Raw genomic sequence first — 57,671 nt, forward strand, 5'->3', positions numbered from 1 at the left:
GAACTGCCTTTTTTACCTTATTGCATTAATCTTATTGCTAATATGTTGGTCTCCACCAGAGCATATTTCCTCTTCAGATTAATGAGCATATAATACAAATTATTTTTATAAAATCCACCAACTATTTTTCAGTACATTACCCAAAAAATCAATTTATGAAAAAGTACTTCGTATTTTTTTTATTTTTTTTATTTACTTTTTTTGATGGATTTTGTCAATCTAATTGTACCGATGCACTACCTGTTTGTACCAATGCAAATTCTGGAGGTGTTGTAAATGGATTTGGCTTTGATGATTTTTTTGGAAGATCTACTTCTGGCTGTTTAAAGAATGGATTAGGAGTAACTACCATTGAAACCAATTCCTTTTGGTTTCGTGTAAAATTGGCTGCAAGTGGCGAGTTTGGATTTAATATTAAACCAAATAATTTAAGCGAAGATTGGGATTTTGCTGTATATGGACCCAATCCAATTTGTGGTGCTTTAGGTACGCCTATTGCCTGTAATTACGATAAAGTTTCAACTACTGGCTATACAGGAGTTGGGGAAGACCCAAGTGGAAATCCTTCTACTGCCTATGAGTCTTGGATGAATGTTACTACTGGACAAGAATTTGTTGTTTTGGTAAACCAATATTCAGGTACCAATGCGGGATTTTCAATTGAATGGAAAGGAGCTGTTATAGACAATTATACGGCACCGTTGGATTGTGAAATTTTATTAGATTTAGGGCCTGACAGAAATTTATGTGAAGGAAAAACATCTACCTTAAATGCTACTGTATTTGGACCATCTATAAGTTATAGATGGTTTTTGTTTAATACCTTATCGGGCGCATTTGAACCAATGGTTCCATCAAGAACAACTGCCGCAATTGTTGTAAATACTACAGGTAGGTATAAAGTTGAAGTAACAGATAATACTACGGGAGTAATATTAGAAGATGATATAAACATCACTTTTAACAGTATCCCAATTGCCACAACAGTTGGAAATATGGCACTTTGCGATGTAAACGGTGATGGAATTGAAGGTTTTAATTTGGATTCAAACTCAAATGTAATCATTAATGGACAACCGAACATGACAGTGACTTATCACACCTCTCAACTTAATGCACAAGTTGGAGTTAACGCACTTTCTAGTCCTTATATAAGTGGAAGCAGAACTATTTGGGCGCGTTTAGAAAATAGTACCACTAAATGTTTTGATCTTACTTCCTTTGAAATTGCTGCCGTTCCAACTCCAATACCGGTAAAACCACCTGATTTGTATGAATGTGATGATAATTTGGATGGTGTAATGATTTTTAATTTAAACGTTCAGACTCCAATAATTTTAAACGGACAAGTTGGTGTTATAACGTATTATGAAGACCAAGCAAATGCAATTAATCGCAAGGGATGGATTGTTAATACCGCATCACATTCTTCCCAATCCAGAACAATATGGGTTAGAATTGAACCCAGTGCTGGTTCTAGTTGTTATCAGTTAATTTCATTTGAATTAATTGTAATTGAAACTCCTATTGCAAATAGCATTACAAATTTATTAATTTGCGATACTAACAATGATGGATTTCATCAATTTGATTTTAGAGCCACCATAGATAGCCAAATCCTTAAAACTCAAAGCCCACTATTATTTGAGGTTAATTATTTTTCTTCTTTGGCAAATGCAAATACTAACAGTAACGCGCTCGTAGTGCCTTACATTAATGTTACACCATATGCACAAGAAAGAATTTTTGTTCGAATTCAAAATAAGAATTTCATAAATTGTTATAAAACCACAAGTTTTACCTTGCAAGTTTTTGATACGCCTATTCATGCTCCGCCTAACGAGATTCCTATTCTGTCTTATTGCGACAATAATTTGGATGGAAATGATCGCAATGGTTTTATTCAATTTAATTTAGATGAAAGAAAGTTAGCCATACTTAAAGGACAGTCTGCTTTTGTTTTTAAAGTTGATTATTATGAAGATGCAGGTTATACCAAAAAAATCACAAATCCATTAACATATACAAATAAAATTGCTGGAGGTGGAACTATTTATGTAAGGGTGAGCAACGGCAATGCAAATAATATTTTATGCAATACAGATACTTCTTTTCAAATTGAAGTAAGACAATTACCTAATGCGCTATTAACACCATTTGATTTAATACAATGTGATGAAGATGGGGTTACAAATGGTATTACCGATTTTAATTTAGGGGAAGCAGATGAATATGTAACTTTAGGAAATCCCAATTTGAATGTAACATATCACCTTACTTCAAATGATGCAGCTTCTGATATTAATATTCTGGACAAATTTCCATTTTCTAATGGTAGAAGTCCAATAGTATTTGCACGAGTATCTAATATAAATGGATGTTATAGAATTGTACAAATTAACTTATCAGTTTCTATTTCTTCTTTCCCTCTTGGGTATATGCATGAAATTGTTGCCTGTGATGATGATAATTTAAATGATGGAGTATATACCTTCAATTTAGCCCAATCAACTTCTGAAATATTATCACTATTTACTAATAATAATTTAAGACTTTCTTTTTTTAGAAATCAGACAGATGCTTTGTTAGAGAAGAACTCAATTAGTAACACAAGTGCTTATTTAAATGAAATTGCTTACAGCCAAACTATTTGGGTAAGGGTTGAAAGTTCTATAGATGGTGGTTGTTTTGGAATTGCCCCAGTAATTCATTTAAAAGTAAACCCTAGACCAAAATTTGATTTGGATGAAACAGGTATAATTTGTTTAAATAACAAGCCATTAAGAATATCAACATATAATTCAAATGGGATTTATACCTATGAATGGAGGGATAATTCGGGTACGATTGTAAGCATCCAACCTTTTGCTGATATTCTAAAAGAAGGGGTTTATTCTGTTTATGCAACTTCAAATTTAGGCTGTAAATCTTTTATTAAAAAAATAACAATTCAATCTTCTAACATTGCGAGTTTAGATGTGAATAATATTGAAATTACCGAAACTTCAAATTACACATCCGTCTCAATTACGGGCACGAATCAAGATCTTGGTATTGGTTTGTATGAATTTGCTATAGACGATGCATTAGGGACATATCAAGATAATTCAGTTTTTTTAGATGTAATTCCCGGTATTCACACTATTTATGTTCGTGATCAAAATGGATGTGGAACAGCTCAAGTTACATTTTATGTATTTGGTTTCCCTAAATTTTTTACACCAAATGATGATGGTCAAAATGATTATTGGAATGTACGTGGATTAGACCCTTCTGTTATACAAGAAGCCATTATTTATATTTACGATAGGTACGGAAAAATGTTAACCACTTTTAACGCCTACCAAAGTGGATGGGATGGTTTTTATAATACTAAAAAAGCGAATTCATCAGATTATTGGTACTTAGCCAAAATGATTGATTTTAACGGAGTTGAAATAATACACAAAGGTCATTTTAGTTTGATAAGAAGGTAATATTTTATTAAGTTGAAACTATTATCATAAAAAAAATCAGGGTAGATCCCTGATTTTTTTATGATAATAAAAGCATTATATTATTTAGTTTTGGTTGGCTTTAAATCCATCTTACATTTTGGGCAACTTCCTTCTTTTGAATACGCTTTATCTCCTTCGCATTTCATAGGACAAGCAAAAGTCATTTTAGCAGTTTCTTTAACTTTTATAACTTCTTTTATAACTTCTGTTTTTTTGTCAGCACAACATGGTTTAGTGCAATCTGCTGCACACTCTTTCCCATCTTCTTTTGCTGCACAACATTCTTTAGATTTTTTTCCATGCTCGTGCTTATCGCCTTTACATTCAGCATGTTTTTCAGAATTTTTATCTGCACAACATGGCTTTGTACAATCTGCTGCACATTGTTTTACTTCTTTAGTTATTTCTTTTTTTACAACTTTTTCTGCTTTTTCCTGAGCTGTTGAAATGGCAACAAAACTGAAAACCATTACTAATGATATTATTATTTTTTTCATTTCTTATTAATTATTTTTTATTTGAATTAATTTATTTTTTACGTTTAATTAAGAGCTTTTTTGCTAAGGTAACAAAGGTAACATAAAAAAGTATAAATTATTTCTTTACGTTTTTTAATTTAAATTTTTACACTTCTTAATCGTAATGAATTTGCAATCACAGAAACTAAATAAAACGCATTGCTAAATGAGAATGAATTCTACTATTTTATTTCAAATTCGAATTGAATTTCTATCTTTTCCCATGCAAAAGAAATGAATCCCTCGGTTTCACTTTTCTTAGAAATTCGGTATTCTAAATGATCTTTAACTACATTCAAATTATTTGGAATAATTTCAAATCTATGAACATCATCATTCTCATTATATTCATCTTTTCCATGCTGATCCCATTTATTGTTAAAAATAATGGTCCAAGATTTTTGACCAGGAATAACGAAAAAACCATATTTCCCAGCAGGAATGACTTTTCCTTTTATAATTAAATCTTTATTAGATTCAATCCAAGTAGCTTTATGAGCACCTGCTTGCCAAACTTCATTATAAGGTAATAATCCACCAAAAATTAGGCGTCCTCGTACACTAGGCGATGAATAATCGATGTGAATATGCGCTCCTCCAATCATTGCCATCGCAGACGTATGTGGACTAAGAGGTTTCTTTTTAGTCATTTCAGTCTTATCTGGATTTGAATTAGTATGATTGTGTTCTTGGGCATTTATATTTATGGTCACACAAAGTGTAACTAAAATAATGAATTTTATTTTTCTCATTTTATCGTTATTTCAAATTAAAATATTAATGGTTATGCCCTTTATGAGAATCTTCTTTTTCCTTTTTCATTTCCATTTTCTTCTCAATAAGTTTCATACCACATTTTGGACATTCTCCTTTTTTATCACTCACAACCTCAGGATGCATTGAACAAGTGTAAACCGGTTTCATCTCGGTCTTTTTAAGATCCATTTTGCATTTTGGACAATTTCCTAGCTTCTCATATTTTTTATCTCCTTCACATTTCATTGGGCAAGAATACATTGCTTTCATTTCCATTTTTGTGGTGTCTTTTTTCATTTTAGAATGATCCATTTCTTGAGCTTTCATTGTTGAAGCTGTAAATAGTCCTATTGAAAGAATTGCAATTAAAATTTTTGTTTTCATTTTTGTTTTTATTTTAAAATTAATACTATTTATTTATTCAATTATTGATTGTATAGTTCCACATTGTAACATGGATGCTCCAAAATATGGATTTATAATTTTTTCTTCAGTACTCAACCAAATAGCTCCTTTATCACTATTGGCCATTGGGCAAAATTGTTCATATACTTTTTGATTGATTCCAAATAACTTTATACTTTTTGAAATGTTTTTGGACAAAACAATGAATTTCTCCCTTTGTACTTTAATTTCTGAATTTTTTGAAATTAATTCGGCAGAAGTTTTTAAATCTTTTTCAATGGTCATCCAATGAGTATGAGATTCTTTGTCTTTTAATAATTTCATGTCTACATTTTTTAAGGATTTCAATAACTCAACAGCATATTTTTGTGAAGTTTTACCATCATCATTTGCAAGCGCATTTTTAATTTTAATGTAGTTGTTAAACACAAGTTTTAATTGTTGCTGAAAATTAGAAGAAACTTTTACTTTTTTAGTTATTTCAGTTGAGTTTTCAACTTTTGTTTCTTGTCTGCCGGTATGATTTTCATGTCCAGTTGAAACTTTACCACCTTCAGTATTCATCATGCTTGGTTTGCCTTCTAACTGGGCAGCGGCATCAACACTAAAAGCACCTTGAGTTACAATTTCTTCACCCTCTGTTAATCCTTTTTCAACAACATAACTATTCCCAAGCATAGGTCCTAATTCTATTTCTCTGATTTTAAAAATAGGATCATTGCCCGGTTTTTTAACATAAACAATAGAGCGTTTACCAGTCCACAATACTGCTGTTTTAGGAACAACCATTTTGTTTTGGTAGTGATCAAGATTTGCTTTTACAAAACCTGTTGCAAACATTTCAGGTTTTAATTTTCCGTCTTGGTTATTAATTTCTAAGCGAACTTTAGCCACACGAGTACTAGGGTCAATTACAGGATCAATAAAACTGATAATTCCATTAAACGCCGAACCGGGCATTGCTTGAAGTGTAAAATCCATTTTATTTCCTTTTTTAAGAAAATGAAGATCACTTTCATAAGCATCAAAAAGTACCCAAATGCGTGAAAGATCAGTAACTTCAAATAACACAGTCCCTTGCCCAACATAATCTCCCACATTAATTTGTTTGGCTGTAATTATACCACTAGATGTAGCATAAACTTCTACATTCGTTTTAACTTTTTGGGTACTTTCAATGGTTGCAATCTGTTTTGAAGACAGTTTCCATTGAAATAATTTTTCTTTAGCAGCCTCATAAAATTCTGGATATGATTGTTTCGTTTTAACAGTTTCCAATAATTCTTGCTGTGCTGTAATTAAATCTGGCGCATAAATAAGTGCTAGCAATTGTCCTTTTCGAACACTTTCACCTGTAAAATTGACATATAATTTCTCAATTCTTCCGGGAATATATGCAACCTGACTTTGTACCAAACGCTCATCTGCCTGAACTTTTCCAAAAAGACGAACTTCTTTAACAGATTCGTTTTTTGAAACTACTGAAGTCATAACATTGGCTAATTGAGCAGCTTCCTTTGTAAAATGAATTTCATCAGGATCCATTGCTTCCGAAGAATTTTGATTCAATAAAATTAAATCCATCGCGCATAACGGGCATTTGCCTGGTTTATCCATTCTAATTTGAGGATGCATCGAACAAGTCCAAATTTCAGCTTTATTTTGTTCAGAAGCATGATTAAGTTCACTTTCAGAGGTTGCAGAAGAATGGAAAAATAACCATCCTAATAACAGGCCAATAATTATAAAGAGGCCATATCTGATATATTGATTTGAAAATAGTTTCATAAGTATATATTTTATTGAATTTGTAAATAAGCCATTAAACGGTTCAATTTTGCAATTTCCGTATTAAAATCCGCTACAGCCTCTACTTGTTTTAATTCGTAATTAAGTGTTTGTTGTTGAATAATTAATAGGTCTGTTAAACCAACACCAGCAGATGAAAAACTTTTTATAAGAATATTTAAAGATTGGTTTGCCAAACTATATTGTTTTGCGTAAAGAACTATTTTACGTTGTGCATCTTCATAGTTTTTAACAGCTTCATAATAGTCATTCGTAAGGGTATTAGCTGTTGCTTTTTGTTGGTGTTCTGTCGCAGTTTTGAGCTTTTCCACTTCGGTTTTCATTGCTTTATACTTTTTTCTGTAAATAGGAAGTGTAAGTGTAACCATTGGCATAATCATATCATTTCCATTCATTTCTAAAGTAGACATCGGGTTTTTGCCAATCAGAGCATAATTAAGTCCTAATCCAATCATTGGATATCCCATTTTAGTAACCATTACCTTACGAGCTTCAAGCGCCTGCTTTTCATAATTTAACATTGAAAGCATTGGGTTTTTAACTAAAATACTATCGGTAACATTCAATATTGGTATGTGCAATGAGTTCGAAATTAATGTATCAGGAATTTTTACCGATTCTTGAGCTTCTCTATTTAAAATAGAATTAAAGCGCACAATTAAAGTATTTTTTTGATCATTTAACAAAGCAATATTATTTTCTAAATCACTTGTTTCAATTTGAATTCTATACAAATCTATTAACCCAGAACCTGCCGAAGAATTCATAGGTTTATTTTGAATTGGAGCAGAAGGCTGTACTTTGCTTGGATTTGAGTTACTAGTATTTCCACTCATACTATTCATTCCTGAAGAACCAGATGAGGTTCTTTGAGAAATAGTATTTTGCATATTGCCACCTGCAGAAGAACTACTAATACCACCAATAGATGCCGACTTAAATTTGATGAGTGAAAGCCTTTCAAGTGTATTTAAAATTTCTATATTTTTTTTTGAAATTTCAATGGCTTGTTGCACTTTATATAAGTCGAACCACGTTTGTTGAGCTTCATAAATTACTTGTAGTTTTGCATCACGAAATGATTCATATTTTGCTTTTGCCATTAAACTCATCTCATCTTTTGCAGCTTTTAAAGTTCCAAACCAAGGAAACATTTGCATCAACCGAAAATCAGCTAATTGTTTACCGTCAATCAATTCCATAGGGCTTAGAAAAACGCCAGCATTTAATTCTGGGTCTGGTAAGCTCCCAACTTGAGGAACTTTTTGTAAAGCAGCTTCATATTCTGCATACTTCTGTAATACAGTTGGATTATTTTTAGTTGCAATTTCAAGATAATTCATCAATGGATCAATTTCCTGACTAACCGCATCATTATAACTGTAAAATGTTATAATTATAATTAATATTATTTTGTTTAAATTCATCATACTATTGATTTTGAATTAGTTGAGTTTCTTTTTTTGCGTCATTTGTAACCGCCCATTCTCTCCACATGGTCTGAAATAAAGGAACTACAAATACGGTCATTACCTGAATAATCATTCCGCCAAATGTTGGAATCGCCATAGGAATCATAATATCTGCTCCTTTTCCTGTTGAAGATAATATCGGTAGCAATGCAATAACTGCAACTGCTGTTGTCATCATTGCTGGTCTGATTCTTTTTTTACCAGCTTCAACTACAGCTTCACGTACTTCATGAACAGTTGACGGCTTTTTTTCTTCAAATGTTTGATGAATATAGGTACCCATCATAACACCATCATCGGTTGCGATTCCGAATAAGGCTATAAATCCAACCCATACGGCTACGCTTAAATTAATAGGATGAATTTGAAACATATCTCGCAAATTGACTCCAGAAACTGCAAAATTCAGGAACCAATCTTGTCCGTATAGCCAAATCATAATAAATCCACCAGCAAAAGCAACAAATACTCCTGAAAAATGAATCATCGAAGCAATAATCGTTTTAAATTGAAAATATAATAATAGTAGAATTAAGATTAAACTTATTGGAATTACAATTGAAAGTCTTTTACTAGCCCTAATTTGTTGCTCATAATTGCCTGCGAATTTATAAGTAACACCTTTTGGAAGAATGAGATCTCCAGAAGCAATTTTTTCTTCTAATAGTTTAGCAGCATCTTCCACCACATCTACTTCGGCCTTTCCTTCATGTTTATCAAAAATAACATAGCCTAAAAGGAACGTATTTTCACTTCTAATCATTTGGGCATCTTTGGTATAGGAAATATCAGCAATTTCTCCTAATGGAATTTGAACACCATTCATTGAAGGAATCAAAATGCGTTTTAAATCTTCAGGATTATCTCTCAACTCACGGGCATAACGCACGCGTATTGGAAAACGTTCACGACCTTCAACAGAATTACTTAATGCCATTCCGCCTACCGCTACCTGCAATACTTCTTGCACATCGCTAACCCTCATACCGTACCGCCCCATTGCTTCACGATTGAGTTTAATTTCGAGATAAGGTGCTCCAACAGCGCGATCATAAAATACCGTGGAAGCTTTAACAGTTGGCACCTCTTTTAAAGCTTTTTCAAATTGTAAACCAGCTTCTTCAATACTTTCTAAATCAGGCCCATAAACTTTTAGACCCATTGGCGCTCGCATTCCAGTTGAAAGCATAACTAAACGAGCTTCTATGGGTTGTAACTTAGGTGCGGAGGTTAACCCTGGAATGTTGGTTACTTTTACAATTTCATTCCATATATCATTAGAATTTTTTATTTCTGGTCTCCACTGACGGAAATATTCTCCATTTGAAACTGCAATTAAACTGTCTTTTGAAATTAGTCTAAAACCTTCTTTTTCAGGATTGTATTTTTTACCACTTTTCAGAATAAAGCTATCGTCTTTATCAACTTTAAATTGTTGTTTATGGCCATCTTCATCCAACATATATTCAGATCGATAATTAATGGTATTTTCAAACATTTGAACTGGAGCAGGATCTAATGCTGAATTTACACGTCCCCATTTACCAACTGCAATTTCAACTTCTGGAATTACTGATAATCTTTTATCAAGTGTTTCAATGTACTCAAGGTTCTTTTCTATACTAGTATGAGGCATACTCGTTGGCATTAGCAGAAAAGAACCTTCATTGAGTGATGGCATAAATTCTTTACCAATACCAGGGAATTTACTTGTACTTCCTTCCCAAAAACTTGTTTGCCTAACTGATTTCCATCCAATTTTTTCTAGTCCGTTTCCTATAAAACCAAAGGCTTGGTTGAAACCTAACCAAATTAAGATTCCAAATAAAAGGGTAATAGCTGGAAGTAATAAAAACTTCTTTTTGTTGATTAAAGCCCATCTAAGTATAGGTTCATAGTAATAAACCATCGACATTAATGCTCCAAGGATGAATACAATTATTCCAGCAACAAACAGGAAATTTACAAAAATGCTGTTATGTGCTCCTAAAGGCAACCACTCTTTTGATAAGAAAAATACAGCAACCAAAACAGTTATTGCAACATTGATGTAATTAGTAAACTCTTTTTTATGTTCAGGCCAACGGTTTGCATATAAATTATTTACACCTATCGCAATTAAAGCGAGTGCAGGCCAAGAGAACCATATTATAAAAATTAAAATTCCAGAAATAATGAGTCCTACGTTCCAAATTTTCTTAATTTTTTTGGAATCGAATTTAATATCAAATAGAATATGAACCAAGGTTGGCAACACTACAATTCCAAGTACTAAAGCTGCAATTAGTGCAAATGTTTTGGTTAAAGCAAGTGGATGGAACAATTTACCTTCTGCGGCTTCCATTGCAAATACTGGCAAGAAACTTACAATAGTGGTAGCCATGGAGGTTATTACTGCGGCTCTAACTTCTGCAATTGCATTGTAGATAACCATCATTAATTTTTTTCCACGTATTCCCTTGTTTTCTGGCATCTCTAAGTGCCGGAGTATATTTTCAACATCAATAATTCCGACATCGACCATTACACCTATTGCAATTGCAATACCAGATAAGGCCACCACATTAGCATCTACTCCAAAAAAGTGCATTAAAATAAAGGTCATTAACACACCAATTGGCAACAATCCTGCGACTATAAATGAGGCTCTTAAATTCATAACAAGGATAATAATTACTATGATACTTATTAAAATTTCATGTGAGAGCGCCGATTCAAGCGTACCTATAGTTTCTTTGATTAAACCCGTTCTGTCATAAAAAGGGACAATGGTTACTTTGGAAACACTACCATCGGCTAATGTTTTTTGAGGTAAACCAGCTTCCAATTCCTTTATTTTAATTTTTACATTATCAATCACATCCATCGGATTAGAACCATAACGTGCAACAACTACAGCGCCAACTGCCTCTGTGCCTGCTTTATCCAAACCACCTCGTCTAGTTGCAGGTCCAAAAGAAACCGTAGACACGTCTTTTATTCGAACGGGAATTGTATTTCTGACTGTAATTACAGAATTTTCTAAATCGCTTAGGGTTTTCACATAACCTAAACCACGTATAATATATTCTACGCTATTTAATTCAATAGTTTCTGCACCAATGTCTAAATTGCTTTTACTAACAGCAGTCATAACGTCCATTACGGAAACATTATAGGCTTTAAGGGCTTCTGGATTTAAATCTATTTGATATTCTTTTACAAAACCACCAACAGATGCTACTTCAGAAACACCTTCAGCTGTTGCGAGACCATATTTTACATAAAAATCTTGAACGGTTCTTAATTCTTGAGGATCCCAGCCTCCATTTGGTTCACCAGTTTCGGGATTTCGCCCTTCCAGAGTATACCAATAAATTTGACCCAAAGCTGTTGCATCAGGACCTAATGCTGGTTGTACTTCTTTAGGCAAAGTTCCAGTTGGTAAAGAATTTAGTTTTTCTAAAATCCTGGAACGACTCCAATAAAATTCTACATCATCTTTAAAAATTATATAAATGAATGACATACCAAACATGGATGTACTACGGATTGTCTGTACCCCAGGAATTCCTAATAAAGCGGTTGTAAGCGGATAGGTTATTTGATCTTGAATGTCTTTAGGCGATCGTCCCATCCATTCGGTTGCGATAATTTGCTGATTATCACCTATATCTGGTATCGCATCTACCGGAATTGGATCACGAGGCAAAAAGCCGGTTTCAGTATTAAAAGGCATGGTTACCATTCCGAATACAACAAAAGTGATAAGGAAGATAAAAGTAATGAGCCTATTTTCGAGAAAATATTTTACAAGTCTATTAAACATTTTTTTTTGAATTTTTTAATTTTTTAATGTTGAGAGAATTCATTTTTATTAAAAAAAAATGATTCAATTGAAGCTAATAAAATTTTAAAGAGGAAAATACCTTATAAAAGATTTAGCCATTAAATAATTAATAAATCAAATTCTGAAAACTTGATAAAGAATACTGATGTCTTTATCGACCAGAGGTGGTGAATAATATTTAAAAGGAATAACTTCGGTATCTATTCCTTCATATAAATTTAAATAAGTAAAAGCATATAAAGCAATAAAATTTTGTTGATCAAAACTTAAAGAAGAAAAATCAATTTTTAAATCATCTTGACCTACAAATGTTTTAACTTCATCTTTACAACAATCTTTTTTTACACTACAATCTGAACCAGGTAATGCATTTTGTATATTCATTCCGCACGACTCAGCTTTTGAAAATAAAGCACTATCTACCAGTAAATCACCACAAAAGTGCTCACTAAATGAAAATGACAATGTTGACAGTAAAACTATCAAAGCCATTAACATTGCAGATATTTTTTTAAATAGTTGCTTCATAAGAGATTACAAAGATATAAATTTCAATTTATGAAGTCTAAATTTTTAGTTAATATTTATATAATTAATTTTTTAAGGAATTTAAAATTTTGTTTTTAGGGTAAACGATATAATTATTTTTTATATTTGAATTCTATTAATGAAATATGAAAAAAGCACAATTTTTTAGTACCATTTTGTTATTAATAGTCCCTTTTATATTAAAAGCTCAAGAAACCTTACCTATTTATTCTGATTATTTATCGGATAATGTTTTTTTAGTACACCCTTCAGCGGCTGGAATTGGAAATTGTGGAAAATTGAGATTTACAGCAAGGAGTCAATGGGCTGGAATAGAAGATGCTCCAGCGCTTCAAACTATAAGTGTTCACTCAAAGGTTGGAGAAAATATGGGTATTGGATTAATTGTTTTTAATGATAAAAACGGATACCATTCTCAACAAGGAATACAAGGAACCTATGCTTATCATATAGGGTTGGGTAGACCAGATGAAGTAAATCAATTATCTTTTGGATTGTCGATAATGGCTGCAATTAATAGTGTAGATGAAAGTTCATTTATTATTCCAGATCCTGTGATTTCTCAAATTGTTCAAAGTGAAAATTATTTCAATGCTGATTTTAGTATGGCATACCACAGAAATGGTTTTTTCTCCTATTTTACTGCAAAAAACATCTTATTAAGTGCACGTAATTTGTACAATGACAGGTATGAATCTTTAAATTTAAGAAGATATCTTGTCACAATTGGTTATTATTTTGGACAAGATCAAGATCTACAATTTGAGCCATCCATTATGGCACAAACCATTGAAAGAACAGGAGAGAAATTTGTTGATTTTAACATGAAGGTGTATAAAGATGTTGCAGATGCTCAATTATGGGCAGCATTTTCGTATAGAAAAGGGTTTGACAATGCAGATACTGAAGAATTGAATTATCTTACCCCAATTGTTGGGGTAAATTATAAAAATTTTATGGCTTCATATACTTATACTAAACAATCTGGAGAAATTTTATTTGATGATGCTGGCTATCATCAAATAACCTTAGGTTTTAATTTTGGATGTAGAGAACCGAGAAGAAGCGGTTGTCCAAATGTAAATTATTCATTTTAAAAATTCTCAAATCTTTATAAAATTTTCAACTATTAATGCCAATCTATACTTATGATTATTAAAGAATTAAATGGAAATAAACCAAAATTTGGAACCGATTGTTTTATTGCCGAAAATGCAGTGATAATTGGAGAAGTAACTATGGGAGACCAATGCAGTGTTTGGTACAATGCTGTAGTTAGAGGAGATGTGCATTATATTAAGATAGGTAATAAGGTAAATATCCAAGATGGGGTTATTATTCATGCAACATTTCAAAAATCACCGACAACTATCGGAAATAATGTTTCAATAGGGCATAATGCAATGGTACATGGTTGCACAGTTCATGATGATGTTTTGATAGGAATGGGAGCTATTATTATGGATGATTGTATTGTTGAAAGCAATTCAATAATTGCTGCTGGAGCTGTGGTAACTAAAGGAACTCATATAAAATCAGGTAGTATTTATGCAGGGGTTCCTGCTGTAAAAGTTAAAGATATTAGCCAAGAATTAATTGCCGGTGAAATTCATAGAATTGCCGATAATTATATTAAATATGCAGGTTGGTATAAGGAGGAAAAATAGTTATAAGTTCTAAGTTTTGAGTTGTAAGTAAAAACTTCAAATTTTAATCTTCGTAAATCGTAAATCGTAAATCAAAAATTCAGTTTTTCAACACTAAAATTAACTAAAACATCGCTTAAAATTTCAGTTAATACATTGGTTTGTGTATTTGAATATAATTGATGGTTACCCGTTGTTAAAGAATTTGAACATAAATTAAATTTTTCTAAAACAGTCTTAGTTTGTCTCGCAACAGCTTCTCCTGAATCTATAATTGTAATATTATTACCAATAATTTTTTTTATTTGAGGAATGAGATAAGGATAATGCGTGCAACCTAAAACAAGGTGATCTATATTAAATTGAAGCATTGGTTTTAAATAAATAGTTAATAATTTATCTAATTCTTTTGAACCTAATTTCCCGTTTTCAATAAGAGCAACCAATCCTTCACCATCTTGTTTTATGGTAGTTATATTTTTGGTGTACTCATACGTTGTTTTTTCAAATAACTTACTTGTTAGAGTTCCTTTTGTTGCCAAAATACCGATTGCTCCAGTTTTACTAAATAATGCGGCAGGTTTTATGGCTGGTTCAATTCCAATAAAAGGTATGGTATAATTTTTTCTTAAAAAATCAATTGAATTTGTTGTTGCTGTATTACAAGCGACTACAATTAATTTGCAACCTTTTGAAATTAAAAATTCGGTGTTTTTTACAGACAGTGCAATTATTTCGTCATTTGATTTTTCACCGTAGGGAGCGTTAATGCTATCGGCTAGATATATGGTATTTTCATTGGGCAATATTTTTATAACTTCTTTCCAAATAGAAGTACCACCTATTCCTGAGTCAAAAAAACCTATGGGTTGTTTCATTTGAATAAAGCTAAAAAAAAATCCCGCAAGTGCGGGATTTTTTTTGAAGTATTTTTTTATTGAATACCTAGTTTTGTTTTAACTGCAGCTAACAAATCGGTACCATTTGCTACAATTAGGGATGAAGCATCTAACACATAGGTTAAACCTTGTTCTTTAGCCACATCTTCTATTGCTTTTTTAGCTTTATCTAATATCGGTTTTAGTTTTTCGTTTCTCTTTTTAGTAATTTCTTCTCTAGCAATTTGAGAAGCTTGGTACAAGCTTTGTTGATCTTGTTGTACTTCAACACTTCTTTGTTGATTAACTTCGTCTGTTTGAGAACCTACTTCAGCCTCATATTTTTTTAATTTTGCTTCTAATTTTGCTTCTTCGGCTTTTAATTCGGTCTCATAAGTTTTACCTAATTTTTCTAATTCTGCGTTTAAAGTTTTAGTTTCGGGCATTAAACTTAAAAGTAAGTCCGTATTAATGTGACCAATTTTAGTTTGTGCTTGCGCAGTATTAAATCCTAATGCAATTATTGCTATTACTACTAAAGTTCTAATTTGTTTCATTGTTTTTGTTATTAAATTAATTGTTCTCTTTTTTTTCTTCTTTGGCTTTTTTAGCCTCTTCTATTTCTTTAATTCTTTTTAGTCTTTTCTCTTCTATCGCTTTTTTTAAATCTTCTCTCTTTTTTAATTGTGCTGCTTTTCGTTCTTCAATTTTATTTTTAATAGCTTCTTGGGCTGCTTCCTTATCTTCTGCAATAGCCTGAGCTTTGTCATTTACAATATCTGTGCCATTTATCGTTTCACTTTCTTCAGAACCGCCTTTTATTTCATTTATTTTTTTATCTCTAATAATACTATTTAAAACTAATTCACTAATATCATATTCTTTATTGGTATATAACATGATTAAAGCACTTGATTTGTCTAAAACAAAATCGAACTTTCTTTTTGATGCTATATCTTGAACGGCATTATAAACCAAATCCTGAATTGGTTTTACCAATTGCTGTCTTAAAAAGAATAAATCGCCAGTTGCACCAAAATAATCTGCTTGAATCTTCTTTAAATCAAGTTCTTTAATATGTATATCTTCCTCTTTTTCTTCAATTAATTCTTTTGTTAACAGCACCTTTTCATTATTCAAATCATTCTTAAGTTGTTCAATTTCTTTCTGTTGAGATTCAATAGTTTGTTGCCAAACCATTGCTTTTGAATTAATTTTTGATTGAGCATCATTATATTCTGGAATATTTTCTAAAATATATTCCATATCTATATAACCAATTCTTTGAGTTTTTTGAGCGAACAGCATTACACTACTTATCAAAATCGCAAATAAAAGAACTTTTTTTGTCATAACTTATATGTTTTTAGAAAAACTGTGGTATTTTAAAAAACCATCTAACAAATATAACTCAAATTGCTTAAAATTGTTGTCCTATAATAAAGTGAGTTTGCCATCCTGATTTTACAGTTGTTCCCGGTAAAGCATCAAATCCATGTGCAAAGTCAATTCCTAATAAACCAAAAGCTGGCATAAAAATTCTAAGTCCTAATCCTGCAGATCTTTTCAATTGGAATGGATTAAAGTTGTTAAAACCGTCGTAAGAATTACCTGCTTCTAAAAACCCAAGCACATAAATAGATGCTGAAGGTTTTAAAGTTATGGGGTATCTTAATTCCATTTGAAACTTATTGTAAACTGTTCCTCCATCAATAGATGATAATCTAGAGTTTTCGTAACCTCTTAATGCTACTGTTTCTCGACCGTCTAACTGATAGGATGCCATACCATCTCCTCCAACAAAAAAGCGTTCAAAAGGTGAATCACCTAATTTTGAATTATAATTACCTAAAAATCCAAATTCAGCATTAGACATTAAAACCAAGTCTGCAACAATATTAGTGTACCATTTTCCTTTAAAACTAGCTTTGTAATATTCTAACCATTTATACTTATCTGCCAATTCTATGTTTGTATAATCTTTTTCATTAAATAAAGAATATGGAAGTGTAAATTTTGCTCCTATACTAAATTCATTACCTGATTTTGGAAAAATGGGGTTAGGCCCAGCTGAACTTCTACCCAAGGTAATACTATACGATAAATTATTTAAATTCCCATCGCTTAACGTTAAATTTCCAATACGCATTCCGTATTCTTTTAGGTCGTATAATTGATAGCTGATACCTTGAGAAAGGGTAAAATAGTTATCTGGCCATCGCAAACGTTTTCCTAATCCTATAGAAGCTCCAACAATATTTAAACGTTGATCTTTGTCAACTCTATTCGTAAAATAATCGTATCTAAATTGTTTAGAATTATAGATTGAAAACGATAATGATTGAGGTTTTTTACCTCCTAACCATGGTTCAGTAAACGAAAAACTTGACGTGGTATAATACCTACTTTTTTGTAAACGTAGAGATAATGTCTGTCCATCTCCCATTGGAAGTGGTCTGTAAGCTTTTTTGTTCCAAATGTTTCTGATAGAAAAGTTATTAAATGAAAGTCCAAGGGTCCCAATAAATGAACCACCACCGTAACCACCTTGCAGTTCAATTTGACTAGAGCCTTTTTCGGCAACGGTATAGTCAATATCAACAGTTTTATCTTGATAGTTTGGATTAATGTCTGGAGAAATAGCTTCAGCATCGAAAAAGCCCAGTTGACCAATTTCTCTTATCGTTCTTATAATATCACTTTTACTATAAAGATACCCTGGTTTTGTTGTAATTTCTCGATAAACAACGTGGTCGTTAGTTCTATCGTTTCCGTTAACCGTAACTTTTCTAATGCGCGTTGGCTGATCTTCGTATATTCTAATTTCAACATCAATAGAGTCGTTTACAATTTTAGTTTCTACAGGTAAAATTCTAGAAAATAAATAACCATTATCTTGGTAAAGTGTTGTAATATCTTCAGAGTCGGGTTTGCCATCTCCCAAAACTCTTTCTTTTAAAATTTTTCCATTATAGGTGTCTCCTTTTTCAATTCGTAACAAACTTTGAAGTTGTAAATCTGTATATTTACTATTACCTAAGAAACTAATATTTCCGAAGAAATATTTTTTCCCTTCGTCAACTTTTATGTCTAAATTTAAGGTATTATCGCTATTTAAAGAATAAGAATGATCTAATACGCGTGCATCTCGATATCCTTTTTCGCTATACGAAACAATTAAATTTTCAAGATCTTCTTTAAAATCGGCTTCAATATATTTAGATGATTTCCAAAACCTACCAATCATGGCTTTTTTGGTTTTTTTAAGCGTTTTTCTTAATTTTTTTTGTGGAATTTCTTTGTTTCCGCTAAAAGTGATGTTTTTAATTTTTACTTTTTCACCTTTATCAATATGAACAAGCATATTAACAATATTAACTCCACTAGTATCTTTTTTGGTGTTTAAGGTAACTTTTGAATTTAAAAAACCTTTTTCTTGATATTTCTTTTTGAAATAATTTTTTGAGGTTACAATTAAGTTATCTGTAACCATAGTGCCTTTTTTAAGCTCTGCATCTTTTTGCAACTCTTTAGCTTTATTATTTTTAACACCAGAAATAGTTACATTGTTAAGTTGTGGTAATTCTTCTACATCAAATTCGAGATATACTGTATTTCCATCTATTTTTCCAACATACACTTCAACATTACTAAATTGCTTTGTTTCGTATAATTTTTTAATGGCTGAAGTTAATTTATCACCAGGAAGTTTAATTTCTTGTCCAACTATTAAACCGGTAAAAACAATAACAGTTTGTTCTTCAAATTTTTGAAGCCCTTTAACAGTCATACCACCAAGTTCGTAGGTTTTTTCTTTAATAAATTCGGAAGTGCCAGAGACAGGATTGATGCTATCTTTTTTTATGGTATCATTTATAATTTCAATCTCTTTTGTGCTTTTTATGGTGTTTTCCTGAGCTTTTAAAAGCGTTCCAGTTAATGTAAATGCAAAAAGTAATAGGGCTAATTTTATTTTATTCATTGATTTTTTCAATTTGTTCACTCGTTTTTCCAAACCTTCTTTCTCTATTTTGATATTCTAATATGGCATTAAATAAATGTTCTTTTCTAAAATCTGGCCAAAAAGTATCTGTAAAATACAATTCAGCGTATGCAATTTGCCATAATAAAAAATTGCTGATTCTTTTTTCGCCGCTGGTTCTAATTAAAAAATCAACATCAGGCAAAGAAAATGTATATAAATGATTATTTATAACATTTTCGTTAATTTCTTCAACACCAAGTTCATTATTAACAACTTTTTTTGATAAATTTTTGATAACATTAACAATTTCATCTCGAGAGCCGTAACTGAGGGCAAGTGTAAGTGTTAATGCCGTATTATTTTCCGTTTTTTTAATCACTTCAGATAGTTCTTTCTGAGCTTTTTCGGGCAAGTCATTTAAATTCCCAATGGTATTTAGTTTAATATTGTTTTTTTGAAGTGATTTTAATTCTTTTTTAAGTGAAGAAACTAATAGGCTCATTAAAGTTTTAACTTCAATTTTAGGGCGTTTCCAATTTTCAGTGGAAAAAGCATATAGTGTAAGGTAGTTTATACCAATTTCTCCACATCCTTCAATTACTTCACGAACTGAGTTTACACCGTTTTTATGTCCAAAAATTCTTGGCTGACCTTTGCTTTGAGCCCATCGTCCATTGCCATCCATAATAATTGCAATATGGTTTGGGACCTTGTTTTTTGCTATTTCAGTTTTTAAGATTTCCATTATTTAGGGGTGGCATAACAAGGAGGTCTACCAAAAGAATATACTATAGAAACACCACTTAGTATATACCAATCATTACTTTTAGGATTTCCAAAAATTAAAGAATTAATAGCTGAATTATTATAATCTAAATCATCTTCAAAAGTATAGCGAGCCCTTATTTCAAGTGCAATTGCAACTTGATGCATCAATTTTGTTTTATAACCAATACCAAATGGAATTGCATAAGACGTTTTAGACTCGTACTCATAATTTCTTACACTGGTTTCCGATTTTACTACATTGTAATTAAATGTGGCAATTTCTAAAAGCAAATAGGGTGTATGTTTTTTTGAATAATCGTTTAGGTCATATTCAAAATAATTAAACTCTAAACCAAGAGCCAATTCTTTTATGCTATTATTAAAACCAATTCCTCTATTATAGCGTTCTATATTTGTTGCGTCAGCATCATCTGCATTAATTTGTGCATAGGTAAAAGTTCCTCTTAAGGCCAAGCGGGGATTTATATTGTGTTTATAAATTAAACCGCCCATTAGGTTATTAGGATTGATATAATACTCAGATCCAATATCACCAATATAGTTACTACCACCAACAAAAAAACCAACTTCATATGTTTGAGCATTGGAAAAGGCTGTAAAACAAAGATATACAATAAAAAAAGTATAGTTTTTCATAAATAAAATAGCGTGCAAATATAAATAAATCTATTAGTTTATAGTAGTTTATGATGTGCCTTTTTTGATAAACTCATTAAAAATCAATTTATTGTAGGTAGAAATTGACAAAATAAATGAAATTAACTTTAATTAATTTCGGGTATCCTGCCCCCATAATAATTTTTCACGAAGTGTTTTTATAAATGTTTGATGATTAATTTGTACCATTTTTAATTTAAAATCTGATTTTTTTATGAGAATTTCGGTTCCATTTTTTAATGAAATAATTCGAGAGTCTAATGAAAGAAAAAATTCATCTTCCCTACCATTAACAATTAATTTTATGGTAGTATCTTCTGGAATTACAAGAGGTCTGGCATTTAAATTATGAGGGGCAATGGGTGTAATTGCAAAACTTTTTGATTTTGGGATTATTATGGGACCTCCACAGCTTAAAGAATAACCTGTAGAGCCTGTTGGAGTGGCAATTATTAGTCCATCTGCCCAATATGAAGTTAAGTATTCATCATCAATAAAAGTTTCAATAGTAATCATAGATGCAGTATTTTTTCTGCTAACGGAAACTTCGTTTAACGCAAAGTTAAATTCTTCCAATTTCTTAATTTTAGGGGTAGTGATTACACTTAACATAGTTCTCTCTCTAATTAAAAAGTGGTTTGAAATTAATAATTGAACGACATGGCTAATTTCTTCTTTTTGCACCGTTGCTAAAAAACCGAGACGTCCTGTATTTATACCAACAATTGGGATGTTAGAATTTCGAATAAAAGTTACTGCTCTTAAAATAGTTCCATCACCCCCAATAGTAATCATGAAATTGAAGGAATCATTAAGATCTAAATGAGTTTTAAAAGTTTTTGGGCTAGTTACTTTAATAAATTTTTTTAACTCTTGATAATAATTATTTTCAATAAAAAAATCAATGCCATTACTTTCAAAAGTTGAAAATAATTCTTCGACATAATGTCGATCTTCTATTTTATAATATTGGCCATATATAGCAACCTTCATGGTTAAATATTTAAGTATTTTTGTAAGTAATTAGTTCTATCTATTAGTTCTTCTAAAAAAGCATCCTCTTTATGATTAGTGATTATGTTATAATTATAGCGTCTGAATGATTGAATTATTTCATTAACGTCCATAGTGCTAAATTTTACCATAATTTTTGCGGTGGCTGGACTGATTTCGAATACAAAAACACCCAACATTTTAGCACCATTACTTTCAATAATCTGACAAATTTCGCTGAAAGAATAATCTATAATTTCTTTTTCAATTAATAACACAACACCTTCGGTACTTAAAAAAGGAGTTTGATTATAAATTTGTAAAATATCAAGTAAATCGTAGTACCCTAAATATTCTTTTTTGTGGTTAATTACAGGAATTACATTGGAATAGTTGGATGAAAAAATTGCTATAATTTCAACCAAACTTAGCGTATCAGAAGCATAGAATAGGTTGAATAAATATTGATGATTTCCGATTTCTTTATTAGTATTTTCAAGATCAATAAGGTCATCCTTGGCAATTAAACCTAATAATTGTTTAGTTTCTTTATTTTTTAAAATTGGAAAATGTGTATAAGTAGTTTCATTAAAAAATGCTTGAATTTCATCAATTGAACTATTTAAAGTAAATGCTTTAAATTCATTTAATATGTACGGGGTTGCTTCCATTGTATATTGAATTGTAGTGCAAATTAATCAAAAATAAAACCAAAAACATATTCTTAGTTTGTAAATTTGCGAACGAGTTAGAAAATTTAATTTTTTTATAATGATAAAACTTAGTGTTAATATAAATAAAATTGCAACATTACGGAATGCAAGAGGTGGTAATTTTCCAAATGTGGTTAAAGTTGCAAGTGATATTCAGGATTTTGGAGCGCAAGGAATAACCATTCATCCAAGACCAGATGAGCGGCACATAAGATATCAAGATGCATACGATTTAAAAAAAGTAGTAACTACCGAATTCAATATTGAAGGAAATCCTATTCAAAAATTTATGGATATGGTGTTAACTATTAAGCCAGATCAAGTTACGTTGGTACCTGATGGGATTGATGCTATAACATCTAATTCTGGTTGGGATACTATTAAAAATCTTGATTTTTTAAAAGAAATTATTGCTGAATTTAAATTAAAAGGAATAAGAACTTCAATTTTTATAGACACCAATTTAAAATTTATTGAAGCCGCCGCAAAAACAGGTACTGATAGGATTGAATTGTATACTGAAGAATACGCAACACAGTATGAATTAGGTAATAAAGAAGCTATTAAACCCTATATTGAAAGTGCAATTTTGGCTTCAAACTTAGGAATGGGTATTAATGCTGGGCACGATTTAAGTTTGAATAACATTCAATATTTTGCACAAAACATTCCAAATTTAATGGAAGTTTCTATCGGACATGCATTAATAACCGAATCGTTATATTATGGGTTAGATAATGTAATTAATATGTATAAATATAAGTTAAAAGTTAAAAGTTAAAAGCAAAAAAGAAAGGCAATAGGCAAAAGCAGTTGAATTATCTATTTTTTATGGTATTTTAAACTTATTTCTTAAAACTTAAAACTTAAAACTTAAGACTTAAAACTTAAAACTCATTTCTTAAAACTTACTTCTTAAAGCTCAAAATTCACAACTCAAAATGAAACTTTTACATTCAACAATTATTGGAAATGGACAGCCTTTTATCATTCTTCATGGATATTTTGGAATGAGTGATAATTGGAAATCATTGGGAATTCAGTTTGCTGAAAATTTTGAAGTGCATTTAGTTGATCAACGTAATCATGGACGAAGTTTTCACACAGATGAATTTGATTATGAACTTTTAGTGGAAGATTTATACAATTATATTAATCATTATAAATTAAATAAAGTTGTACTTCTCGGACACTCTATGGGAGGGAAGGTTGCAATGTTATTTGCCACAACCTATCCTGAAATAGTGGATAAATTGATAGTTGCAGATATTAGCCCTAAGTTTTACAAACCACATCATCAACAAATATTAGCAGCATTAAATGCTGTTAATTTTTCAATACATAATTCACGTCAAAAGGTTGAAGAAATTTTAAGAATCTATATAAAAGAAGAAGAAATTTTACAGTTTATGTTAAAAAATTTATATTGGGAATCAAAAGGTAAATTGGCATTTCGTTTTAATTTAACTAGTTTAACAGAAAATAATTCGGAAGTGGGTGAAGCGTTGGCATCATTTAGTTATTTTGATGAGAAAACGTTATTTTTAAAAGGAGAAAACTCGAATTATATTATTAAAGAAGATGAACCATTGATTAAAACTCATTTTTCAAATTCAATAATTGAAACAATAAAAAAAGCAGGACATTGGTTACATGCCGAAAATCCAACCCAATTTCATAAAAAAGTTTTGTCTTTTTTGTCAAATAAGTAAGTTGAATATCCTTATTAATATTGCAGAAAGTGATTAAATTTTACAAACAACCAATTAATAATTAATTAGAAATAAATGAAAACAGTTTTAAGAATGTTATTAACAGCAATTGCAGTTGTTATAATCGCAAAATATTTACCAGGTGTAGAGGTAACCAATTTCACAAATGCTATGTTTGTAGCAATTGTATTGGGCTTTTTAAGAATAACAGTACAACCCATTCTTGTAATTTTAACATTGCCTGCAACTATTTTAACACTGGGACTATTTTTGCTGGTAATAAATGCAGTAATTATAATGTTAGCAGGTTATTTTGTAACTGGTTTTAGTGTTTCTGGATTTTGGACAGCATTACTGTTCAGTATATTATTATCAATGTTTCAATCCATATTATTTTCTTTTTTGAAAGAAAAAGAACAAAAATAGTTGAAATTGAGTGTGTTAAATATTGTTGAAATACATAAAAAGTAGTACTTTTGCACCCAATTTTTAATGATTATAGTAAAAAAAGTATAAGATGAATATTACAAAAGAAAATATTGATGCGTTAAATGCAGTAGTGAAGGTTGAAATTACAGCGGAAGATTATCAAGAAAAAGTAGCCAAAATTCTTCAAGATTACCGTCAAAAAGCAAATATTCCTGGTTTTAGAAAGGGTCATGTACCTATGGGCTTAGTGAAAAAACAATATGGTAAATCTATTATGATAGATGAGGTTAATAAATTACTTCAAGATTCTTTGAATAAATTTTTAACTGAAGAAAAGTTAGATATATTAGGGAATCCTTTACCTAAAATTCAAGATAATTTTTCATGGGAAGAAGACAATTATTCATTTGAATTTGAATTAGGTCTTGCTCCTCAATTTGATGTTAAATTAGATGCTAAAAAGAAAATCACTAAATATAATATTGTTGCAGATAAAGAGCTTTTAGCAAAAGAAGTTGAAAACATTCAAAAACGTTATGGTAAAATAGTTACTAAAAATGTTGTTGAAGAAGGTGTAACTATTGCTGGGACTTTTGTGAATGAAGAAAAAGAAATTAATAAAAAATCTACCATTTCTTTAGAGTCCATTAAGGGTAAAATCAATCAAAAGAAATTTATTGGCAAAAAAGTAGGTGATGTAGTTGTGGTTTCTACTAAAGGTCTTTTTGATGATGATCATAAATTAATGGGAGCTCTTGGTGTTTCGCATGATGAAATACATGGTTTAGATATTGAAGTTTCAATTACCATTGAAGAAATTAATGTAACGGAATTAGCTGAAATTAACCAAGAATTATTCGATAAAATATTTGGACCTGAAGTTGTAAAATCCAAAGAAGAATTAAACGCTAAAATCAAAGAAGATGCTGAGAAGCAATTTCAAACACAAGCTGATCAGCAATTATTAAATGCAGTTACTGAATATTTGATTGAAAACACAAAATTCGATTTGCCATCTGAATTTTTGAAAAAATGGTTGGCTGTTGCTGGGGAAAAACCAATGACTCCTGAACAAGCTTCTGAAGAATTTGAAAAATCTGAAAAAGGGTTGCGTTATCAATTGATTGAGGGTAAAGTAATGAAAGATAACGAAATTCAAATTAATTTTGACGAATTGAAAGAATATGCTAAGGGCTTTGTAAAGTCTCAAATGGCTCAATACGGACAATTAAATCCTGAGGAGAAAGATTTAGAAGATATTGTACAACGTGTATTAAGTAATCAAGATGAAGCAAAAAGATTACAAGACCAGTTAGTAAGTCAGAAATTACTAAATTTCTATAAAGAGAATATAACTTTTAAAGAAAAAGAAGTTAACTACGAAGAATTTGTAAAAGAAGTTTATAAATAATAGTTTTTCATTTCCCTATAATTAAAAACGTCTTGAAGAATTTCTTTAAGGCGTTTTTTTATGTGGTTTTATCGAAATCTTAACAAAATAAACTCCCAAGAATTAAATTCAATTGTGCACAATAAAAATGGAAACAAAAAAAACTGTATTTTAACCGCGATCTAAATTGGGTTCATTTTAATAGTAGGATTTTAAACAAGAAATCAATCTAAATACGTAACTAATTAATCAATGGCATCATGTCTTTACAAATTGAAATCAACAAACTAACGGCAATCATAGTTGATGATGAACTTCACGGCAGGGAAAATCTTAAATTGATTATTAAAAATTACTGTCCGGAGATTGAAGTTAAGGGAAGTGCTGATTCGGTTGTTTCGGCAATAGCTTTGGTAAAAAATCATTCGCCCGACGTTGTTTTTCTAGATATTAATATGCCGGTACTTGATGGATTTGACTTTCTTAACGAATTTGAAGATCGAAAATTTATGGTGGTATTTGTGAGTGCTCATGATGAATTTGGAATCAATGCGGTAAAAGTTGGTGCAGCAGATTATCTCTTAAAACCAATAAATATCAAAGAACTCAAACAGTGCGTTAAAAAACTGTTGTGTATAAATGGTAAAAAAAACAGTGCCAAACCTGTTTTAGAAAACAATAAACTGATTATTTCTGCTTCCCGTGGATTTAACATTCTCAATATCGACGATATTTTGCGTCTGGAAGCTGATGGTTGTTATACCACAATTCTCACTAAGGACAAAAAAAACTCCGTAATATCGCGCACCTTAAAAGATTTCGAAGAATCATTGCCAAAAGAATATTTTTTTCGGATTCACAAATCCCATCTTATTAACTTGAAATATATCAAGGACTATTCGAACTTTAGCGGAAACTTTGTTACGATGACCGACGGCAGTAAAGTTGAAATATCTCGCCGAAAAACACCAGAATTTATCCAGCGGGTAAAAACATTTCTAAATACCGTTTAGAGATGCTTAAAAAAAATATAATTTTTGCTGTATTTTTTCTTTTTTGTTTCTCAAATATTCATTCGCAAACCCCATCTTATTATCATTATACTTCATCCGACGGATTGGCTTCTTCCACCGTTTACGACATTATTCAAGATAAAGACGGATTTATGTGGTTTGCCACCGCAAATGGAATAAGTAAGTTTGACGGCAATCACTTTGCCACATTTCGAACCAAAGATGGTTTAAATTCCAACTCAATTATTTCTCTTTTGGAAGGAAGAAAAGGCGAATTATACATCGGTAATTTTGAAAAGGGAATTAATGTTTTAAAAAATGGTAAAATTGAAAATTATTGCAGTGTAATTGACGGCAAAAGTTTGGTGATTTCTTACTTAATATTTGACACTTCAAAAAAAAATGAACAGAAAATTATTGCATATAATGGTTGGGGTGATATTAATTTAATCAGTGAAACCGCATCGGGTAAACTGAGTACAAAAATTATTAAGGCCTTTCCCGTTTACATCAATAAATTAGAAAAACTGGCAAATAGTGATTTAATGGCTTTAACTACAACGGGTTTGTATGATTTTAAAGTTGAATCACTTTCAAAATTGAACATCAAAGGTTTGCCCGAAACTTCAGTTTTTTGTCTCGCCAACGGCAATGACGGGAGTTACTATATCGGCACAAAAGGAACAATTTACCAATTAAAAAACAAGGCTATAATTGGCACATATAAAATAGATTTAGCGAGCAACAATGAGGTTACCGCTATTTTAAGCGATAAAAATAATAATATTTGGTTTTCAAACAGAAATTCGGGTTTTTATATGATTCCAAACGGTTCAAACAAAATAATAGATATTGGAAGTAAATTAGACCTACAAAATACGTTGGTAAATAAATATTTTGAAGATAAGGAAGGTAATATTTGGATCAGTACTTTTGGAAAAGGCGTTTATTGCATTAACAATCTTTACCTAAAAAGTTATAATGAAAATGACGGATTGCACAATAATAACGTTTATGCTATTGCTAAAGTAAGTTCGGGAAAATTATTATTGGGTACTTTTAATGGCGTAAGTATTTTAGAAAACGGAAAATTCGACCAGATCAAAAATAAAAATGATAAAACTTTATCGGAATATATTTATAACATTAAAAATTTAAATAATGAATTTTATGTTTGTGGGTCAGTTGTAAAAAACGACACATCCACTATTTCTTATAAAGACATAAAATTGCATTTGTTTGATGGACTTTCATTTTGCAAATTAAGCAATGGATTGTACTTGTTTGGAGGAAGAACAAATTACATAAGAGTGCAAAATAAGTTTAATGATGATCAAAACCAAGCATCACAAGTCTTTGTTTTTGGTGAAGATCGCAGTGCAAACCGAATCAATCAAATTTTTGAGGATTCAGAAAAAACACTTTGGATTGGCACCGGACATGGTTTGTGCAAAGCATCAGTTTTGCTTGATAAAACTGGGAAACTAACTTTAAAGAAAACCTTTTTTAAATCCAATTCAATTTTAAATTCGAAAATAAATGCCATTATTCAAGATAATGACCACAACATTTGGGTTGCAGGCGAAAAAGGGATTGTTCGTTATAATCTAAAAAACAATTCCATTACAGACTATGAAAATATTGGGGATCAGGATTTATCATCGTCTACTTCAGTTGTTTCCGACAAAAAAAACAGAATTTGGGTTGGAAATATGAAGGGTCTTTATTTGGTTGATGGCAACACAATTAAATATTTTAATAAGCAAACCGGCCTTCCGTCGGATGAAGTTTATTCACTCTTTTACGATGAGGAAAAAAATCAGTTAGTAATTGGTTCAAGTGCAGGTATTACATTTTTGGATATTGATTTATTTGACAAGGATATTTCTCCAAAGCTCCAAGTGAAAATTATGGGCGTAAAAGCAGGGGATTCAGTTTACACAAATTATAACCATTTGGTTTTTGGGCCTGAACAACGGAATGTTTCCATTAACTTTAAAGCGCTAAACTTTTCTTCTTCAGGCTCTGTGAGATATCAGTATAGATTAGATGACAGCAAATGGAAAGAAACGCACGATGATGTTCTTAATTTTCTTTCCCTAAAAAACGGAAAATACAATCTTCTCATTAGAGCAAAATCCCAAAATGGAAATTGGAGCAATCCGGCCCAGATTTCCTTTGAAGTGAAACCTCGTTTTACAGAAACCGTTTGGTTTAAATTTTTGATGTTATTGATTGTTGCACTGGTTTCCAGCTTAATGGTGGCTTGGCAAGCCAGAATTCAACAGCGTAAAACACGTAAAAAACTAAAATTGAATCAGAGAATTAACGACCTAAAACATCAAGCTTTGTCGGCCATGATGAATCCGCATTTTATTTTTAATTCCCTTAATTCCGTACAATATCTTATCAACAGCAACAGGAATGAAGAAGCCAATGATTATATAGCGATGATGGCTAAATTGATTCGAAAAAATTTGGAAACCGCCGGAAGCGGATTTATACTTTTATCCGAAGAAGTCAACCGGCTGAAACTTTATTTGAATTTGGAGAAGCTCCGATTTCAGGAAAGGTTTTCTTATGAGATTATAATAGGGAATGACATAGATTCAAATGCAATAATGATTCCAAATATGATTCTTCAGCCCTTTGTTGAAAACGCACTTTGGCATGGCATTATTAACTCGGGTGTCAAGGGGATGGTGAGCATTTCTTTTTCTTTTGAAAATGTAGAAATTGATGCTGAAATTTGTAAATCGTTAATGATAAAAGTTACCGACAATGGTATTGGAATTATTGAAGCCAGAAAACATAAAAAAGCGAATCATATTTCAAAAGGCATTGAAATTATTGAAGAACGTCTCCGGTTGTTGAGCGAAAAAATGGAATTGCCCCAGCCAATTATGATTGACGATTTAAGCAACCAAAATAATAATACACATGGTACCGAAGTTATCATTTCTCTGCCGCCACCTCTTTATCAAATAATTCAAAAGGGATAAAATTTCTTTCACACTTACCGTTAAATTACCAAAACCTACCGTTCGTTTATTGGGTGCTACCGCAAAATTATTAACTGTTGCAATGATTGATATTATAGTTAAATTTGAATAAAAGCTATCAAAATGAATTGGATTGGCTGGCTATTAAGCCTTATCATTATGCTATTGTTGTTTGTTGCGGGAGCCATTTTGTGGAATCCCTTGCGCTTATTAATTTCAGGAAAAAAAGTTGAAGGAGTTGTAATTGGATTGGCCAAATCACCTGGATCAGCTGGGCAGGATTCACTAAAAGCGCCAATTTTTGAATTTACAACCTTAAATGGAGAAAAAACAAAAGTGAGCGGTCGGGATTTTTCAAATTCTACCTCCGTATATATTGGTAAAACTGTTCCCGTGGCTTATGAGCAATCAAATCCAAAAAATGCCCAAATAATGTTATTCAAGGAATTTCCAATAGGAATTGTGGCTACTTTATTTGGTTTTGCAGTTTTCATTTTATTGATTTGGATTTCTGGCATTCTCATTTCCGGGGATCCAAGATTGGATGATCCGTTCCATCTTTTACCTATGTTAATTGCCAATTTACAATTAAATCCATATCGTTTCCCCGTTTATTTTTTGTTGTCAATAGTGATTCCTGTTAGTGGCACTGGTACTTATTTGCTTACCGCAAGTGCGCTTGATTTACGTGCCAATGGAATTAAAACTGTTGGAGAAGTATTGAGATTTGAAAGAATAATTTCAAAAACAAATGATGGCAGAGCTACGAGTGGCATATTTCCTATGGTTACTTATAAAGACGCTTCTGGCAATTCTCATATTATTAAAAGATCAATGGCAAAACCGCTAACCCGCTTAAAACCCGGTGATTTGGTTTCAGTAATCTACCCAGCTGAACATCCTGATCAAGGCGTTGTAAATACGTGGGACGAGTTTTGGCCACCTCCTATCTTTTTTGGCTTTGTGATGATTGCTTTTCTATGGCTGCTTTATTTAATGCTGACTGGGAAAATTCAGCTCTAATTTATTGAATATTAGTAATAGAATCGCATTTTTTTATTTTTAATTGTCACATTTTTACCGTTAAATTAGAAATACCTACCGTTAGTTTATTAATACCTGCCGTACGCTTGTTAGCTATTGCGATAACCGATTCTTGTATTTAGATTTGATACAAAAGCCAAAGCTCCCATGTGGAATTTTCTAAAAAATTTGAAGCATTTATTTACAAGGAAGCAATCTGTTTCCACACCGCTTTTAATTATTAAAAAAGGGGCTGATAATGCTAATGTGAAAGAATACAACTCAATTGAAGAAGCCATTGCCGATATAGAAAACGACCCGAACGTTCCCGCGGAAAAAATAGAAAAGCTAAAATCGTCCATCAGAATGTTAAAGGACAAAACTTCCATAAAAATCAGAAATGGTGAAATCATAAAATAAAACAGAACAATTATGAAGAAATATCTTGCACTTCTATTATTGGCAATTTCTTTTCAAGGTTTTGCGCAATCCAATCTTATTACCGGTATCAACATTTCACTGCCTGCCAATCCGGATGCAAATATTGCCGAATGGTCTAAATCAATGCCGCCGCTTATGATTTCTGCACAAACCAGAATGGAACAAGGAAAAGTGTCGCCGATGGTTCAGGAAAGCAGTATTTTGGTTTCCATAAAAGGCAATGGTGTCGTTTGTGGTCATTATTCGATTGACAATGCTCCGGCAAGTAATTTTAATTCCCCTGCAAAAGTATGGTCGGGCGAAACAGCGCTTAACTTATTGGGCGAGGCTTGTGTTTTAAAACCGGGTATTTATGAATTTTGTGTAAAGTTCTATGGCAATGGCGCTGCTGGCCAGGTTTTGATTGGTGAAGCTTGTAAGTCATTCACCATAAAAGAAACTGAGCGTAAATCTTATCAGCCACCTCAGGCTTTAGCGCCCGTAAATGGACTTTCCTATACAACTGGTGACTTCGCGCAACCACAGTTGTTTCGTTGGACGCCCGTAATACCAAAACCACAAGAGCCTGTAACGTATCGATTAAAAGTTTGGCAAATGATGCAAGGACAAACAAGTACACAAGCCATGCAAGTTAATCAGCCTATTATTACCAAAGATGTTGAAAATATGACACAAATTGTCATAAATAATATTTTAGATGATCCTTGCAAGCCACCATACCTCTGCGATTTTGTTTGGAATGTGCAAGCGTTGAACAGGGAAGGAAACCCAATTGGGGATAATAAAGGAATGAGCAGCCCTTTTCAGTTTGCAGTAAATAAAGCTGCTCCAAATGTTAATAAATCGCAGCCTGTTGTTGAAGAGGAGGTAGTGGTTCCAACAGGAAGCCTTGCGGCTAACGACACCATTTATGCCGGTTACAATGGCGAATTTGCCATTATTACAACACAAGTTAGCGGCACCAATAAATTTTCAGGAAAAGGGACCGCCTTCATAAATTGGCTAAAGGCGCGAGTGAGCGTTAAATTTGACAGTATTACTGTTGATGCCAATAAAAAATTGCTTACAGGAAAAATTTCAGCGGAAATTGATGATACTGCACCTGTTTATCCGCAAGATTGGGCTTTAGAAATTGCGGCAAACAATCCTTGGTTAAATAATATGGTTACAAGTCATGTAACTTGGGTTGAAAGCAAAATCAATCAAACAATTCCCTATAATAATTTAACAGAAGTAACAACTCCGGTGAAATTGCCTTTGGGACTTAATTTTCCAAACGGAGATCAATTGGCGATTACTGAAATGGTTTTTAGAAATAACAAATCTGAATTCAATATGGTAACTTCTAAAACTACGCCTCAAGACTGGGGAAATCCTGTTCAATTGGTTGGTTTTATCGCTAAAAATATTGAATTTCATCCCAGCAATATTAAAATGCCACCCAATAGAATAGAACTTGTTGAAGATGTCACCATTATTGCAAATCCTAAAATTAATTTCACCTTTAAAAAACCCACAAATTCAAATACGGGCTGTTTTGTTGAATGGGGCGAAAATGGATTTTCGCAATTCGGAATCGAAATACATTCTGAGTTTACGAGAGATTGGTTATTGCCTTCTCCTGATGACGGAATCTCAAAAACCAAGGCAAAACTATTTGCTTTAGGCACTGCATGGAATGATTTGGTTTTAACAGGTACTTTGGAAAAGTCTGAAATAGTTTCCGCACAAGGAATGACGGTTTTGGCAGATAGTTTGTCTTATGATATGTCGGATGTTTTAAATCCGCCAAGCATCACTTTTCCGCAAAATTATGATGGAGAAACCTCTAACTTATTCAGGGGTTTTTATATGAAAGAACTGGTGGTGGAAATGCCGGCAACTTGGCAAACCCATTCTGGCGGCAAACCTCAAATTTCAGTGCAAAATATGATTATTGACAATACCGGTATCACGCTATTTGCGGAAGCCACCAATGTTGTTCAGTTTCCCAACGCAAACGTTGCCGATTTGGTAGCAAGCATTGATACGGTTCATGTGGAAATTGAATCGAGTTCACTTGTTGAAGCAAGTGTTAAAGGCCGAATTGGATTGCCGGTAAGCAAAGCAGATTCTATCCAAAATCCTTTAAAATACATAGCGCTATTCAATAACGCGCAATTGCCTTCCCAAACAAGCTATTTTCAATTAACCATTGAACCGACGGGTCCAATTTATGCAAATTTGTTAAAAGGCGTCATGACGCTTGCCCAAACCTCAAATATTGTTGCCTATGTTGATAAAAATAAAAAAACATTTAATACAATGCTCAATGGAAATTTTGTTTGGAACAACGTGAAATTAGGGCCGGTGAAAAATGTAAATATGAACTTAGGGTTTCAAGGGATTGCCATGAATTATGACTCAAGTTTGGCAAGCAATAAATTTACTTTCAATGCGGGCGCATGGTCATTTGCGAGCCCTCAAAAATTCTTGGCAAATTTTCCGGTTACCATAGACAATATCGGATTTAAGCAATTGACAACTACAGGCAATCAGTTACTTCATGGAAAATTAAATTTCGACGTAATTTTTAATTTGTCGACAGATGTGGGAGGGCAATCTAAATTGGCCGTTGAATTGGCAATTGAAGACAATCAAAATGCTTCAGGATTGGGAAAATTTAAACCAAAATATATTGGAACCAGTATTTCTGACATCAGTGTTTATGCTAATTTACCGGCCGTTTCTATTGATGGAACTATTCAATTCAGAAATGACGATCCCGTTTTTGGAAATGGTTTCAAAGGAACGCTTCAAGCAACTTTTAAAGCCCCAAAAGTGAGTATTTCAGCCTTGGCTGAATTTGGAAACACCAGTTATCTTCATACCTCAACCTACAGATATTGGCGTGTGGAAGCAGCGGCAATTTTTCAGCCTGGCTTGCCATTTTTACCGGGAGTTGCTTTTTATGGCTTTGGAGGAGGAGCCTCTAACAATATGTTGGCTACAATTAATAACAGCACCAAAAAATATGACTTTACGCCTAAAAAAGGTTCTTTAGGATTTAAAGTGCTTGCCGTTATAGGAACTACGCCTAAAGTTGAAACCTTTAATGCTGATGTTGGGTTAAACGGACAATTTTCAGCAGGCCAAGGAATGTACAATATTGGTTTTACGGGCGATTTTTATATTGGCGCGCCATTACTTCCCCTAATAGACAGAAATAAAGCGCAAATTAAAGGAAGTGTTATTGCCGACTATAATTTTCCTGACAAGCATTTTTATATGTACGCGGCAGTTACTGTAAATGCGCCGCCAATCACCACACCAAGCCCGGCAGAATTAACCTTGGACACAAACGGGAAAACAAACAAATGGTTTTTTAAGTTTGGAGAGCCTACCGACACTAATGTTGTAACTATTTTTGGTGTAAATTTATATGAATATTTAATGTTTGGAAATGACATTAAGGCTCCCGTAAATGGTTTTACCGAAGGTTTTAGAAACAGCTATTACAGTGTTGTGAATCAATATCCGGGCATACCTTCATTTCCTGGCGTAGATGGTAATTCTGCTACCGGAAGAGGTTTTGCTTTGGGCGTGGGAATAAAAATCGATAAAAATTTTAATGAACATATTGTAAATGGATACTATTTAAATCTTATACTGGCTGCAGGAGCAGAAGTCAATTTAAGTATGATGGAATACCTTGGACAAAATTGTGCCAATCCTTCACAACGTATTGGTTTAAATGGTTGGAGGGCAAGGGGAAATATAGGTTTTTATGTTGATGCAGCCGCAAAAGTGGTTAAAGGAAATGACACCTGGAACTTGGCAAATTTAAAAGCAGGTGGCTGGTTAGACGCTAAATTTCCAAGACCAACTTATGTGGCCGGTGCCGTTCAGGGAAATATACAAATTGGACACTCAACAGCAAGGGCTCATACGTTTGCCCCCGGCCAATGTACAGATAAATATTGCACGCACAAGTGGCCTAATGGTAATTTAAAACATACACTTATTAATGGAGTAACTGGACTTTTATGCAGTAATATCACAAATACTTGCTCGCATATTATAAATAATTATCTTGTAAACCAATCGTTTAATAAAACTTTTGACTGGGGTGATAATTGCGGAAGCGGTGACACAACACAGCCAGCAAGCACTGGGCCTGCGATTGCGCAACAAGATGCTGCGGCAGACCAAGAACAGCTGCTAATAAAATATGTGCATCCCGGCACCACTTATAATTTTCCTATAACCATGCCAATTGCCGTAAAATATGGCTTGCCGCTAAATGAGGAATTTGATATTTCCGAACAGCAAAGTAGCGGCAGCATCATCAACAGAACATTTAAATTGGTGACTACGGTAACGCTTCAAGAAAAAAATGAAACTACCGGCGTATATGCAACCATCAATAAAAAATTCAGCAAAAATAATTTAGGGGAATATTTGTATGTAAAACTTGGTGCAATTCAAGCTCAATCTATTGTGGCGCCTGTCACAAATAGTAAAAATAATCCGCTCACACCACAATCGGCTGTTCAGCAAATTGCAAGTATGCCGGTTAGCAATGTGCCTAATAATATCAGCAATGTTAGTTTGTCTAAAAATGTTGCATTGCAAACTTTTTATCCTGCCCCTGAAGTCGGTGAATATGATAATTTACCTCCAGAACCGGCCGCTGTCGTAAATTCTCTTGAGGTAAATAAATGGTATAAAATTATTGTGACAGCCAATTTAAAGGAATTTAAAAATAACGTTTGGGTAAATGCGCTAAAATCAAATGGAAGTCCGGTTACGCAAACAGTAATCAAAACTTTCAGAACAGGGCCAATGCAACTGGTTAGCACTAATAAAGTCATTAATAACAATATTAAAAGCAACTAATGAAACGAGCATTACAAATTTTGATATACAAAGGAATAATTAATGGCGAACCTGCCAGCCGGCAGGCAGGCAGCCATCTGTTACCGCTAAAAAATAAAATTTAAACAGATGAAAAAATCTATAAATAAATATTCGATCCTATCAATGGTGCTATTTATGTTTTTTTCAAGCATAAATGCACAAGAAAGCAATGAGGAACAGCCAACAAGCATTATCAATATGGTTGCGCGTTACTTACCAGATAACAATGCGGTAGAAATGCGATTTTTTCCCGACAAGAAATCTATTTTATACTCTGGCATAAAAAATGGCTTTGTGGTAGAAAGAGCAGAAATTTCTGAAGGAATAGCTGTTGAAGCAGATTTAAAATATATCAAAATTGCTGAAGTTTTTCCCTTTGATGAAGCGCAATGGACTGCCGCTTTTTCAAAAGGAAACCAAGAAACAAAGCACAGCTTAAACCTTGCAAAAGACTTTTTTGACAATATAGAAAAACAAACTGGAGGAAAATTCAATTTTGATGAGGGTATCAAAGAAATGAAAGAACAAAAAAGCAAGGAAGATTTTGAATACTTAATTTTTGTGATGAATGCCATTAAAGATAAGGATGTAGCCGAAGCCATTGGATTATCATATACAGATAAAAGCGTCCAAAAGGATAAAAATTACTTGTATCGGATTAAATTAAGCAAAGAACCAAAATCTGCTTACAAAGTGGTTGGTTTGCCTTTTAATATTGAAACTTCCGTAAATAAAAAGCAAGAAGCACGAAAAATATACACGGTAACAGGCGATAAAGAACTGTCTTTCCTTTGGGAAGAAAACGATATGGTTTCCGGCGCTTTGGTTGAACGAAAAAACAACAAAACCGGAAAATATGAACCGTTGAATGAAACGCCTGTATACACGCTGGGTGAAACATCAAATCGCAATGGCTATAAAGATGAAAATTTAACAAATTACCAATGGTATGAATACCGTTTTTATGGGCACAATCCTTTTGGGGAAAAAATACTTTTTGGTTCGGCCAAAGCAATGCCTAAAGATCTTACGCCTCCAAAAAAACCGCAGCTTATTAAAGCCAAACATGAAAAATTTGATGAGGTATTGATTGAGTGGAATATTACAGATCCAATTGATAGTGATTTAAAAGGATTTATAGTGGCTCGCGGTGAAACCAATGATGGAAATTTTCAAATTCTGCATCAAAATTTATTGTCAAAAAGCACAAGAAGTTTTACCGATAAAACTTTTAATAGTGTAAAAAGCAATTATTATGTGATTCAGGCAATTGACACCAGCGGAAATATAAGTTCTACAACACCTGCTTTTGTAACAATTACAGATTCAATTCCGCCCGTAAAACCTAAATTTATTTCAGGAAAAATAGATTCTTTGGGCATTGTTACCATAAACATTGAGTTAAACAAAGAAATAGATTTAATGGGCTACAGATTGTACAAGTCCAACAGCGATGAACATGAATTTTCTTTGATACGTGAAGGTTTTAGTGAAAACGATTCAATAGTTAAGCCAGTTCAAATAATTTTTAAGGATACGGTTACTTTAAACTCACTAACGCCTTATATTTATTATAAAATTATTGCGCTCGATTATAATTTTAACCAATCAGAATCTTCCGAAATATTAAAAGTGAAACGTCCAGATAAAATTCCACCAACAACACCGGTATTCAAAAATGTAATTGTTAAACAAAATGAAATAGAACTGCATTTTGCATTAAGCGAAAGTGAAGATGTTGTGGAACAATATCTCTATCGAAAATTAAAAGCAGAAGCGCCTTGGGAATTGCTCAGCAAATTGGACAATAAGTTAACATCCTATACCGATAAAAAGTTAAAGCAGGCTACCGTTTATTTTTATTCTTTGCGCGCAAAAGACGACAGCAATTTATTTTCTGAATATGCAAAACCTGTTGTTGGAAAACCATTTGACAATGGCGTACGGCCACCTATAAAAAACCTTGTCATTAAAAAGGACGATAAGGATATTTCACTTTCTTGGGAATATGAATTCTTGAATGACAATACCTATTTTGTAATTTATAAAGCAGATAAAAAGGGCAATTTAATTCAGTATAAAAACACCACCAAACTTCTTTTTAAAGAACCTGTTGGCAAAGAAACAAACAGTTATGCGGTTAAAGTATTCACAAAAGATGGCGGCCAGTCAAAAATTAGCAATACGGTAATCATTAGATAACAGAAGACGGTTGGCGTGAAAATTTCAATTTAAAAATGTTATTTATGTTTTTAATGAATTTAAAAAAATATGCAAAATGAAGGATTCCTGTTTCATCATTAAGCAACATAATTTTTAATCAAAACCAAATGAAGCAACTCAAACTAACGGCAGTAATTATTATTTTGTTGCTTGCGTTTAAAGCAAACGCCCAAGAAAAGAAATATGCTTTTTCCATAAAAGGCGATATGGGAATTTGGTATGAGGGTTATGGGCTCGATAAAAATCCAAGTCCGGCCGTACCCGATTTTTATTCCGCCAGAAAGCCATGGAATTTAGTGCGATATTCCTTCAATCCAACTTTTTCAATTGGCAAATGGGAAATTCCCATGAATTTTAATTTCAGCCCTATGATAACCAATTTCATCACACCGGCTGGAACGAAACAAAATGTGTGGCAATTTTTAACAAATCCGGCTAATAATTTTGGTTTGCGCCCTAAAATTGGAACCACAGAATTTCTGTTGGGTACACAAACCCTGAAATACAGTGATTTAAGTACAGGAGATTTGGGTGTTTTTGGTTACGGCGTAAATTTATCGCCGGGAAAATTCAGAATAAAATTATTTAAAGGCGTATCACAAAGTCCTGTCAATTACGAAGCGCCAACGCTTCCTAATCCTGCTGGCGTTATTGGTGCTTATCAACGCAACCAATGGATGGCACAAATTGGTCTTGAAAAAGAAGGAAGCTATTTTACCGGATTCAATTTTGTAAAATCTATAGATAAACGAAATTCCGTAACGTCGCCGCCATTAACGCCTATTGATCCGCAGGAAAACATGGTCGTTACTTTTTTAACTACGGCCAATTCAGAAAACGGATGGAAATATCATATTGAACTCGGACAAAGTTTTCATACGCTTAATTTAAATACGCCGTTATCTTCTGTGCCGGTGGAAGATTTTAAGCCTTTTATCAACGCCCATACTTCCTCTTCTATGGACCATGCAGTTTTATTGAGCCTTGCCAAAAAAGGACAAGATTGGGAAATTGGCACAAAATTTAAATATTTTGGTGCCGGCTATTTTACCGCGGGATATCCTTTTATGAACAATGACCTGATTGATTATTTAATTGATGCGCGGTTTAACGCATGGAAAAAGAAAGTGAATGTCGTTGCCAGTGTCGGCGAGCGTTTTGGAAATTTAAGCCTTACTTCTGGTCCGGACAAAACCAGACAAATTATTGCCAATGTGAATGTATTTACGCAATTTAGCGACAAACTTAGTTTGAATATGAGTTTTAATAATTTTGGTTATGATGCACCTGATTTATCAGGATATAAAAGCGTAAGCAATGAACTCAGTGTAAATCCTTCCTATACTTGGAGCAACACTAAAATGAGCCACTTGATAAGCGCAACTTACACACAAAGCACGTATGATGAAACCATTGTTTTTGTTACCACACATAACAATACACAAACAGCATTGCTTCTTTATGTTCCAACATTTTTTGAAAAAAAAATAAGTCCGGATTTTAGTTTAATGTGGTTCAAAAATACAGCACCTGCAATTGACCTTTCTTTGTTTACCGCTTCAAGCGGATTGAAATGGAAGGTGAACCAAAAATTTAACTTAAAAGGTCAAGTGCAATACAATTTAACCACGATGAAACCTTTTACCGCCAATAAAAATTTATTGGCAACTGCGGGCTATGAGTGGGAAATTTATAAAAAATTGTCTTGGCAATTTTCGTTGACGGCCAATGTTTTCAAATTTGGAACAGAATTGCCCGGAAACTCTTTAATTCCAATTTACTCAGGCAATCCACAGTATTTTGAGACGACTATGCGGACAGGTTTGCGTTATAAATTTTAAAAAACTAACGAATATTCAACTGAAATGAAAAAATATAATTTAATAACAGCCCTCGGATTTTTTCTGATTTTTCAGATGGCCCAGTCGCAAATTACCGTAAACTTGGCGTTAAACAGCAGGCCGCAACCTTGGTTGTCGCAATGGGTAAATCCGATAAACGGACAAATGATTATCACCTATATGAAAGGACCTGTGCAAGGCGAGGCACAGGTTAAACTCAGAACAACTTTATTGGATGAAAGCGGAAGTGTTGTTGGCGCCTCAAATATAAATGCATCTCGTGTTTATACTTTAAGAGAAGGCGTAAACCTATATACCATGGCCGATGCTTTGCAATTGCAAAATTTGGTGTTGTCGGGAAAAGTGCAAAATACGCTGCAACGCACGGGGCGATTGGCCGCTGGTCAATATCAGTTAAAAGTTGAAGTGATGAATGTTTCTGGCGAGGTGGTTTTTGCGCGTCAAACCCATTCGTTTTTTATCACTTCTTACCAATTGCCTAAGTTAATGGTTCCGGCTGATGGTGCTGAATTGGACGCACTTGTTGCCCAAAGTTTAATTACTTTTCGCTGGACTGGATTGGTGCCAAATACTGCGGAACTTCCCACTTACCGGGTACAGGTTTTTGAAATTCTGCCCGGACAAACGCCAATGCAGGCATTTCGTGGAAACTTTCCCATTTTAGATGAACCCGCTTTGCGTGGCACAACACAATATATTTGGAGAACCAGTCTGCCGATGTTAGACGACACCGCCAACCAAAAATTTATCTGGACGGTACAAACACTCGATATGGAAGGACACCCAATTCCAACCAATGATATGAATATTCAGGGAAGAAGTGAACCCGCCGTTTTCACCATCATAAACCAAATGGGCGCCGGCAAACAAGATAAAACGGACGAAGATTAAATAAAAGCGCATGAAAAAAATTATCAGCATCATCGTTTTGGGAATTTTAGCACTTCAACTAACTGCCCAAGTATCGGAAGAAAGAAAGCCTTCAACTTTGGCGTTTCATGTTTTTTATAACGATTTTAATACCGCGCAGCAAATCAAAATAAGCTCTTTAAATAATGTGCTTAAAAATCATCTTTGGAGCAAAATTGGAGCTATGCAAACAGGATTTGGAATTAATTACTTAAAGGGAATTCGCAATAAAATTGATTTTGTCGCCACGCTTGATGGCAGTTGGACAGATTATCTTTATGACGACGGAACATCTTACGGAAGCAATCAATTTTTATTGGACGCCAATGCTGCACTGAATTTTAAAATGTTGACCGATCGGCATACGCTTGTGCCATATATTTCAAGTGGCGTTGGGGTTTCGTTATATCAGGGCAAAACGGGTTTTTATGTTCCCGTTGGCGCCGGATTGCAATTCAATGTATTTGATGAAGCTTTTATTTTTACCAATATTCAGTACCGTTATGCGTTGACTTCCGCTGTCAATGATCATTTTTATTATACAATTGGCATCGCTATAAGCATCGGTAAAAATAAAGTAAAACCAGCGGAAATAGTTGAACCAATAATCAAAGAAATATCGAACAAGAATATGGTGGTTTCTGTTTATGACGAAGCTACAGGCTTGCCTTTAGCCAATGTGGAAGTTACGATTGGCGGAGCAGACAATCAAAAACGAAATGCGTTTACCGATGCCGACGGAAAAGCAATTTTTTCTTCAATTGCGCCTTCAGATTATAGCGTTTCGGGTTTGTTAAATCATATCAATTCTTCAACCCAAAATATTGAAAAATCAGCTTTTGAGACGGAAGAAAATCAAATTAATATCAGTTTAACGCACAATGATCCGAAGTTTACATTGAAAGGAGTGGCAATTAATAAGACTCAAAATATTCCCGAAGGCAATGTGGTTATCAAAATCACCAACGATACAAAACAGACGATGGTTTCCGAGCAAAGCCATTCAGAAAATGGTGTTTTTCAAACCCAACTGGAAGCTGAAAGCGATTTTACGCTTGTTGGAAAAAAAGCCAATTATATCTCTAACATTGTAAAAGTAAGCACTAAAGGTTTAAACAGAAGCGCAACGCTTTTTGTCAATTTAGAATTGGCCATTGAAGAAGCAAAAGTTGGACAAAGCATTGTTTTGAACAATATTTATTTTGAAGTTGGCAAAGCAACTGTTAATACTGCTTTTTCAACAGATTTGGATAAATTAATACAATTTCTTAAAGACAATACCGAAACAAAGCTTGAGATACAAGGACATTCAGACAATACAGGAAGTTTGAACCTTAATAACAAACTAAGTCAAGCTCGCGCAAACAGTATTGTGGATTATTTGGTAAAGCAAGGAATTGACAGTCTCCGACTTTCAGCAAAAGGTTTTGGGCCATCGTTGCCAATAGCCGACAATACAACGGCGGATGGCAGAGCCAAAAACCGACGTGTGGTTATTAAAGTGATGCAATAAAGTTGGATTATACGTTTTATAAATCAAAAAACGCCTTAAAGAAATTCTTTAAGGCGTTTTTTTATGTGGTTTTATGCTTTTAATTTGGCGGGATTACTTCCGCTTTTGTCCGCGTGTGAGCGGTTTTTTGTATTTTTTCGCAATTTCTCTTCGATACGAACCGCCTAAATTTGTTTTTTTGTTTTTATCTTTCTTTTCGTGAAAACCGGAACCAATAGTTGTTGAGCGTCTGTCATTATTACTTTCTCGAATTGATTTAGGCATTTCTTCATCAATCATTGCTTCAGAAATTTCAATGGTTAAAGGAAGATCTAATACTTCAATTTCAGTAAACATTAAAACTTCGATTTCACTCAAATACTCAGCTTCTTCTTCAGTAAATAATGATATTGATGTTCCTTTTTGCTCAGCTCTACCTGTTCTTCCAATTCTGTGAATATAATTTTCAGGCTTTTTAGGAATATTAAAATTGATTACATGGCTTACATTCGTTAAATCGATTCCACGTGCAACAATATCAGTTGCAATTAAAAAGGAGAAAAGATTATTTTCAAAATTATGAACTGATCGTAATCTGTAATTTTGAGTTTTGTTTGAATGTATTACTTGTGTTTGTTTTGGGAATGCAAGTTCAAATTCATTAAATAAAATGGTAGCCTGATTTTTATTTTTTACAAATATCAATACTTTTCTAAAGGTAGTTTTATCTTTTAAAAGTGTTGTTAAAAAGTTAACTTTGGTATAAAAATTAGGTACTGGATAAGCTAGTTGGGTTATTGTATCCAACGGACTACCGCTAGCTGAAACTTCAATTTTTATGGGAGATTTAAAGAATTCGTTTAATAATTTATCTACTTCAAAAGTTAAGGTTGCAGAAAATAATATATTCTGACGGTTTTTTGGCAACAAATCGAGCAACGTAATTAGTTGAGGTCTAAAACCTAAATCTAACATTTCATCAACTTCATCGATCACTAATTTTCGAATAGTTTTTAATTTTAAAATACCATCTAAGGTCAGATCTAATAACCTACCTGGAGTAGCAACCAAAATGTCTAACCCAGCAAAAACAACTTGTTTATCGTTATTTATATTAGTACCACCATAAATTCCGGCATATCTAATATTTATATAAGGTGTTAATTTTTTTAGTTCTTCAACAACTTGAACTACTAATTCTCTTGTTGGAACCACAATTAAAACACGTGGATGTTTTTGTTTTGAAAATGTAATTTGTCTAAGAATAGGTAATAAATAAGCGTATGTTTTACCTGTTCCAGTTTGAGCAATTCCAATAACATCTTTACTACTCATTATTACAGAAAATGCTTTTTCTTGAATAGGTGTTGGTGTAACAAATCCCATATCATCCAAGGCATTTAATAAGGATCGGTTTAAATTTAAGTCAGAAAAAGTCATTAAAAAGTATTTTTTGCAAATGTAATACTTAATTAATTAAAACAAAGAGTAGTAGAATAGTGTGAAAAATAAGACGAAATAAATAAATAAAATTATTATTTAGAAGGAATGTAGGTTGGTATGTGTTAATATGAGTGTTTTAAAATTAGGAATGGTAGCGCATAAGTCAAAAAAAAGCTCAAAGATTTTATATCTATGAGCTTTACCCAACTAAAACTAAATTTCAACCTTTGTTGTACAAGTCAACAAGTTCCTTAATGTCTGAATTATTTTCAGAACTAATTTGATGTGATACTGCTTGTGAGTTGCTTAAAAAATCTCCAATTACTTTTTTGAATTTTGAAGAAGAAGATGGAACTTTTATAAGTTCATCATATACTTTTTCAATATAATGAATAGTCAATCCATTGTAATTTCTTTCGTAAAGATTCAATTTTGGTCCTGCAACAATTTTTTTAACCATAATCATTTCTCCACTATTATAAATACGTGTAAAAGTATCATTTCCTCTAGTATAACATTTTATACTTTCAATAGCAGGTTTTTGCTCATTACCATTTTTATCGATATAGGTAATTTGAAGTAAACTTTTAAAATCGCTTACATTCTTAATGTCAACATCCGAAATAGTATCATAACGACAGGTTATAATGGTTCCTTTCGAAAATTCTTGTGCCATACTTTTTACTGAAATTACAAGTAAAGCAATTAATAATATTTTTGTTTTCATGGTATAACTGTTAATTTTTTGATAATCATTTTTGACACATCAAATATAATCAATTTTATTATGCGCGCATAATAAAATTGATAAAAAAAAGTATTTTTTTAAACGAAAAAATTTGGTTGTATTTATTCAATAATTGATTTAACTTTTTAATAAAGAAATACTTCTTATCTTTACAAACTAAAATTTAAAAACCCTGTAAAATGGATTACGGAAAAGAATTTAAAAAATTTGCTACCAAACATCAAGGTATTAGTAGTATGTATTATGATAAGTTAGTGAGTAGTGTTACACCATATATTATTGAGGAACGACAATTAAACGTTGCACAAATGGATGTTTTTTCTCGTTTAATGATGGATAGAATAATATTTTTAGGAACAGGAATAGACGATTATGTGGCAAATATAATTCAAGCTCAGTTGTTGTTTTTGGAAAGCGTAGATAATTCTAAAGATATTTCTATTTATATAAATTCTCCAGGAGGTGGCGTTTATGCCGGTTTAGGAATTTATGACACCATGCAATTTATAAAACCCGAAGTTTCAACAATTTGTACTGGTATGGCAGCTTCAATGGGAGCGGTGTTAATGTGTGCTGGCGAAAAGGGTAAACGTTCAGCGTTGCCACATTCGCGTATTATGATTCATCAACCATTAGGAGGTGCACAAGGGCAAGCTAGTGATATTGAAATTACTGCACGTGAAATTATGAAACTGAAAGATGAATTATATCAAATAATTTCAAAGCATTCTGGACAAACTATGGATAAGGTTCATGCAGATTCTGATAGAGATTATTGGATGAAGGCTGATGAAGCTTTAGCATACGGTATGATTGACGAAATTTTAATTAGAAAATAATATTTAAGTAAAAACCACATAGATTATGGCGAAAGATGAAGTATTAGAATGTTCATTTTGTGGAAGAAAAAAACCTGAAACCGACTTGCTTATTGCTGGGCTAGATGCTCATATTTGCGATAAATGTATTGAACAAGCCCATGGAATAGTTATGGAAGAAATTGCAGAGAACAAACCTACTGCATTTTCTACTGATTTGATTTTAAAAAAACCTAAAGATATTAAGGAATTTATTGATCAATATATGATTGGTCAGGATCAAGCAAAACGTGTTATGGCTGTTGCGGTATACAATCACTATAAAAGATTGCTTCAACCTGCATCAAAAGAAGAAGAAATTGAAATTGAAAAGAGTAACATTATAATTGTAGGAGATACTGGAACTGGAAAAACATTAATAGCAAGAACCATTGCGCGCATGTTAAATGTTCCTTTTTGTATTGTTGATGCTACCGTTTTAACTGAGGCTGGTTATGTTGGAGAAGATGTTGAGACTATATTAACTAGGTTATTACAAGCTGCTGATTATGATGTTAAAAAGGCTGAAAAAGGAATTGTTTTTATTGATGAGATAGACAAAATTGCACGTAAAGGAGATAATCCTTCAATTACAAGAGATGTCTCAGGTGAAGGTGTTCAACAAGCATTATTAAAATTATTGGAAGGTGCTGTTGTGAATGTGCCACCAAAAGGAGGAAGAAAACATCCAGATCAAAAGTTTATTGAGGTTGATACAACAAATATTTTATTTATTGCTGGTGGAGCATTTTCAGGCATAGATAAAGTAATTGGGAAAAGATTAAATAGGCAAGCCGTAGGTTATAGTGCTTCTATTAAAGAAAATAAAATAGAACAAAATAATTTACTTCAATATATTGTCCCTAAAGATTTAAAAGATTTCGGATTAATTCCAGAAATTATAGGAAGGTTACCTGTGTTAACACATATGGATCCGTTAGACGCTTTAACATTGAGAGCCATTTTAACCGAACCTAAAAATTCCATTATTAAACAATACGAGAAATTATTTGAAATGGATGGAATTAAATTTAGCATTAAAGAAAGCGCGTTGGAATTTATTGTAGAAAAAGCTGTAGAATATAAGTTAGGGGCGAGAGGATTACGATCTTTATGTGAAGCAATATTGACCGATGCAATGTTTGAACTTCCTGGTTCTGAAGAAAAAGAACTGGTGGTTTCTAAACAATATGCCGAAGATAAAATAAATAAATCCACGTTAAAAAGGCTGAAAGCAGTTTCTTAATTTTTAACAAACCTTGTAAAATAGCTAATTTAAAGAAGAATAATTGTCAGTCAAAATTTCTTAAAAAAGATGAGATTGTCAAAAATTTAAAACCTTTTTAATTAGCTTTTATTTTTGCGACAAATTATTGTATTTTTATAAATTATAATAACAAAATTACCTTGATTTTAAGAAGTACCATAGATAAAGTTTTTGAAACGGCTCAGGTTGAAGAAGTTATTGGGGAGTTTGTTAACTTAAAGAAATCTGGAAGCAATTTCAAAGGTTTAAGTCCTTTTTCAGAAGAGCGGACTCCTTCTTTTATGGTATCTCCAGTAAAACAAATTTGGAAAGACTTTAGCACAGGCAAAGGAGGAAATGTAGTTACGTTTTTAATGGAACATGAGCATTATTCCTATCCAGAGGCTATTAAGTACCTTGCGAAAAAATACAATATCGAAATTGAAGAAACTGAACAAACTGATGTTCAAAAAATTGAAGCCGATGAACGTGAAAGTATGTTTATTGTTTCAGAATTTGCAAGAGATTATTTTCATAAAATATTACTTCATAGTGAAGAAGGTAAAGCTATTGGATTAAGTTATTTTAAAGAAAGAGGTTTTCGCCAAGAAATAATTGAGAAATTTCAATTAGGGTATTCATTAAATGAATGGGAAGCTTTTACCACAGAAGCCTTAAACAGTGGATATAATTTAAAATATTTAGAATCTTCGGGCTTAACTATTGTAAAACAAAATGATGTAATATTTGATGAAACTAAACATTTTGACCGATTTAAAGGAAGAGTAATGTTCCCTATTCATAGTATGAGCGGTAGGGTTTTGGGTTTTGGGGGAAGAATTTTAACTAGTGATAAAAAAGCTTCAAAATATGTTAATTCACCTGAAAGTCTCATATATCATAAGAGCAACATTTTATACGGGTTACATTTTGCTAAACAGCAAATTGCTAAAGAAGATAATTGTTTTTTAGTAGAAGGTTATACAGATGTCATTACATTGTTTCAAAATGGTATAGAAAACGTAGTTTCATCTTCAGGAACAGCACTTACTGAAAATCAGATTAGGTTAATAAATAGGCTCACAAAAAACATTACTATTTTATTTGATGGTGACGCGGCAGGCGTAAGAGCTTCATTTAGAGGAATCGATCTTATTTTGGAGCAAGGTATGAATGTTAAAGTGGTGTCTTTTCCTGATGGTGATGATCCCGATAGTTTTGCTAAAAAAGTTACTTCAGAAGAATTAAAAGATTATTTAGACCATAACGCTCAAGATTTTATAAATTTTAAGGTATCTCTATTAATGGAAGATGCTCAGAGCGATCCTGTTAAAAAAGCTGGTTTAATTAGAGATATTGTTATTAGTATTGCTAAAATTCCTGATAGAATTCAACGCGAAGTTTATTTGAAAGAATGTTCCAGAATTATGGATATTTCTGAAAACGTGCTGTTTAATGAGTTGGCACAAATTGATAAGAAGGAATTTAGAGATGCCAATGCCGCATACCAACAAGAAAAACCATTAGCTCCTGTTTTACAGAAAACAGCACAAATTGTGGAAGTTGATGAACTTAAAAAATATGAAAGAGAAATAATAAAAATTTTATTATTGTATGGTAATAATACTGTAAATTTTGTTGATTTTGTGGCTGGGGAAGAGTTTGATGAATCGGAGGTTGAAAAATCAAAAAAGGTGAAATTTAGCAATGAAGTTTCTAAAGAAATTTACCTTAATCTTCAAGATGATGAAATTGAATTTACCGATGAATTGTTCAAGCAAATTTATTATGACGTAATTCTTCAATTGAATCAAGAAAAAACAATTTCTGTAGATGAATTAATAAATGGAACCAATATTGACATTGCGAACTTAGTCACTAATATTATTATGGATGAAGAAAAATATGTTTTGAGCGATTGGGAACGGAAAGATATTTTTATAAAAACTAAAGAAAGCGACATCTCAAAAATGGTTTTAGATGCTATTTATAATTTAAGAAGAGTATTAATTGAACAAAAAATAAATAATTTAATTGCAAATGAAAATGAAAACCTAGATAGTCAACAAATACTGGAAACAATTAAAAATTACACCAATTTAAAATTACGACTTTTTGAACGTCTTAATCGAGTTGTTTAAAATTTATCTTCAGTTACAATTGCCCCTATAAATTGAATTTTAATTAAATTCAATGCTCTATCAGCTTCTAACCTTGTTTTAAAATTTATTACTTGAGTTTTCCATTCAGGAGATTTATATGTAACCTTGGTTTGATATTCTGGAAAAAGAGCATCAAAATTTAATTTTGTTTTATAAGCTTGAGTCTCATTTCCAGTATAAAGTTGAATTTTATAGGTAGAAAAATTTTTACTTATTTTATTATGGCTTCTTTTTTGTTCAATTAATTCAGCTATTTTCTCATTTTCTGATTGGGAATAACAGGTGTTTATTCCTAATAAAACGCTGAGTAAAATTAGAATAATTGAAGTATTTAAGGATTTTTTCATGTTAAAATTAATTTTTAGTCAAAATTATAGCTATTCACTTAATTTGCAATGCAAAGATGTGTTATTTAGAATCATTATAAATTACAATTAACGGTATCTTTACACTTTTAGTTTTATTATTTAATACTATTTTTGTCAAATCGTTTAAAAATGACATAAGTCATATACTTTTAAATGAAAATATTGTACCAAACTCGAAAGAAAAGATTTTTTTTAAATATGAAAAGTGTGAAACACATTACATTATCAAGATTAATTAATACTGGTCTTGCTTTCCTTTTATTATTTTCTATTAATTTATCGGCTCAAGATGGGAACGTTGCAAATGGCGAAAAGCTATTTAAAAGTACCTGCGCAGCTTGTCATAAATTAGATAAAAAATTGGTGGGTCCTGCTTTACAGGGCATTACTGAAAAAAGAGATCAAGAATGGTTAATTAAGTGGATTAAAGATAGTCCTGGAATGATTAAATCTGGCGACAAATTAGCAATTCAAGTTTTTGAAGAGAATAATAAGTTACCAATGACTGCTAATCCTCAATTATCTGACCAAGATATTATTGATATTTTAGCATATACCAAAGGAGAACCTTCAAGTACTGCAGTCACATCTGTTCCTGCTGAAATAGATCCAGGTGTTGCCCTTGGAAAACAGTTATTTAATAGCAATTGTGCTGCTTGCCATAAATTGCAGGGTAATTTAATTGGTCCCGAATTATTTAAAATTGGCGATAAAAGAGATGCTGCTTGGTTAAAACTTTGGATAAAAGACAATAATGCATTAATTGCATCAGGCGATAAATTGGCAAAAGAGGTTGCTGATAGTAATCCAGCTGCAATGACTCCTTTTCCTCAATTTTCTGATGAAGATATAGAGAATATTTTAAAATATTTAAATACGGGTGATGTTCAAGTTGCGGTGGTAGGAGCAAGTGGAAAGGATGAAGAAATTTTTAACAAACCAGGATTAGGTGTTTTACCTACATTGTTGGTAACACTGTTAATATTCATAGCACTTACGGTTGTTGTTTCGGCTACAACAAACAGAAAAGTTGTAGAAGGAGAAGAAGATACAACAAGCATGTTGAAATCTATTTTTTACAGTCCTTTTTTACGTTTTTTATCTGTGATATTCTTCTTATTGTTAGGTGCATGGTTAGTATTTGGATTTTTAATGCAAATTGATGTGAACGAAGGTTATCAACCAATTCAACCAATTGCATTTTCGCACACTGTTCATTCAGGTGATAATAAAATAGATTGTCAATATTGTCATTCTTCTGCAAAACATAGTAAGACTTCTGGTATTCCTTCAGTAAATGTTTGTATGAACTGTCATAAATCAATTTCTGAATATAAAGGAGAATTATTTGGAGATTATTCAAAAGAAGATTTAGATAAAGAAATTCAAAAAATATATGATGCTGTTGGTTGGGATAAAGAAAATCTAAAATATATTGAAGGATTTGAGCAAATACCTATTGAATGGGTGCGTATTCATAACTTGGCAGATTTTGCTTATTACAATCACTCTCAGCACGTAACGGTTGCTGGAATTGAATGTCAAAAATGCCACGGACCTGTTGAAACAATGCATGAAATGAAACAATTTTCGCCACTTACAATGGGTTGGTGTATAGATTGTCACAGACAAACTCAAGTTGATATGAAGGATAGCGGTTATTACAAAAATATCCACGATCAGTTAGCTAAAAAATACGGAGTTGAAAAAGTAACCGCAGCAGAAATGGGTGGTTTAGAGTGTGGTAAATGCCACTATTAAATAAATAATTAAATAGTTAAAAATTGAAGAAAGTTAATTTATTCAATCTTTTAATCTTTCAATAATAAATATAAAAATCAATGGCATCAAACAAAAAATACTGGAAAAGTGTTGAAGAGCTAAACGAAAACAGCTCTATTGTTGATACGTTAAAAAATAACGAGTTTGTTGAAGAATTACCTTTAGATCAATTTTTGGGTAATAAAGAAAATTTAGAATCTTCATCAACAACACGTAGAGACTTTCTAAAATATGTTGGATTTACAACAGCAGCTGCATCTTTGGCGTCTTGTGAAGGACCAGTTGTAAAATCAATTCCATATTTAATTAAACCAGATGATATTATACCAGGTGTAGCCGAATATTATGCTACAACAATGGCAGATGGTTTTGATTTTGCCAACATATTGGTAAAAGTTAGAGAAGGACGACCAATAAAAATTGAACCAAATAAAGAAGCAAATGGAAGAACAAATGCTCGTATTCAAGCATCTGTACTTTCTTTATATGATAGTGGAAGATTAAAAGAGCCAATGATTGGTGGTACTGTAAGTTCTTGGAATGATGTTGATACTCAAATTATAGCTAAATTAAATGAAGTTAAATCTGCAGGATTACCAATTGTAGTTTTAACTGGAACATGCGCAAGTCCTTCAACCAAAAAATTAATTGGATATTTAAACGAGTCTTACGGCAATGTTTCCCATGTAATTTACGATTCTGTTTCAGAATCAGCGGCATTAGATGCTTTTGAAGCTATGTATGGGTCACGTGCATTACCAGATTATAATTTAGAAAAAGCAGAAGTTATTGTTTCAATAGGAGCAGATTTCTTGGCTGATTGGCAAGGTGGAGGTTTTGATGCGGGTTATGCATTAGGACGAATTCCTAAAGAAGGTAAAATGTCTCATCATATTCAGTTTGAAGCGAATATGACTTTATCTGGTGCAAATGCAGATAAACGTGTAATGATGAAGCCTTCTGACCAGATTTCAGCGCTGGTTAAATTATACAATGCAGTAGTATTTGGTACAAGTACCATGGAAGAATCTCCAATTAATAGTGCTGTACAAATAGCGGCAGCTCAACTTAAAAAAGCGGGTGCCAAAGGAATTTTATTAACAGGAATTCAAGATAAAAATGCACAACTAATTGCGCTTGCAATAAATAAAGCACTTAATAGTGAGGTTATTGATGTTGTTGCAACAAAAAATATTAGAAAAGGTAATGACGCTCAAGTTTTAAAACTTGTTTCAGATATGAACGCTGGAAAAATTGGAGCAGTTATTATGAATAATATAAACCCTGTGTTTACTTTATCAAACTCTAAAGAGTTTGTTGCTGGATTGAAAAAAGTTAAATTGTCTGTAGCCATTTCACAAGAACATAATGAAACTGTTAAAACAGTGCAATATGCCTTAGCTGCACCTCATTATTTAGAATCTTGGGGAGATGCTGTAATTAAAAAAGGAACATATAGTTTAATTCAACCTACCATTAATACATTATTTAATACAAGGCAATTTCAGGATTCCTTATTAAAATGGACTGGTAGCACTGCTTCTTATTATGATTTTATTAAAGAAACATGGAATGCAGAGGTTTTAAATGGAAAATCGTGGAATCAAGCGTTGCACGATGGTGTGTTTAGTTTTGAGTCTGTAGGAAGTATTAATGCTTTAGAAGTGGATTTAAATGAGGCTATAAAATCCTTGTTAGATGTTAAAGGCAGTGAGTTTGAACTATCATTATATACCAAAGTTGGAATGGGTGATGGTCAAATGGCAAATAACCCTTGGCTTCAAGAATTTCCAGATCCAATTACTAGAACTTCTTGGGATAATTATTTAACAATTTCGCAATCTGATGCTAAAAATTTAGGTATCATTAATGAAAATGTTGCTAATGGAGCTTTAAATGGTAGTTTAGTAGAAGTTGGGTTAAACGGAATTTCAATAACCATACCTGCTTTAATTCAACCAGGACAAGCTAAAGGATCTGTTGGATTGGCTTTAGGATATGGTAGAAAAGAAGGTTTGAAAGCAGAAATGCAAACCGGAGTTAATTCTTATAGTTTATACAATAATTTCAATACTTTTCAACCAAACATTTCCCTTAAAACAGTAAGTGGAATGCACGAATTTGCTTGTGTTCAGTTACAAAATACCTTAATGGGTAGAGGCGATATTATAAAAGAAACTACGTTAGAAACATATAACGATGCTTCGTTAGACCCTAAACGTTCTTGGAACAAAGTTCCAATGGTTTCTCTAGACCATAATGAGGTAGAGGCAACTACGGTTGATTTGTGGGAGTCTTTCGATAGATCTTTGGGTCATCATTTTAATTTATCAATAGATTTAAATGCTTGTACAGGTTGTGGTGCATGTGTTATAGCTTGTCACGCAGAAAATAATGTGCCTGTAGTTGGAAAATCTGAGATTAGAAAATCTCGTGATCTTCATTGGTTACGTATTGACCGTTATTATTCACATGAAGAAGATTTTGAGGGCGATAATGAGTTAAAAAAGAATGGAAAAGGAGTAATGGGATATAAAAACACGATGTCTGATTTAGAGGACCCTTCGGAAAATCCATCAGTTGCTTTTCAACCTGTGATGTGTCAACATTGCAATCACGCACCTTGTGAAACAGTTTGCCCGGTTGCAGCTACATCACATGGACGTCAAGGTCAAAATCAAATGGCTTATAATCGTTGTGTAGGTACTCGTTATTGTGCTAACAACTGTCCTTATAAAGTAAGAAGATTCAATTGGTTTAATTATGCCAATAACAATGAATTTGATTACAATATGAATGACGATTTAGGAAAAATGGTATTAAACCCAGATGTAACTGTTCGTTCTAGAGGGGTCATGGAAAAATGTTCTATGTGTATTCAAATGACGCAAGGAACTATTTTAAAAGCTAAAAACGAAGGCAGACCAGTTAATATTAATGAGTTTGAAACAGCTTGTTCAAACGCATGTAATACTGGAGCAATGGTTTTTGGAGATATTAATGTAAGTGAAAATAAGATAACAGCCCTTACAAAAGATAATAGAGCATATCATTTACTTGAAAACGTTGGTACAAAACCAAATGTAGTGTATCATGTAAAAGTTAGAAATACACAAGAAGCGTAAAAAATAATATTAATAGATAATAATTGAATTAAATTATGGCGTCTCATTACGAAGCACCTATTAGAAAGCCTTTAATTATTGGGGATAAAAGCTATCACGATATTACTGTTGATGTGGCTGCTCCAGTTGAAGGCAAAGCAAATAAATTATGGTGGACCGCATTTTATATTTCCCTTTTAGCATTTCTTTGGGGAATTGGTTGCATTATATATACCATTGGAACTGGAATTGGAGTTTGGGGATTAAATAAAACCGTTGGATGGGCCTGGGATATTACCAACTTTGTATGGTGGGTAGGAATCGGTCATGCAGGAACACTTATTTCTGCTGTACTTTTATTATTTCGCCAAAAATGGAGAATGGGTATTAACCGATCTGCTGAAGCAATGACAATTTTCTCTGTTATTCAAGCGGGTTTATTTCCAGTTATTCACATGGGTCGTGTTTGGAATGCACATTTTGTATTGCCTTTACCAAACCAATTCGGAACATTATGGACTAACTTTAACTCACCATTATTATGGGACGTTTTTGCTATTTCAACGTACTTATCGGTTTCATTGGTTTTTTGGTGGACGGGATTACTTCCTGATTTTGCTATGTTACGTGATAGAGCTGTAAAACCGTTTCAAAAGAAAATATATAGTTTATTAAGTTTTGGGTGGAGCGGTAGAGCAAAAGACTGGCAACGATTTGAAGAGGTGTCTTTGGTTTTAGCAGGTTTGGCAACACCTCTTGTACTTTCAGTTCATACTATTGTATCCTTTGACTTTGCTACTTCAGTAATTCCAGGATGGCATACTACAATATTTCCTCCTTACTTTGTTGCAGGAGCTGTGTTTTCTGGTTTTGCTATGGTAAATACGTTGCTTATTATTATGAGGAAAGTGTCGAACCTTGAAGCATACATTACAGTTCAGCACATTGAACTTATGAACATTGTAATTATGATTACGGGTTCAATTGTTGGTTGCGCATACATTACAGAGTTATTTATTGCTTGGTATTCAGGAGTAGAATATGAACAATATGCGTTTTTGAATAGAGCAACTGGACCATATTGGTGGGCGTATTTATTAATGATGTCTTGCAACGTTTTTTCTCCACAGTTAATGTGGTTTAAAAAATTAAGAACAAGTATCATGTTCTCATTCATTATTTCAATTGTTGTAAATGTTGGAATGTGGTTTGAACGTTTTGTAATTATTGTAACTTCATTACATAGAGATTATTTACCATCTTCTTGGACAATGTTTTCTCCAACTTTTGTTGATATAGGTATTTTTGTGGGAACTATTGGTTTTTTCTTTTTTCTTTTCTTATTATATGCTAGAACATTCCCTGTAATTGCACAAGCAGAAGTAAAATCTATTTTAAAATCATCGGGTGATAATTATAAAAAATTAAGAGACTTAAATCATGACTAATAAAGTAATACAAGCGATGTATAATGATGATGATGTATTAATGCATGCTGTTAAAGAAGTGCGTGCAGCAAATCATCATATAGCAGAAATATATACACCATTTCCTGTTCATGGGCTTGATAAAGCGATGGGACTTAAAGAAACTCGAATAGCAATTACTTCCTTTCTTTATGGATGCGTTGGATTTTCCTTTGCTATTTGGATGATGAATTATATGATGATAGAGCAGTGGCCTCAAGACATTGGAGGAAAACCAAGTTTTAGTTTCTTTTTAAATGTGCCAGCATTTGTACCAGTCATTTTTGAAATGACAGTATTTTTTGCAGCGCATTTAATGGTTATTACTTTTTATATGAGAAGTAAATTATGGCCATTTAAAGAAGCTGAAAATCCTGATCCTAGAACAACAGATGATATGTTTGTAATGGAAGTTTCTGTTGATGGAAACGAAGATGAATTAGTTGCATTTCTTGAAAAAACAGGAACTGTTGAAATTAAAGTAACTGAAAAGCATTGATTAAAATGAAAAACATTTTAAAAATAATAGCAACATTTGGTTTATTAGTGAGTTTATCATCTTGTTGGGGCGATAAAACAAAACCAAATTATCAATATATGCCAGATATGTACAAGTCTGTTGGATATGAAACATATACTGAAAACCCAAATTATAAAAATGGGATGACTTCTCAAAATCCAATGGCAGGAACTATTGCTCGAGGGCAAGTACCTTTTGAGTATCCCAATTCAATAGAAGGTTATGAAGCAGCCAAAGCAAGTTTAACCAATCCGTATGAATTAAACGAGATAAATCTAGAGAACGGAAAAAAAATGTATGGAATTTATTGTATTTCTTGTCATGGAGATGTAGGTGCAGGAAATGGAGTTTTAGTTCAAAGAGAAAAATTCTTAGGAGTTCCTAACTATAAAGATAGAGAAATTACATCTGGTAGTATTTACCACGTAATTATGTATGGTAGAAACTTAATGGGTTCTCATTCTTCTCAATTAACAGTTAAGGAACGCTGGCAAGTAACCATGTATGTGGAACAATTGAGAACAGAATTATTAAAATAAAAATTACACCGATAGAAATTAAAAATATGTATACATTTTCAAGTAAATTAAAAACGTTTTCATTTGCTTTAATGATAATAGGACTGTTAGGTGTTGGATATGGTTTTTTAACTACACCTAGTTCAGTAGAAGATGTTAAAGTAATATTGCAAGATAGTCATGATTCTCATGAAGAAGTTGCAACACAAAATCATGCTGAGAACGTTGATACCCATGCAAATGATGCACACGCCGAACATGTTTATCACTTATTAAAAAACAAACCATGGTCTGCACTTTATGTAGCTCTGTTTTTCTTTTTTATGTTAGCTCTGGGCGCTTTGGCATTTTACGCTATTCAACATGCGGCTCAAGCTGGATGGTCAGTTGTTTTATTTAGAGTTATGGAAGGAATAACCGCTTATTTACCAGTTGGGGGTATTTTATTATTTGTATTTTTTGTGCTTTCTTCCCTTCATTTTAACCATTTATTTGTTTGGATGGATCCTGAGGTTGTTGCAAATGATGAATTAATTCAAAATAAAAGTGGTTATTTAAATGTGCCA

At 32.4% G+C, this 57,671-nt stretch carries 43 protein-coding genes (1 of these 43 running past the window's edge); 25 read left to right on the forward strand and 18 right to left on the reverse strand.

What is annotated here, in order from left to right; genetic code table 11:
- The first annotated feature begins 155 nt into the window (after window positions 1-155).
- Complete coding sequence (locus Q8S45_RS01520) at window positions 156-3,476, forward strand: T9SS type B sorting domain-containing protein (protein WP_305600595.1); 3,321 nt, start codon at window positions 156-158, stop codon at window positions 3,474-3,476.
- Between the two features lie 80 nt (window positions 3,477-3,556).
- On the opposite strand, the gene Q8S45_RS01525 is transcribed toward Q8S45_RS01520, so the two are convergent.
- The 7 genes from Q8S45_RS01525 to Q8S45_RS01555 all read right to left on the reverse strand — a co-directional run bounded on the left by Q8S45_RS01525 (window position 3,557) and on the right by Q8S45_RS01555 (window position 12,814).
- Window positions 3,557-3,994 carry a heavy metal-binding domain-containing protein gene (locus tag Q8S45_RS01525; protein ID WP_305600597.1) on the reverse strand — a complete coding sequence of 146 codons (438 nt, stop codon included), beginning with the start codon at window positions 3,992-3,994 and terminating at the stop codon, window positions 3,557-3,559.
- A 203-nt stretch (window positions 3,995-4,197) separates the two neighbouring features.
- Entirely contained in the window at window positions 4,198-4,767 is a 570-nt protein-coding gene (locus Q8S45_RS01530; protein WP_305600599.1) for a DUF2911 domain-containing protein, read from the reverse strand.
- Between the two features lie 25 nt (window positions 4,768-4,792).
- The gene (locus tag Q8S45_RS01535; RefSeq protein WP_305600601.1) at window positions 4,793-5,155 is read right to left on the reverse strand and encodes a heavy metal-binding domain-containing protein; all 363 of its coding nucleotides are present in this window, start codon (window positions 5,153-5,155) and stop codon (window positions 4,793-4,795) included.
- 33 nt (window positions 5,156-5,188) lie between these two features.
- Window positions 5,189-6,964 (reverse strand): efflux RND transporter periplasmic adaptor subunit, encoded by a 1,776-nt coding sequence (locus tag Q8S45_RS01540; protein ID WP_305600603.1) that lies wholly within the window; start codon window positions 6,962-6,964, stop codon window positions 5,189-5,191.
- Between the two features lie 11 nt (window positions 6,965-6,975).
- Window positions 6,976-8,415, reverse strand: a complete 1,440-nt coding sequence (locus Q8S45_RS01545; protein ID WP_305600605.1) for a TolC family protein — start codon at window positions 8,413-8,415, stop codon at window positions 6,976-6,978.
- A gap of 1 nt (window position 8,416) precedes the next feature.
- Complete coding sequence (locus Q8S45_RS01550; protein ID WP_305600607.1) at window positions 8,417-12,265, reverse strand: efflux RND transporter permease subunit; 3,849 nt, start codon at window positions 12,263-12,265, stop codon at window positions 8,417-8,419.
- 135 nt (window positions 12,266-12,400) lie between these two features.
- The gene (locus tag Q8S45_RS01555; RefSeq protein WP_305600610.1) at window positions 12,401-12,814 is read right to left on the reverse strand and encodes a hypothetical protein; all 414 of its coding nucleotides are present in this window, start codon (window positions 12,812-12,814) and stop codon (window positions 12,401-12,403) included.
- A gap of 146 nt (window positions 12,815-12,960) precedes the next feature.
- Here Q8S45_RS01555 and Q8S45_RS01560 point away from each other — a divergent pair, with 146 nt between their 5' ends.
- Together Q8S45_RS01560 and Q8S45_RS01565 are read left to right on the forward strand one after the other, a co-directional pair.
- Complete coding sequence (locus Q8S45_RS01560; protein WP_305600612.1) at window positions 12,961-13,932, forward strand: type IX secretion system membrane protein PorP/SprF; 972 nt, start codon at window positions 12,961-12,963, stop codon at window positions 13,930-13,932.
- Window positions 13,933-13,983: 51 nt separating this feature from the next.
- Window positions 13,984-14,502 carry a gamma carbonic anhydrase family protein gene (locus tag Q8S45_RS01565; RefSeq protein WP_305600614.1) on the forward strand — a complete coding sequence of 173 codons (519 nt, stop codon included), beginning with the start codon at window positions 13,984-13,986 and terminating at the stop codon, window positions 14,500-14,502.
- A gap of 71 nt (window positions 14,503-14,573) precedes the next feature.
- On the opposite strand, the gene murI is transcribed toward Q8S45_RS01565, so the two are convergent.
- The 8 genes from murI to Q8S45_RS01605 form a co-directional block, all read right to left on the reverse strand.
- Window positions 14,574-15,359, reverse strand: coding sequence for a glutamate racemase (murI, locus tag Q8S45_RS01570; RefSeq protein ID WP_305600616.1), 786 nt, complete (start codon window positions 15,357-15,359; stop codon window positions 14,574-14,576).
- 56 nt (window positions 15,360-15,415) lie between these two features.
- Window positions 15,416-15,916: an OmpH family outer membrane protein gene (locus tag Q8S45_RS01575; RefSeq protein ID WP_305600618.1), complete on the reverse strand. Its 501-nt coding sequence runs from the start codon at window positions 15,914-15,916 to the stop codon at window positions 15,416-15,418.
- Between the two features lie 16 nt (window positions 15,917-15,932).
- A complete protein-coding gene (locus tag Q8S45_RS01580; RefSeq protein WP_305600620.1) occupies window positions 15,933-16,712 on the reverse strand; it encodes an OmpH family outer membrane protein in 780 nt (259 codons plus the stop codon).
- Window positions 16,713-16,779: 67 nt separating this feature from the next.
- Window positions 16,780-19,341, reverse strand: a complete 2,562-nt coding sequence (gene bamA / locus Q8S45_RS01585) for an outer membrane protein assembly factor BamA (protein ID WP_305600622.1) — start codon at window positions 19,339-19,341, stop codon at window positions 16,780-16,782.
- Complete coding sequence (locus Q8S45_RS01590) at window positions 19,334-20,089, reverse strand: isoprenyl transferase (RefSeq protein ID WP_305600624.1); 756 nt, start codon at window positions 20,087-20,089, stop codon at window positions 19,334-19,336. The genes bamA and Q8S45_RS01590 overlap by 8 nt, the downstream gene beginning before the upstream one ends.
- Window positions 20,089-20,769 carry a DUF6089 family protein gene (locus tag Q8S45_RS01595; protein WP_305600625.1) on the reverse strand — a complete coding sequence of 227 codons (681 nt, stop codon included), beginning with the start codon at window positions 20,767-20,769 and terminating at the stop codon, window positions 20,089-20,091. The genes Q8S45_RS01590 and Q8S45_RS01595 overlap by 1 nt, the downstream gene beginning before the upstream one ends.
- 132 nt (window positions 20,770-20,901) lie before the next feature.
- Complete coding sequence (locus Q8S45_RS01600; protein ID WP_305600627.1) at window positions 20,902-21,783, reverse strand: NAD kinase; 882 nt, start codon at window positions 21,781-21,783, stop codon at window positions 20,902-20,904.
- A gap of 2 nt (window positions 21,784-21,785) precedes the next feature.
- Window positions 21,786-22,454, reverse strand: a complete 669-nt coding sequence (locus tag Q8S45_RS01605; protein WP_305600629.1) for a CBS domain-containing protein — start codon at window positions 22,452-22,454, stop codon at window positions 21,786-21,788.
- Between the two features lie 100 nt (window positions 22,455-22,554).
- Between Q8S45_RS01605 and Q8S45_RS01610 the strand changes: the two genes are divergently transcribed.
- From Q8S45_RS01610 to Q8S45_RS01670, 13 genes are all read left to right on the forward strand, one after another.
- A complete protein-coding gene (locus tag Q8S45_RS01610; RefSeq protein WP_305600631.1) occupies window positions 22,555-23,277 on the forward strand; it encodes a pyridoxine 5'-phosphate synthase in 723 nt (240 codons plus the stop codon).
- Between the two features lie 160 nt (window positions 23,278-23,437).
- The gene (locus Q8S45_RS01615; RefSeq protein ID WP_305600633.1) at window positions 23,438-24,208 is read left to right on the forward strand and encodes an alpha/beta fold hydrolase; all 771 of its coding nucleotides are present in this window, start codon (window positions 23,438-23,440) and stop codon (window positions 24,206-24,208) included.
- Window positions 24,209-24,283: 75 nt separating this feature from the next.
- Entirely contained in the window at window positions 24,284-24,634 is a 351-nt protein-coding gene (locus tag Q8S45_RS01620; RefSeq protein WP_305600635.1) for a phage holin family protein, read from the forward strand.
- Between the two features lie 91 nt (window positions 24,635-24,725).
- Entirely contained in the window at window positions 24,726-26,048 is a 1,323-nt protein-coding gene (gene tig, locus Q8S45_RS01625) for a trigger factor (protein ID WP_305600637.1), read from the forward strand.
- Window positions 26,049-26,287: 239 nt separating this feature from the next.
- A complete protein-coding gene (locus tag Q8S45_RS01630) occupies window positions 26,288-27,040 on the forward strand; it encodes a LytTR family DNA-binding domain-containing protein (protein ID WP_305600638.1) in 753 nt (250 codons plus the stop codon).
- A 2-nt stretch (window positions 27,041-27,042) separates the two neighbouring features.
- Window positions 27,043-30,042: a two-component regulator propeller domain-containing protein gene (locus Q8S45_RS01635; protein ID WP_305600639.1), complete on the forward strand. Its 3,000-nt coding sequence runs from the start codon at window positions 27,043-27,045 to the stop codon at window positions 30,040-30,042.
- 123 nt (window positions 30,043-30,165) lie between these two features.
- Window positions 30,166-31,065: a DUF3592 domain-containing protein gene (locus Q8S45_RS01640; protein WP_305600640.1), complete on the forward strand. Its 900-nt coding sequence runs from the start codon at window positions 30,166-30,168 to the stop codon at window positions 31,063-31,065.
- 189 nt (window positions 31,066-31,254) lie between these two features.
- The gene (locus Q8S45_RS01645) at window positions 31,255-31,485 is read left to right on the forward strand and encodes a hypothetical protein (protein ID WP_305600642.1); all 231 of its coding nucleotides are present in this window, start codon (window positions 31,255-31,257) and stop codon (window positions 31,483-31,485) included.
- Between the two features lie 12 nt (window positions 31,486-31,497).
- Window positions 31,498-36,384 (forward strand): hypothetical protein, encoded by a 4,887-nt coding sequence (locus Q8S45_RS01650; protein ID WP_305600644.1) that lies wholly within the window; start codon window positions 31,498-31,500, stop codon window positions 36,382-36,384.
- A gap of 108 nt (window positions 36,385-36,492) precedes the next feature.
- Complete coding sequence (locus Q8S45_RS01655) at window positions 36,493-38,607, forward strand: fibronectin type III domain-containing protein (RefSeq protein ID WP_305600646.1); 2,115 nt, start codon at window positions 36,493-36,495, stop codon at window positions 38,605-38,607.
- Between the two features lie 164 nt (window positions 38,608-38,771).
- Complete coding sequence (locus Q8S45_RS01660) at window positions 38,772-40,469, forward strand: hypothetical protein (RefSeq protein WP_305600648.1); 1,698 nt, start codon at window positions 38,772-38,774, stop codon at window positions 40,467-40,469.
- 24 nt (window positions 40,470-40,493) lie between these two features.
- Window positions 40,494-41,381, forward strand: coding sequence for a hypothetical protein (locus tag Q8S45_RS01665; protein ID WP_305600650.1), 888 nt, complete (start codon window positions 40,494-40,496; stop codon window positions 41,379-41,381).
- 10 nt (window positions 41,382-41,391) lie between these two features.
- The gene (locus Q8S45_RS01670) at window positions 41,392-42,912 is read left to right on the forward strand and encodes an OmpA family protein (RefSeq protein WP_305600652.1); all 1,521 of its coding nucleotides are present in this window, start codon (window positions 41,392-41,394) and stop codon (window positions 42,910-42,912) included.
- A gap of 93 nt (window positions 42,913-43,005) precedes the next feature.
- Here the strand turns inward: Q8S45_RS01670 and Q8S45_RS01675 are convergent, their stop codons facing one another.
- On the reverse strand, window positions 43,006-44,331 hold the full coding sequence (locus tag Q8S45_RS01675; protein WP_305600653.1) for a DEAD/DEAH box helicase: 1,326 nt from the start codon (window positions 44,329-44,331) through the stop codon (window positions 43,006-43,008).
- Window positions 44,332-44,554: 223 nt separating this feature from the next.
- Window positions 44,555-45,061 (reverse strand): hypothetical protein, encoded by a 507-nt coding sequence (locus Q8S45_RS01680; protein ID WP_305600655.1) that lies wholly within the window; start codon window positions 45,059-45,061, stop codon window positions 44,555-44,557.
- Between the two features lie 200 nt (window positions 45,062-45,261).
- Between Q8S45_RS01680 and clpP the strand changes: the two genes are divergently transcribed.
- The 3 genes from clpP (at window position 45,262) to dnaG (ending at window position 49,326) form a co-directional block, all read left to right on the forward strand.
- Window positions 45,262-45,921 (forward strand): ATP-dependent Clp endopeptidase proteolytic subunit ClpP, encoded by a 660-nt coding sequence (gene clpP, locus Q8S45_RS01685; RefSeq protein ID WP_305600657.1) that lies wholly within the window; start codon window positions 45,262-45,264, stop codon window positions 45,919-45,921.
- A gap of 25 nt (window positions 45,922-45,946) precedes the next feature.
- Window positions 45,947-47,185, forward strand: coding sequence for an ATP-dependent Clp protease ATP-binding subunit ClpX (gene clpX, locus Q8S45_RS01690; protein ID WP_305600658.1), 1,239 nt, complete (start codon window positions 45,947-45,949; stop codon window positions 47,183-47,185).
- A gap of 161 nt (window positions 47,186-47,346) precedes the next feature.
- Window positions 47,347-49,326, forward strand: a complete 1,980-nt coding sequence (gene dnaG / locus Q8S45_RS01695) for a DNA primase (RefSeq protein ID WP_305600660.1) — start codon at window positions 47,347-47,349, stop codon at window positions 49,324-49,326.
- Here the strand turns inward: dnaG and Q8S45_RS01700 are convergent.
- A complete protein-coding gene (locus Q8S45_RS01700) occupies window positions 49,323-49,694 on the reverse strand; it encodes an SPOR domain-containing protein (protein WP_305600661.1) in 372 nt (123 codons plus the stop codon). The genes dnaG and Q8S45_RS01700 overlap by 4 nt on opposite strands.
- Before the next feature lie 219 nt (window positions 49,695-49,913).
- Between Q8S45_RS01700 and Q8S45_RS01705 the strand changes: the two genes are divergently transcribed.
- The 6 genes from Q8S45_RS01705 to Q8S45_RS01730 all read left to right on the forward strand — a co-directional run.
- On the forward strand, window positions 49,914-51,476 hold the full coding sequence (locus tag Q8S45_RS01705) for a c-type cytochrome (RefSeq protein ID WP_305600663.1): 1,563 nt from the start codon (window positions 49,914-49,916) through the stop codon (window positions 51,474-51,476).
- Between the two features lie 80 nt (window positions 51,477-51,556).
- Window positions 51,557-54,622 carry a TAT-variant-translocated molybdopterin oxidoreductase gene (locus Q8S45_RS01710; protein ID WP_305600665.1) on the forward strand — a complete coding sequence of 1,022 codons (3,066 nt, stop codon included), beginning with the start codon at window positions 51,557-51,559 and terminating at the stop codon, window positions 54,620-54,622.
- A gap of 35 nt (window positions 54,623-54,657) precedes the next feature.
- Window positions 54,658-56,049 carry an NrfD/PsrC family molybdoenzyme membrane anchor subunit gene (nrfD, locus tag Q8S45_RS01715; protein ID WP_305600667.1) on the forward strand — a complete coding sequence of 464 codons (1,392 nt, stop codon included), beginning with the start codon at window positions 54,658-54,660 and terminating at the stop codon, window positions 56,047-56,049.
- Window positions 56,042-56,566: a DUF3341 domain-containing protein gene (locus tag Q8S45_RS01720; protein ID WP_305600669.1), complete on the forward strand. Its 525-nt coding sequence runs from the start codon at window positions 56,042-56,044 to the stop codon at window positions 56,564-56,566. Before nrfD ends, Q8S45_RS01720 begins: the two co-directional genes overlap by 8 nt.
- Window positions 56,567-56,571: 5 nt before the next feature.
- On the forward strand, window positions 56,572-57,126 hold the full coding sequence (locus tag Q8S45_RS01725; RefSeq protein ID WP_305600671.1) for a cytochrome c: 555 nt from the start codon (window positions 56,572-56,574) through the stop codon (window positions 57,124-57,126).
- 26 nt (window positions 57,127-57,152) lie between these two features.
- Window positions 57,153-57,671: the 5' portion of a quinol:cytochrome C oxidoreductase gene (locus Q8S45_RS01730; RefSeq protein ID WP_305600673.1), read on the forward strand. Its footprint extends 783 nt past the window's final position; only the first 519 of its 1,302 coding nucleotides appear in the window; its start codon is at window positions 57,153-57,155; its stop codon lies off the right edge, out of view.

Source organism: Lutibacter sp., assembly GCF_030692605.1.
In the GTDB taxonomy this organism is placed as follows: Bacteria; Bacteroidota; Bacteroidia; order Flavobacteriales; family Flavobacteriaceae; genus Lutibacter.

Excerpts from the sequence above, each read along its gene's own strand:
- Q8S45_RS01520 (WP_305600595.1), top strand. The coding sequence starts at position 156 with ATGAAAAAGTACTTCGTATTTTTTTTATTTTTTTTATTTACTTTTTTT.
- Q8S45_RS01525 (WP_305600597.1), bottom strand. The coding sequence starts at position 3,994 with ATGAAAAAAATAATAATATCATTAGTAATGGTTTTCAGTTTTGTTGCC.
- Q8S45_RS01530 (WP_305600599.1), bottom strand. The coding sequence starts at position 4,767 with ATGAGAAAAATAAAATTCATTATTTTAGTTACACTTTGTGTGACCATA.
- Q8S45_RS01535 (WP_305600601.1), bottom strand. The coding sequence starts at position 5,155 with ATGAAAACAAAAATTTTAATTGCAATTCTTTCAATAGGACTATTTACA.
- Q8S45_RS01540 (WP_305600603.1), bottom strand. The coding sequence starts at position 6,964 with ATGAAACTATTTTCAAATCAATATATCAGATATGGCCTCTTTATAATT.
- Q8S45_RS01545 (WP_305600605.1), bottom strand. The coding sequence starts at position 8,415 with ATGATGAATTTAAACAAAATAATATTAATTATAATTATAACATTTTAC.
- Q8S45_RS01550 (WP_305600607.1), bottom strand. The coding sequence starts at position 12,265 with ATGTTTAATAGACTTGTAAAATATTTTCTCGAAAATAGGCTCATTACT.
- Q8S45_RS01555 (WP_305600610.1), bottom strand. The coding sequence starts at position 12,814 with ATGAAGCAACTATTTAAAAAAATATCTGCAATGTTAATGGCTTTGATA.
- Q8S45_RS01560 (WP_305600612.1), top strand. The coding sequence starts at position 12,961 with ATGAAAAAAGCACAATTTTTTAGTACCATTTTGTTATTAATAGTCCCT.
- Q8S45_RS01565 (WP_305600614.1), top strand. The coding sequence starts at position 13,984 with ATGATTATTAAAGAATTAAATGGAAATAAACCAAAATTTGGAACCGAT.
- murI (WP_305600616.1), bottom strand. The coding sequence starts at position 15,359 with ATGAAACAACCCATAGGTTTTTTTGACTCAGGAATAGGTGGTACTTCT.
- Q8S45_RS01575 (WP_305600618.1), bottom strand. The coding sequence starts at position 15,916 with ATGAAACAAATTAGAACTTTAGTAGTAATAGCAATAATTGCATTAGGA.
- Q8S45_RS01580 (WP_305600620.1), bottom strand. The coding sequence starts at position 16,712 with ATGACAAAAAAAGTTCTTTTATTTGCGATTTTGATAAGTAGTGTAATG.
- bamA (WP_305600622.1), bottom strand. The coding sequence starts at position 19,341 with ATGAATAAAATAAAATTAGCCCTATTACTTTTTGCATTTACATTAACT.
- Q8S45_RS01590 (WP_305600624.1), bottom strand. The coding sequence starts at position 20,089 with ATGGAAATCTTAAAAACTGAAATAGCAAAAAACAAGGTCCCAAACCAT.
- Q8S45_RS01595 (WP_305600625.1), bottom strand. The coding sequence starts at position 20,769 with ATGAAAAACTATACTTTTTTTATTGTATATCTTTGTTTTACAGCCTTT.
- Q8S45_RS01600 (WP_305600627.1), bottom strand. The coding sequence starts at position 21,783 with ATGAAGGTTGCTATATATGGCCAATATTATAAAATAGAAGATCGACAT.
- Q8S45_RS01605 (WP_305600629.1), bottom strand. The coding sequence starts at position 22,454 with ATGGAAGCAACCCCGTACATATTAAATGAATTTAAAGCATTTACTTTA.
- Q8S45_RS01610 (WP_305600631.1), top strand. The coding sequence starts at position 22,555 with ATGATAAAACTTAGTGTTAATATAAATAAAATTGCAACATTACGGAAT.
- Q8S45_RS01615 (WP_305600633.1), top strand. The coding sequence starts at position 23,438 with ATGAAACTTTTACATTCAACAATTATTGGAAATGGACAGCCTTTTATC.
- Q8S45_RS01620 (WP_305600635.1), top strand. The coding sequence starts at position 24,284 with ATGAAAACAGTTTTAAGAATGTTATTAACAGCAATTGCAGTTGTTATA.
- tig (WP_305600637.1), top strand. The coding sequence starts at position 24,726 with ATGAATATTACAAAAGAAAATATTGATGCGTTAAATGCAGTAGTGAAG.
- Q8S45_RS01630 (WP_305600638.1), top strand. The coding sequence starts at position 26,288 with ATGTCTTTACAAATTGAAATCAACAAACTAACGGCAATCATAGTTGAT.
- Q8S45_RS01635 (WP_305600639.1), top strand. The coding sequence starts at position 27,043 with ATGCTTAAAAAAAATATAATTTTTGCTGTATTTTTTCTTTTTTGTTTC.
- Q8S45_RS01640 (WP_305600640.1), top strand. The coding sequence starts at position 30,166 with ATGAATTGGATTGGCTGGCTATTAAGCCTTATCATTATGCTATTGTTG.
- Q8S45_RS01650 (WP_305600644.1), top strand. The coding sequence starts at position 31,498 with ATGAAGAAATATCTTGCACTTCTATTATTGGCAATTTCTTTTCAAGGT.
- Q8S45_RS01655 (WP_305600646.1), top strand. The coding sequence starts at position 36,493 with ATGAAAAAATCTATAAATAAATATTCGATCCTATCAATGGTGCTATTT.
- Q8S45_RS01665 (WP_305600650.1), top strand. The coding sequence starts at position 40,494 with ATGAAAAAATATAATTTAATAACAGCCCTCGGATTTTTTCTGATTTTT.
- Q8S45_RS01670 (WP_305600652.1), top strand. The coding sequence starts at position 41,392 with ATGAAAAAAATTATCAGCATCATCGTTTTGGGAATTTTAGCACTTCAA.
- Q8S45_RS01675 (WP_305600653.1), bottom strand. The coding sequence starts at position 44,331 with ATGACTTTTTCTGACTTAAATTTAAACCGATCCTTATTAAATGCCTTG.
- Q8S45_RS01680 (WP_305600655.1), bottom strand. The coding sequence starts at position 45,061 with ATGAAAACAAAAATATTATTAATTGCTTTACTTGTAATTTCAGTAAAA.
- clpP (WP_305600657.1), top strand. The coding sequence starts at position 45,262 with ATGGATTACGGAAAAGAATTTAAAAAATTTGCTACCAAACATCAAGGT.
- clpX (WP_305600658.1), top strand. The coding sequence starts at position 45,947 with ATGGCGAAAGATGAAGTATTAGAATGTTCATTTTGTGGAAGAAAAAAA.
- Q8S45_RS01700 (WP_305600661.1), bottom strand. The coding sequence starts at position 49,694 with ATGAAAAAATCCTTAAATACTTCAATTATTCTAATTTTACTCAGCGTT.
- Q8S45_RS01705 (WP_305600663.1), top strand. The coding sequence starts at position 49,914 with ATGAAAAGTGTGAAACACATTACATTATCAAGATTAATTAATACTGGT.
- Q8S45_RS01710 (WP_305600665.1), top strand. The coding sequence starts at position 51,557 with ATGGCATCAAACAAAAAATACTGGAAAAGTGTTGAAGAGCTAAACGAA.
- nrfD (WP_305600667.1), top strand. The coding sequence starts at position 54,658 with ATGGCGTCTCATTACGAAGCACCTATTAGAAAGCCTTTAATTATTGGG.
- Q8S45_RS01720 (WP_305600669.1), top strand. The coding sequence starts at position 56,042 with ATGACTAATAAAGTAATACAAGCGATGTATAATGATGATGATGTATTA.
- Q8S45_RS01725 (WP_305600671.1), top strand. The coding sequence starts at position 56,572 with ATGAAAAACATTTTAAAAATAATAGCAACATTTGGTTTATTAGTGAGT.